Consider the following 56,775-nt stretch of genomic DNA (forward strand, 5'->3'; position numbering starts at 1 on the left):
TCGAAGCTCTTGATCGAAGCCCCGGTAAACGGCGGCCGTAACTATAACGGTCCTAAGGTAGCGAAATTCCTTGTCGGGTAAGTTCCGACCTGCACGAATGGCGTAATGATGGCCACGCTGTCTCCACCCGAGACTCAGTGAAATTGAAATCGCTGTGAAGATGCAGTGTACCCGCGGCTAGACGGAAAGACCCCGTGAACCTTTACTACAGCTTGGCACTGAACATTGACCCTACATGTGTAGGATAGGTGGGAGGCTTTGAAACCAGCACGCCAGTGTTGGTGGAGCCGTCCTTGAAATACCACCCTTGTAGTGTTGATGTTCTAACGTCGACCCCTTATCGGGGTTACGGACAGTGCCTGGTGGGTAGTTTGACTGGGGCGGTCTCCTCCCAAAGCGTAACGGAGGAGCACGAAGGTGGGCTAATCACGGTTGGACATCGTGAGGTTAGTGCAATGGCATAAGCCCGCTTGACTGCGAGAATGACAATTCGAGCAGGTGCGAAAGCAGGTCATAGTGATCCGGTGGTTCTGAATGGAAGGGCCATCGCTCAACGGATAAAAGGTACTCCGGGGATAACAGGCTGATACCGCCCAAGAGTTCATATCGACGGCGGTGTTTGGCACCTCGATGTCGGCTCATCACATCCTGGGGCTGAAGTCGGTCCCAAGGGTATGGCTGTTCGCCATTTAAAGTGGTACGCGAGCTGGGTTTAGAACGTCGTGAGACAGTTCGGTCCCTATCTGCCGTGGGCGTTGGAAGATTGAAGGGGGCTGCTCCTAGTACGAGAGGACCGGAGTGGACGAACCTCTGGTGTTCGGGTTGTGTCGCCAGACGCATTGCCCGGTAGCTAAGTTCGGAATCGATAACCGCTGAAAGCATCTAAGCGGGAAGCGAGCCCTGAGATGAGTCTTCCCTGATACTTTAAGTATCCTAAAGGGTTGTTCGAGACTAGAACGTTGATAGGCAGGGTGTGTAAGCGTTGTGAGGCGTTGAGCTAACCTGTACTAATTGCCCGTGAGGCTTAACCATACAACACCCAAGGGGTTTTGATGGACTCAATGTAAGAACATTGAATGTGTTAAGAACTGAAAACAGCTTTCCGAATTAAAGAATTTGCTTGGCGACCATAGCGATTTGGACCCACCTGACTTCCATTCCGAACTCAGAAGTGAAACGAATTAGCGCCGATGGTAGTGTGGGGCTTCCCCATGTGAGAGTAGGACATCGCCAGGCTTGTATTTTATTTTCACTTTTTATGAAAAAGTGAAGACAAAAACTTAGACTTAAATGTCTAACCAGTGCGGAGCGGTAGTTCAGTTGGTTAGAATACCGGCCTGTCACGCCGGGGGTCGCGGGTTCGAGTCCCGTCCGCTCCGCCACTTATTCAGACAAAGCCCTAGCAGAAATGCTAGGGCTTTTTCGTTTGCACTATTATTTTGGTCTACGACCAACGAGTCCCGCTCGTGTGTGAGTCCAATTGAGTGCAAGCCCAGTCGCTCCGCCAGCTCACCACTTATTCAGGCAAAGCCCTAAATAACACGTCCCGGAAGAAGTGATAGCGCTTTTTAGTATCTAATCGCTCTGTTCGTCTACCAGCGAATGGGGCGCGATTGTGTAAGAGGCCAATTACCTGTAATCCTAGCTGTTTGCTCACTTCTTTAGAAAGTAAAATTGTGCCTTATTTCTAGGTAAAGAACCTTGTAAGGGCTTGCCTGTAGTCTGTACCCCCCCATTTGTTCATCTAAAAGGTTAAACTATTCTCGGTGTATGTTTCCTGCCGTTTATTTACGAATCTAGCCTTTGAGTGGGTGTATATCTTTTTAGTGCAAAATGATGTCACTTTGAGATGAGTGAATATCATTGGTACGTTAGTCCGCCTATTCATGGCAGTTCAAAGTGCAAAAGCAGGTTGCTGTTCGCATGAGTAAAGGCCGAAGAAAACTATGTTTGCTTTACTCTTGTTCATTGGAAGGATTAACCTAATACAGGTTCTTTTGGGAGTACAATCTAATGATGCAGCAGATACAAAGTGAAACGCTAAGAGTCTTATTCGAAAACCTTTCTTCTCAAGATGGGATTGCAGTTATTAATCCTGCCACTGAAAAAGAGTTGATTCACTTAAAGCCTAGTTCTTTGGACGAGCTCGATGCGCAAATAGAGGCATGTAAGTTAGCTCAAATCGAATGGGCAAAACTCAGCGCTAAAGCACGTTCCACTTCCCTGAAAAAGTGGTTCCAATTGCTTGTAGAGCATACGGAAGACATCGCGAACATCATTACCTTAGAACAAGGTAAACCCCTTACTGAAAGTCGTGGAGAGGTCGCATACGGAGCTTCTTTTGTAGAATGGTTCGCAGAGGAGGCTAAACGTGCCTATGGTGAGGTTATTCCTGCTCCTGCTGTAGATAGACGCCTCTCTACCATCAAACAGCCCGTAGGCGTGTGTGCAGCGATTACACCATGGAATTTCCCTATTGCAATGATCACTCGAAAAGCCGCGCCTGCTTTGGCTGCGGGATGTGGGATGATCATTAAACCTTCTGAATTAACTCCTTTGACTGCTCTGGCTGCGGTGGAGCTTGCTCATCAGGCTGGTATTCCTAAAGCTCTATTGTCTACTGTTGTTTCTGAACAAGCCGCGGAGTTTGGCGTAGTTTTGAGTACCGATCCTCGCATTAAGAAGATCTCTTTCACTGGTTCTACGCGTGTAGGCAAGATCTTAATGAAGCAGGCTAGTGATACGGTTAAAGCAGCTTCTATGGAATTAGGTGGAAACGCGCCTTATATTGTTTTTGACGATGCAGATTTAGAAGCTGCAGCGAATGGCTTGATTGCTTCTAAGTTTCGTAATGCCGGACAAACCTGTGTGTGTACCAACCGCTTATATGTGCATCAGAACGTAAAGGAGACGTTCTTAACTAAGCTGTTAGATAAAGCTGCAAGCCTTACAGTCGGCAATGGTCTTGAGGAAAATACAACTCTTGGTCCTGTTATTACTATGGCCTCTAAGCATCGTTTAGAGGCGGTGATCGATCTGGCAGTACAAGAAGGAGCAACGATACTTAATCAGCCTCAAAAACGTCCTGGGCGCTTTATGGAGCCAGTTATCTTAGGTAATGTCGAACAAGGTATGGCGATCGTGCAACAAGAGTTGTTTGGTCCGGTTCTGCCAGTCATTAGTTTTGATGACGATGAACAAGTGCTCTCGATGGCGAATGACACTGAATATGGTTTAGCTTGCTACTTCTACACCGATAGTTTGAAGCGCATCATCAAATTTAGTGAAGGTTTGGAATATGGCATGGTAGGGGTAAATGAAGGAATTATTTCTACGGAAGTTGCGCCGTTTGGCGGGATCAAAGAATCTGGCATTGGTCGTGAAGGTGCTAAGCAAGGCATGGATGAGTATCAAGAGACTAAGTACATCTGTCTTGGAGGTTTGAGCTAGTCTTCTGTTTAGCTGCTCACTGATACGAAAAAAAAGAGAAAGCTGGGTACATCACCTAGCTTTTTGTTTATTCAGAGAAAGGTGGATGGGGGAGCAGTGGATTTTCTGCAGATGCAAAAAAGCCGCATCAAGTGATGCGGCTTTTTCTAATATGGCTCCTCCTACTGGACTTGAACCAGTGACCTGCGGATTAACAGTCCGTCGCTCTACCAACTGAGCTAAGGAGGAACAAATTTTAATAAGTGGTGCCGACTACCGGAATCGAACTGGTGACCTACTGATTACAAGTCAGTTGCTCTACCTACTGAGCTAAGTCGGCACATTTTCGTTAATAAGTAATCGACTTACTAACTGAAAGATGGCTCCTCCTACTGGACTTGAACCAGTGACCTGCGGATTAACAGTCCGTCGCTCTACCAACTGAGCTAAGGAGGAATTATCTTGTGTAAGAATAAATGGTGCCGACTACCGGAATCGAACTGGTGACCTACTGATTACAAGTCAGTTGCTCTACCTACTGAGCTAAGTCGGCGTACCGTTATTCTTTATATTGTTCGTGTTAGACACCAACAATTTTAAATTGTGGTGCCCGGAGGCGGAATCGAACCACCGACACGAGGATTTTCAATCCTCTGCTCTACCGACTGAGCTATCCGGGCGACGAGGTGTATTAAAAGGCTTTTCGGCTTTTAGGTCAACAATAAAATACAAAAAAAATATCGTTTGCTGTTTTTGTGTGCGTAATGGGGTGTTTTTATGCATTTTTGACATAATATCACCACCTGATAGGCAATGTCGGCCATCGGTTTTAGAAGGCGGTAGCTATTATTTATCAGTAAAAACAAAAAAAGCACGTCCTAAAACGTGCTTTTTATTGAACAATTGACTTTAAACTAGTGCTTTACAGAGAACTTGTTGACCCAGCCTTCGAGCTCATCAGCCAAAGATGCCAATGTTTGTGTGCTTGATTGGCTTTCTGTCACTACGACATTTAGCTGGCTACCACTTTCTTCAATGAGATTAATACGGTGTGCAATATCATCACTCACTTGAGTTTGTTCTGCCGCTGCCGTAGCAATTTGTTGACTCATACCAGTGATTGACTCTAATGCTGTGACGATCTGCTGTAGTGCTTCTGACGCGTTCATTGATTCTGTCACAGTACTTTCACTAGTTTCAGCACAAACTTCCATCGTGTGAATTGCGTTACGTGAGCCTTCTTGTAGGTTAGAGATCATTTGCTGTATCTCTTTTGTGCTATCTTGCGTACGACCTGCTAAGTTACGAACTTCATCTGCAACAACTGCGAAGCCTCGACCTTGTTCACCTGCACGTGCAGCTTCAATTGCGGCATTCAACGCCAGTAGGTTTGTTTGTTCTGCAATATCACCAATGACATCTAGCACTTTAACAATGCTGTTTACGTTCTGATCTAGGTCTGCCACGGCTTTGCTTGCTGTGTTTAGTTGCGTTGCTAGGCCCTGAATGTTGTCTACCGTGCTGTGGATCAGTGATTGTGTGTGCTGGCTCTGTTTGTCGGCTTCATCAGTGTTGTGTGCTGTATCACTTGCTGAACTTGCTACATGGTTTGCTGACGATGCCATTTCTGTCATAGCGGTTGCGATCATGGCTGTTGATTGTTGTTGAGACATGGTCAAATCAGCAATGGAATTAGAGCGAGACTCTACAGCAGACAGCTCTGAACGTAATGCATGCATTGATTCGTCCAAGTTAGTAACCATCTTAGCTAATGATTGACTCATCTCCTGTACGGCGCCATAGATACTGTCTTTAGGTGCTGCGTACTCAAAGCTGGTTTGGATGTTACCCTGAGCAACCGCTTGAACTGCTTCACGGACGTCATTTGGCTCACCACCTAGCAGGTTAAGCATTTTACGGATAGAGATAATTAAACCACCCAGGATAGCTCCTGCGATCGCTAGACACAGTGCAAGCTGCCACTGCGCTGTAGACCAGAAGCGCGCATTTACTTCGTTAAAGCCAATGCCTGTACCGACAACCCAGTTCCAGTGCGGGGTTTTCTCTGCGATAGAGTGCTTTTCTTCAATCGTGCCGTCAGGCAGTTTCTGTGTCCAAGTATATTCAACGATTTGACCTGTCTTTCGACCCAGAACATCTAAGATCAGTTGGCCAACACTGTTGCCATCGCCATCGCGGAAGTCATGGAAACTTGTGCCGTGTAATTGAGGGTCAAGCGGTGCTGCTACGAACATCATATTTTCATCTGCAACATACACATATTCGTTATCTTTGTAGATATTGTTGCGAAGTAGGCGAGTCGCTAGTGATTTTGCTTCGTCTTCCGGCATTTTGCCTTCCACTGCCATTTTCTCGACTTCAGTCAGAATGCTATAGGCACTCTTAAATAGCTCTGTAACTCGAGCTTTGTTATCTAGATTACTTGCGACACGCAGTGTCCAAAGACCCGTTGCGGTCAAAGCAAGCAGGGCAATCAAAATGATTGCAGATAATAAATAGGCTTGAGTTTTTAATTTCATAGTTAGCTCACAAGGCGTGTTATTTACTATGCAATGCATAGCTTATTAGGGGGCGTAATAATAAATTCATCATATTGAACTTGTACACAAGCGCCTATGCATCAATGTTGAAACTATGATTTGGATTAAATTTTTAGCGTGAAATAAGTGCTTTTTATCAAATGAAGTATGAGTTTATAACGAGGTTTCGAGGGGAGATTGATGAGAAAAGGAAAAGAAGGAAATGAAAGTAGAGAGGGGGGTGAGTGTTGCAGATAAGAAAAAAGCCAAGTCCGAAGACTTGGCTTTCAAAGTTGGCTCCTCCTACTGGACTTGAACCAGTGACCTGCGGATTAACAGTCCGTCGCTCTACCAACTGAGCTAAGGAGGAACTATTCTGTTTGTGTCTTGCTTTAAGCAAGTGCACCAAATATGGTGCCTCGAGGCGGAATCGAACCACCGACACGAGGATTTTCAATCCTCTGCTCTACCGACTGAGCTATCGAGGCAAAAGAATGGTGCCGACTACCGGAATCGAACTGGTGACCTACTGATTACAAGTCAGTTGCTCTACCTACTGAGCTAAGTCGGCACACTTTATTCTTTTTAGAAGAGTTAACTCTTCATTTTTAAGAATCTCATTTACATGAAACTCTAGAAGTTGGCTCCTCCTACTGGACTTGAACCAGTGACCTGCGGATTAACAGTCCGTCGCTCTACCAACTGAGCTAAGGAGGAACTATTCTGTTTGTGTCTTGCTTTAAGCAAGCGCACCAAATATGGTGCCTCGAGGCGGAATCGAACCACCGACACGAGGATTTTCAATCCTCTGCTCTACCGACTGAGCTATCGAGGCAAAAGAATGGTGCCGACTACCGGAATCGAACTGGTGACCTACTGATTACAAGTCAGTTGCTCTACCTACTGAGCTAAGTCGGCACACTATATTCTTTGTGCTTCGTTCGTGCAATAACATTTAGTTAAGACACCAACAAATCAAATTGTGGTGCCCGGAGGCGGAATCGAACCACCGACACGAGGATTTTCAATCCTCTGCTCTACCGACTGAGCTATCCGGGCAACGGAGCGCTATTAAACGGATTTTCCTGCTTTGCGTCAACCACTTTTTTTAAATAATTTCAAAAAAGTGGTTGTTCGAACGCTTTTTATTCAACTGTCGCGCTAAAGTTTATCCAGCGTTAAATTCCTTTTTGAAATTTGTAACTTTTTCTAGGTAACGACGTGCTTCTGCGTTTGGATGTTTTTTTGTTAATGCCCAATAAACTTGATTTGGCTGTAAAGAATTTAAATCTTTCATTGCGCGTTTGCGATCAGTTCGATGGAAAGTGTTTAAAACACCACCAGTTCCGCCGTTGTAAGCAGAAATCATGCTGTACTCCAACGAGGTTGGGTGCTGTACATCTTTCAAATAACGGTTTTTAAGGATGTAAAAGTAAGCCGTTCCGGTATCAATGTTGTTCTCTGGGTTAAATAAATATTCTGGGCTTGGCTGCCCAGAACGATTCTTCACCAGCTTGAATACGTCACGGCCAGCCGTTTTTGGAACAACCTGCATCAAGCCATACGCATTTGCCCAACTTACCGCGTACGGGTTAAAGCTACTTTCGGTTTTGATGATGGCGTAAATCAAATCTTCAGGGATGTCGTATTTCTTCGAGGCACGACGCACGATATCAGCATATTGGTAACTGCGCTGCGAGAAGTGATCTTCCACCATTGGGATTTCAACGTAATACGCTTTCTTAAAGTCGACATCCTTGGTTTTGACTTGATTTGCGATTAGGTAATCGGCAAAGCGATTTGCTCGCCATGACCACTGAATTGGCTTTTTGTCTTGGTCGACAACCTGTTTATAGAGAAAGGGCTGACCTTCCAATTTGATTTCTTTGGAAGAGAACAGGTCAACGTTAGCCGGATCATCTGGCGTTAAAAGCGTGGTGATAATGGCGTTCTTAAGGTGTTTTTGTGGCTCTGTTGGAGAAACCGTTTCTATGGTAATCACACCTTTTTGGAAGTCGACTTCAGCGCGGCTCAAGTAGTTATCAATGTATTTTACGTAATTGCTTTTACCTGCAAACTTCACTTCGCGTTGGCCCCAACGCTTTTTAATGTTGCCAGAGAAGCTGCTGATCAGTGCATTGAGTGCATCGGTGTCTTTTTCAAACTGCCCCGGCAGTTCTGCTAAGTTGTTGGCAAAACGGTTGGTTGGCTCGTAATTGACGTCGTAAATTTGCTCGACGAATTCGCGGCTACAACCTGCCATTAAGAGTGCGGTAGCAATAAAGGCAATTTTTTTCATAACTATTGAGATGGCTTTGTGGGCTCTAATATAAAAATGACACCACAAGGTTGGTTGTGATGTCATTGTTTTAAAACAAGTTTGCTTTATTCGCTTGGTGGCGTGTAGCCTTCGATGTGAACATCTTTACCTTCGAACAAGAAATTCACCATTTCAGTCTCAAGTTGTTTGCGATGTTCAGGATCCATCATGTTGAGCTTCTTCTCGTTGATCAACATAGTTTGTTTGTGCTGCCACTGAGCCCAAGCTTCTTTCGAGATATTATCGAAAATACGTTTACCTAGTTCACCTGGGTAAAGTTGAAAGTCTAGACCTTCGCCCTCTTTCTTTAGTCGAGCACAAAAAACAGTGCGGCTCATAATGACTCCTTGCAATTAATTAACGAAGCTCGTGGGGTAGCGCTTCCAGTAACAGTTTTACTGGGGCTGCCAAACCGACTTCTTCAGGTTTAGATAAGTTATACCAAAGACCTTTGTTACCTTCCATCACCACATTAGGTTGCTTTGACAGGTCAATCAAAATCGGCGTGATATCAAGGTGGTAATGACTGAATGTGTGGCGGAATGTAATCAGCGTCTCTTGATGTTTAATGTCGCTAGCTTGAATACCACGCTGTTCAAGTAGTAAATCGATATCGCTCTCCACATCAATATGCTCAGTTTGCGGAAAGCAAAATAGCCCGCCCCAAATACCCGTCTGCGGTCTTTGTTCTAGCCACACTTCGTGACTATCGCCATTTTTGTGATGCAGCATAACGAAACGTGTTTGCTTGACCGGCTTGTCTTTTTTCGGCTTCTTACCCGGGTAATCAAGCACATTACCTTGTTTCTTTGCTACACAAAGCTCGTTGACCGGACACAAGGTGCACTTAGGCTTACTGCGGGTACACATCATGGCACCCATATCCATCATGGCTTGGTTGTACTTGTCGACATCCGTTCGTGGTGTGTGCGTCTCTGCGATTTCCCACAATTGGTTTTCGACTTTCTTTTGTCCCGGCCATCCATCTACGGCAAAGCAGCGTGAAAGTGTGCGCTTTACGTTGCCATCTAATATCGCATGTGGCTGTTTATAGACAGAGGACAGTACCGCGGCGGCTGTGGAGCGACCAATCCCCGGTAAGGCATTCATCTGCTCTAGGTCTAAAGGGAACTCACCATTGTATTTATGGGCGACCTCTTTTGCGGCTTTATGAAGGTTACGAGCACGTGCGTAATAACCTAAGCCGGTCCAAAGGTGCAGCACTTCATCTTGCTCAGCATTGGCAAGATCGACCACGGTCGGGAAGCGCTCCAAAAAGCGTTGGTAATAAGGGATAACCGTAGTGACCTGAGTTTGCTGAAGCATGATTTCAGACAACCAGACACTGTAAGCGGTCTTGTTTTGTTGCCACGGAAGATCTTTTCTTCCATATGCGTCATACCATTCTAAGATGGCACTGGCGAAAGGTGTCACGACTTGCTCTGTATTCTATTATTGGTTAGGAGCAAAATTGCACCACAGATTGTGGTGTAAGTACAACAGATAAACTGTGGGGATATTGTGTCTGATTTGTTTGCTTTTGGGCTGCCATAGTCCGATAGCTCAACAAATACTTGCACCTAAGTGAATTCTTTGGATAATCCCCGCTTTGATTAATCAATGTGCAGGCAAAATCAATGAGTGAAGTAACCACTAACGAATACAACGAAGACGGTAAAATGATCCGTAAAATCCGCAGTTTCGTGCGTCGCGAAGGTCGTCTAACTAAGGGCCAAGAGAATGCGATGAACGAGTGCTGGCCAACAATGGGTATCGACTACAAAGCAGAACTTCTTGATTGGAAAGAAGTATTTGGCAACGATAACCCAGTAGTGCTTGAGATCGGTTTTGGTATGGGTGCTTCATTGGTTGAAATGGCAAAGAACGCGCCAGAGAAAAACTTCATCGGTATCGAAGTTCATAGCCCAGGCGTTGGTGCTTGTCTTGCCGATGCTCGCGAAGCAGGTATCACGAACCTACGTGTAATGTGTCACGATGCGGTGGAAGTATTCGAACACATGATCCCAGATGGCAGCCTAGCAACGCTACAACTGTTCTTCCCAGACCCATGGCACAAAAAGCGTCACCACAAGCGTCGTATCGTACAGCTTGAGTTCGCTGAAATGGTTCGTCAGAAGCTTATCCTTAATGAAGGTATCTTCCACATGGCGACAGACTGGGAAAACTACGCTGAGCACATGATTGAAATCATGAACCAAGCACCTGGTTTCGAAAACATCGCTGAAGAAGGCGACTTCATTCCTCGTCCAGAAGAGCGTCCACTGACTAAATTTGAAGCTCGCGGTCACCGTCTAGGTCACGGTGTGTGGGATATCAAATTCAAGCGTACTGCTTAAGGAGCCAGTAGATGTACCACTACGCGATATTAGCGAATCCGGGTCATAACCGTATTTACTTTGATAGCGCTATGACGATTGCATGTTCTGAGCTAAAAGCGATTTTGGCGTCGGAAGGTGTTGAAGTAACTGAAATTGGCAATAAAGACGTGGGTCTTCCAGCTGCACTTGTGTTCTCTTGCGAAACAGCACTAAGTGAAGCACAGGCAGGCAAGATTGCTGCGTCATCTATCTACTACGCGCTATTTGAAGTGCGTGAAGATGGCTTATTACGTCCAATTCAGGCGCCTGCATTCAATACTTTTCCTGAGAGCATGAGCCAGATCCTGCGTTACACAGGTAAAACAAACGAGCAGTTTACGCGTTTGATGGTGAACCTAGGTGTAAGTGCTGCCAACACGGGCAGTGCGCAATTGACGCTGATGGATCCTATGTGTGGTAAAGGTACAACACTGTTTGAAGGTTTGATCCACGGCTTGAATGTTGTGGGTGTTGAGATCAACCAGAAATGGGTTCAAGAGATCCAAACCTTCATCGTTAAGTTCATGAAGAACGGTCGCTTTAAGCACAAAGTGAGCAAAGAAAAGCGCACTTCTGGTGGTAAAAAAGTGGCAGATGGCTTCGTGGTTGAGGCTGCAGCGGACAAAGACGATTACAACAAAGGTAATCTTCAAACGATGAAGCTGTACTCAGCAGATACGCGTATTGCTGACCAAGTTGTGAAGAAGAACTCGGTAGATGTGATGGTGTCCGACTTGCCTTACGGCGTGCAACACGGCAGCAAAAATGCCAAAGACAGCAAACTGAACCGCAGCCCACTGGAGCTTCTGAAAGAGGCTCTGCCTGCATGGAAAGTGGTGTTGAAGAAACAAGGTTCTGTGGTGCTGTCTTTCAACGAATTCACTTTGAAGTGGAAAGACGTGGCGTCATTATTTGAAGAGCAAGGGTGGAAGGTGCTTTCAGAAGAGCCTTACATCGGTTATCTTCACCGCGTTGATCAATCCATCAACCGCAACATCATTGTGGCAATAAAACCATAATCGACTTGAGTCGAATAAATTCCATGGAAAAGCCAACGTCCGCGTTGGCTTTTTTTACCTCTGGGCCCAGCTATTTGGGTTCTTGTGACAAGAAGGTAGAAGATGAAACCTACAGCGCAAATTTTGACAGACATTCTAGCGGAAGTTCGCCCTCTAATTGGCCAAGGCAAAGTCGCCGACTACATTCCTGCATTGGCAAAAGTACCCAATACCAAACTGGGTATTGCGGTATACACCAATGAAGGTGAAGTGATTAAAGCGGGCGATGCAGAAGAGTCGTTTTCGATTCAGTCGATCTCAAAAGCGTTGAGCCTGACTCTGGCAATGTGCTTGTACAAGCAAGAAGAGATCTGGTGTCGTGTAGGTAAAGAGCCTTCTGGTCAGGCGTTTAACTCGATGATCCAGTTAGAGATGGAGCAAGGCATTCCACGTAACCCGTTTATTAACGCCGGTGCTATTGTGGTAGCTGATTTGCTGCAAAGCCGTCTCTCTGCGCCTCGTCAGCGTTTATTGGAATTTGCTCGTCAGCTATCTGGTGATACTCATATCGTGTACGACAAAGTGGTTGCAGCTTCTGAAATGATGCATGGCGACCGCAATGCTGCGATTGCATACTTGATGCGTTCATTTGGTAACTTCGAGAACGAGGTTATCCCCGTTCTGCAAAACTACTTCCATGCGTGTGCATTGAAGATGAGCTGTGTCGATCTCGCGAAGACCTTTAGCTACTTAGCTAATAAAGGCACGTCGGTACAAACGGGTAAGCCTGTGGTATCACCAACGCAAACCAAGCAGTTGAATGCATTGCTAGCAACTTGTGGCTTGTACGATGGTGCTGGTGAATTTGCTTACCGCGTTGGTATGCCGGGTAAGTCTGGTGTTGGCGGTGGCATCATCGCTGTCGTTCCGGGTGAAATGACGATTGCGGTCTGGTCTCCAGAGCTTGATGCATCTGGCAACTCACTTGCTGGTACTAAAGCGCTTGAGCTACTTGCCGAGCGCATTGGTCGTTCGATTTTCTAAGGAAAAGAGGCGAGAAGCGAGGACGGACTGCGTCCTTTGGGAACGCTTCGTTTTAGATAAGTGTTGTTACGAATAAAAGAAAGGGTTGGCGTTTGAGCGCCAACCCTTTGTTATTTTTAGCTGAGACAAAGACTTGCAACATCGGCTTAGTCGAATATACCGCAGTAGTTTCTGCGAATCTCTCGGAGCGCAGCGTTCCATATGACGCAGTCCGTTCCCGAATCTCGATTCCCTTTCTTATTCCTCTTCCGCCATAAAGGCTTCAAGCAAGTCATTCAGGAACAGCTTACCTTTCTCGGTAATTTGCCAGTGAGTCTCTGTTTCACTCAGGTAACCCATCTCAAGCGCCCAATCGATAGTCTCTTGAATTGAGCTCAGAGGTAGACCTGTCGTATCGATGTAGTCTTGTTTCGGGCACGCTTCCATTAAGCGGAAACGGTTCATAAAGAACTCAAACGGACGATCTTCATTAGCCACAAGCTGTTCACTATCCAAGTACGGCTTCACCATGTTTTGGTATGCCATCAGATAGCCACGTGGGTGTTTGACCTTAGTGGTACGAACGATGCGACCATCAGCAAAGCTCAGCTTACCGTGTGAGCCACAACCAATGCCAAGATAGTCACCAAAGCGCCAGTAGTTCAGGTTGTGTTGACACTGATAGCCCGGCTTGCTGTAACCTGAAATCTCGTATTGAACGTAACCTGCTGCTGCGAGTTTCTCATGTCCTTGTTCGAAGATATCCCATAAGTCATCATCATCTGGCAGAGTCGGTGGCTTGTAATAAAACATGGTGTTTGGTTCGATGGTCAACTGATACCAAGACAAGTGCGGTGGCGCTAACTCAATCGCTTTGTCCAAATCTGCTAAGGCTTGTTCGGTGCTTTGATCTGGTAAACCGTGCATGAGATCGAGGTTAAAGCTGTTCAAACCGATTTGGTGCGCTAGCTTAGCTGCATTGACGGCTTCGTCTTGACCGTGAATACGCCCCAAACGCTCCAGCTTCTGTTGTTCAAAGCTTTGCACGCCGATAGAGATACGTGTTACGCCAGCCTTGCGGTAGCCAACAAAACGCTCTGCTTCAATGGTGCCTGGGTTGGCTTCCATGGTGATTTCGATTTCAGGCTTGAACGGAATACGCGCTTCAATACCTTTAAGTAGACGCTCGATGCCTTCTGCCGAAATCAAACTCGGCGTACCACCACCAATGAAGATTGAATGCAGTGGACGTGGCGCTTCGTTAAGACGGTATTTCTCAATGTCGGTATCCAAATCTTCAAGAAGGGCATTGATGTACTCTTCTTCTGGGATCTCGGCTTTAAGTGCGTGAGAGTTAAAGTCGCAATATGGGCACTTTTGTACACACCACGGGATGTGTACATACAAGCTCAGTGCAGGGGGCGTTAACATGGTCTAATTCGCTCGTGATTACTGAGACACTTGCTCAGACAGTTGAGCAAACAACGACTTGAGTGCTTTACCGCGGTGAGACAGTTGTTTTTTACGTGCTGGCTCAAGTTCGGCTGACGCGCAGTTGTCTTCTGGAACGAAGAAGATTGGGTCGTAGCCAAAGCCATTTTCACCGTGTGCTTCAGTGAGAATGCGACCTTCCCACTTACCGTGACAAACGATAGGGGTTGGGTCGTTCTCGTGACGCATCAAAACCAATACGCAGTGGAAACGAGCGGTGCGCTCTGCTTCTGGTACGCCTTCCATTGCTTTAAGCAGCTTCTCTAGGTTCTCTTGGTCAGAGGCTTTTTCACCTGCATAGCGTGCAGAGTAAATGCCCGGAGCGCCTTTCAAGAAATCAACTTCTAAGCCAGAGTCGTCGGCAATCGCAGGAAGCCCCGTTTCTTGTGCTGCATGGCGAGCTTTGATGATCGCGTTTTCAATGAAAGTGGTGCCAGTTTCTGCTACTTCAGATACGTTGAATTCACTTTGCGCCAATACTTCAAAGCCGAAGTCAGACAGCAGATCTGCCATCTCACGAACTTTGCCTTGGTTGCCTGTTGCTAGCACTATCTTTTTCATGGTCGTCTCTTTCTGTAGCGATAAAGGGAGAACGCAGTGTCCTCCCTGATTAAATTGGTTCTAGGGTCTGTTGACCTTTCGCTGCAAAAATCAGCTCGAAAGGTAAACAAACCCTAAGGCTATGATGTTCTAAAAGCTTTTAGATCATTACAACCTAATTACTCTTCGACATAAAATTTCTGGGTGAATTTAAGCTTACCTGAGCCTTTGTTTCCAGCTTTAACGTCAATATCGAAGGTAAAAGTTTCTTCGTTAGTGATACCGAACTCTGCTAGGTAGTAAATCGCATCACCTTCTTTCACTTCGCGGAAAGTGAGCTTTTGTGTTTGACCGATAAGGTTCTTTGCCTGACCATTGATTTTAGCTTCAACGGCAGGTTTACCCAGAGAGGCACTATCGAGCACGCTGATATTCAGTACTGCATTGTAGCCATTGCGTTTTATGTCGTAGCTACGGGCGATCTTGGGGGTTAAAAAAGTCGAGTTAAACGCGATGTAGTGGACCTCGATGTCTTTCATGGTTTTGAACTGACCTGCCATGCTTGGTAAAGACAATAGGCTGATCAGTAGGGCGGTAATCCATTTGCTCATTATCACTTCCTCGAATCGGGCGTTTAATTATTGGTACGAATTTCGTAAATAAAAAGCCATCAAATGATGGCTTTAATTTCTGTTGGTATTTGTACTGGGGATTCTATCCGAATTTGTTTATGACGTCCCAGTTCACCTTTTTCTATGTGAACCAAACCTTTAGCAACTTTAAATTGTTTGGCTAAAAATTTGGTTAGGTGCGCATTCGCTTTTCCATCAACAGGCGGTGCGGTGATGGCAATTTTGAGTTCTTCACCATGTAAGCCGACGATCTTGTCACGACTTGCTTTTGGTTGGATGTAGAGCCGAAGCACTACATCCTCGCCATCATGCCAAACTGCTTCTGACATTATAGTTGATACCAGATAGGACCAATCATGTCGCCCATTAGGAAGTTAGCGAATTGCAGGCCGATGAACAGTACTAGTACGCTTAAGTCGAAGCCACCCATTGCAGGGATGATGCGGCGGATTGGCGCTAGCATTGGTTCTGTTAGTTGGTGGAACACGTACTCGATAGGGCTGCGACCTTGACTAACCCAGCTTAGGATTGCGCGGATTAGTAGTACCCAGAACAACAAGCCACCTGCGGCTTTAACCAGCGATAGTAAACCTAGGAATAGGAAATCAGCACTGAAAGAAACCGAACCACTTGAAGCAATTAGGATCAGAGCAACAAACTTAAGTACACACAGCACGTAAGCGAACAGTACCGTCGCTAAGTCGATGCTACCGATGGATGGGATCACGCGGCGCAGCGGTCCTACAATCGGTTGAGTTGCTTTGACAATAAACTGCGAGAATGGGTTGTAGAAATCTGCACGTGCAGCCTGCAACCAAATACGCAAAATCACGACCATGATGTACAGGTCAAATAGGGTTGAGATTAGAAAACTCATTGAATTCATAAGGTACCCTTAACAAGTAAGTGAGTGACACAGAGTGGGTATCACTCAAGTCATTAAAACAGTTTTTCCATTTCTTCAGCGCGAGCAACTGCAGCTTGCATTGCTTTCGCCACAATATCAGGCAGTTGGTGCTCGTTGAACGTACGTAGTGCTTCTGCTGTCGTGCCGCCTTTTGATGTCACGTTCTCACGCAGTGTAGAAAGCTCAGTTTCTGGGTTTTCTACCACCATGCTTGCTGCACCAAGTGCGGATTGTTGAACTAACGTGCGAGCAGTGTCTTTATCGAAGCCTTGAGCAATCGCTTCTGCTTGCATCGCTTCCATAAACAGGAAGAAGTAAGCTGGTGCACTGCCTGCCGCTGCTATCACGTTGTTGATGCCAGACTCTTTTTCAACCCAACATACCTTACCGCAGGCTTGCATTAGCTCTGCCGCGAAGGCTCTATCTTGTTCTTGCACATGTTCAGGAGCATAAAGCCCACTCATGCCTAGACCAAGTTGCGATGGCGTGTTTGGCATCACGCGAACCAAGTTCAGCTTAGCTGCTAGCATGTCATCCAAACGTGAACAGTTGATGCCTGCCGCGATGGAGATAACCAGTTTGTCACTGAAGTCGATAGATTGCAGTGGTTTACAAACGTCTTCCATCATTTGTGGTTTTACAGACAATACCACAACATCCGCTTCTGACGCGGCTGCGATGTTATCGCTGGTGGTGCGGATACCAAAGTCTTGCTCAAGAGGTTGGCGACGCGTGTCAGATGGTGCGGTCGCAACGATGTTCTGTGCAGGGTAGCCATTTGCTACAAGGCCAGAAACAATCGCTCGCACCATGTTTCCTGCGCCGATAAAGGCAATCTTTTTATGTTCCATATGTCTGATTTCCAAATATAAATTCTTACAATTTGTTGTGCGCTCAGGTGTATAATTGCACCACATTGCTCTGACTGCCTAAAGAAAGGCGGTCAGACTCAAATTCGCAGTGTCTGACAACGAGTCGCTTTTATTGCTGTTTGCTGTAGTCGCGCGCGCCAAAGATCGCTGTGCCGATGCGCACCATGGTGCTACCTGCTTCGATTGCTGCATCCATGTCACCGCTCATCCCCATGGACAGTGTGTCGACACCTGGGTATTGCTGAGCTAGTTTTTGCTTTAGCTCTTCAAGTTGCTTAAATGCGCGAAGTTGTGATTCGTAATCTGGCACGTTGGCAGGAATCGACATCAACCCTCTTAACGTGAGGTTTGGAAGGCGAGAAATCAACTCAGCCAGTTCGAATATTTCTGCATCAGCCACACCAGATTTTGATTCTTCACCACTGGTGTTAACTTGAATTAGAACTTGTAGCGGTTTTAGTTCACTAGGGCGCTGATCATTTAGACGTTGAGCGATCTTAGCGCGATCAATGGTGTGAACCCAATCGAAATGTTCAGCGACAGGGCGTGATTTATTGGATTGAATCGGACCAATGAAGTGCCATTCGATTCGATTATCTGGATAATGCTCGGCAAAGTGCTGAACTTTACTGACGCCCTCTTGGACGTAGTTTTCACCAAATGCTATTTGACCAGCTTGGTAAGCTTCGAGAATTGCCTCGACAGGTTTAGTTTTGCTTACTGCTAGAAGTTGCACTGACTCTGGAGAACGACCGCATTTTTGTTCGTCGTGTCGAATTTGAGAGGTGATATGTTCAATGTTTTGTTGAATACTACTCATAGCTGTACTTTAGACTTAAGGATTTTAAATGGATATCACTGAGTTACTGGATTTTAGTGTAAAACATAATGCTTCGGATCTACATCTTTCTGCAGGTGTACCACCAATGGTTCGTATTGATGGTGATGTGAGAAAACTGGGCATTCCAGCGTTTACACACCAAGAAGTGCATCGTTTGGTTTTTGAAATCATGAACGATGCGCAGCGCAGTGAGTTCGAAGAAAAACTCGAAGTCGACTTCTCATTTGAATTGCATAACGTTGGCCGTTTTCGTGTCAACGCCTTCAACCAATCTCGCGGTTGTGCGGCTGTGTTCCGTACCATCCCAAGTAGTATCCCAACACTGGAAGAGCTAGAAGCTCCAGAGATCTTCAGAAAGATCGCCAATGCCGAAAAAGGTTTGGTACTGGTTACCGGTCCTACGGGTTCTGGTAAATCGACTACCTTGGCTGCCATTGTTGACTACATTAACCGTAATCACAATAAGCATGTCCTAACAATTGAAGATCCGATTGAATTTGTTCACACCAACAATAAGTGTCTGATCAACCAACGTGAAGTACACCGTGATACACACAGCTTCCAAAACGCACTGCGCAGCGCATTGCGTGAAGATCCGGATGTAATTCTAGTTGGTGAGATGCGTGATAAAGAGACCATCAGTTTGGCGCTGACAGCCGCTGAAACGGGCCACCTTGTTTTCGGTACGCTGCACACTAGCTCAGCAGCGAAAACCATCGACCGTATCATTGACGTCTTCCCTGGTAGTGACAAAGACATGGTGCGTTCGATGCTGTCTGAATCATTGCGTTCGGTTATCGCGCAAAAACTATTAAAACGTAACGGCGGCGGTCGTATTGCTTGTCATGAAATCATGATGGCGACACCTGCTATCCGTAACCTTATTCGAGAAGACAAAGTCGCGCAGATGTACTCAATCATTCAAACTGGTGCGGCGCACGGTATGCAAACCATGGAGCAAAACGCTCGCCAATTGATGGCGCAAGGTATGGTTACTCGTGAAGAAGTGGATAAGAAAATCGAAATTGAAGCGCAGCAATTCTCGTAATAGACATCTTGATAAAATGAAGACGGATAATGGACCTGAATAAATTTCTCGAAGGCATGCTGGCGTTAAAAGCGTCGGATCTCTATATCACTGTTGGTGCACCGATCTTGTTTCGTGTCGATGGCGAACTGCGCCCGCAAGGCGATAAGTTGACTGAAAATGACGTCGCCTTGTTGCTTGACAGCGCGATGGACCCAGAGCGACGTCAGGAGTTTCGCAAAAGCCGTGAGTCTAACTTTGCCATTGTCCGTGATTGTGGTCGCTTCCGTGTCAGTGCCTTTTTCCAACGTGAATTGCCGGGAGCAGTCATTCGTCGTATTGAAACCAATATTCCGACGTTTGAGCAACTCAAGTTACCTTTGGTGCTGCAAGATCTTGCCATTGCCAAGCGTGGTTTAGTGCTGGTGGTTGGTGCAACTGGTTCTGGTAAGTCAACGACTATGGCGGCGATGACGGGCTATCGAAACAACAACAAAACTGGCCATATCCTGACGGTAGAAGACCCTATTGAATTTGTGCACGAGCATAAGCGTTGTATCGTGACACAGCGTGAAGTGGGCTTAGACACCGACAGCTATGAGGTGGCGTTGAAAAACTCGTTACGTCAGGCTCCAGACATGATTTTGATTGGTGAGATCCGTAGCCGAGAAACGATGGAATACGCAATGACCTTTGCTGAGACAGGTCACTTGTGTATGGCGACACTGCACGCCAACAACGCAAACCAAGCGCTTGAGCGTATTTTGCACCTAGTGCCAAAAGATCAGAAAGATCAGTTCCTGTTTGATCTGTCGATGAACTTAAAAGGTGTGGTAGGTCAGCAGTTGATCCGTGATAAAAACGGTCAAGGACGTCATGGCGTGTTTGAAATCTTATTAAACAGCCCGCGTGTTTCTGATCTGATCCGTCGAGGTGATCTGCATGAGTTGAAATCGACCATGGCTCGCTCTAACGAGTTCGGGATGCTGACCTTCGACCAATCGCTCTACAAGTTGGTGATGCAAGGTAAGATCAGCGAAGAAGATGCATTGCACAGTGCGGATTCAGCCAACGATCTGCGTTTGATGTTGAAGACGCAACGCGGTGAAGCCTTCTCTACAGGTACGCTGGCGAACGTTAAGATCGATATGGATTAATACCAATCGTAGTAAATAACTGGTCATTCTAGCTTGTTAAAATACTCGATAACTGCGTTGCAATTTTTGATTGTAGAATAACTACTTATCAAAAAATTGCGCCTTGTTCTCAAGCATTTTCCCTACGCTATTTCTGATCACTTATTTACTGTGATTGGTATAATCTACTCCAGAAACGAAAAAGGCTGGCAGAAGCCAACCTTTTTTATTTACGCTTGAAATGTCTACTCACCCCAAAGGTTTTCAAACCAGCTCTCAAGAATCACCACCGCGGATTGGCAGTCGATATTGCCTTTCGATAGCGCTTTGTAGCCACCCATACTGAACAGCTCTGCGCGTGCTTCTGCTGTTGATAGGCGTTCATCATGCAATTCAACGGGCAAACCGTAACGACCTTGGAGACGATTGGCGAACTTCTTTGCTCGTGGTGTAATGGTTTCTAGATCTTTACCGTGTAAGTCTGTCGGCAAACCCACCACTAATAGGTCTGGTTGCCACTCTTTAATTTGCTTTTCGATGTCATCCCAGTTTGGAATGCCGTCATTCGCTTTGAATGCTTTTAGCGGTGAGGCTGTGCCTGTGACTTCTTGCCCGATGGCACTACCAATGCTCTTGGTACCGAAATCGAAGGCCATGATTGTACGTGACATAAGGAGTCTCGAATCTAAATAAATGAAAGTAGTGGTTGTTTACGCCTTTAAGCGTGGCCAGCATCCGCAGACAGTTGACTCGGATCGATGCCAAGCTTCTCGACTGCTTTTTTCCAGCGATCGATAATCGGTGTATCGAAAATGATCTCAGGCGTCGCTTCGATGGTCAGCCAAGAATTCTCAGCCAACTCGGTTTCTAACTGACCCGCACTCCAGCCTGAGTATCCCAGTGCTACCAAATAGTCGCTAGGTTCAGCTTCTGTCCCCAGTACTGACAAGATGTCTTTAGAGGTAGTAACCGCCAGTTCATCGGTCATCTGAATGCTTGATTCGTAGTAGTCTTTTGGCTTGTGCAGGATAAAACCGCGATCTTCAGAAACAGGGCCGCCATTGTAAACTGGCCTATCCAAGCTCGCTTCAAACAGTCGAGGGTGCACAGGTTGCACTTCGACTTGATTAAGCATACTACCAACCGTGATATCGACAGGTGCGTTGATCATCAACCCCATAGCGCCTTCTTCGTTGTGTTCACAGACGTAGATAACGCTATTCTGGAAGTAGGGATCTTTCATTCCCGGCATGGCAACTAAGAAGTGGTTTGTGAGGTTCATTCTCATCTCGACCTTATAAGGCTATTAAAATACTTAAGCAAACACCATGTTTTCACCCGTGTAGGTATGTGCATGAGTTTGCTTAATTTAATCCGCAACACTCTTTATTAACTGTAATACAGTTTGAGTTATTCGCCTTTTACGCGGCGCTCAATTGCGTCCATTAGCTTGCCAGTGATTGAAATATCAAAAGCCGCTTCGATTTCACGAATACAAGTAGGGCTAGTTACGTTGATTTCCGTAAGCTTGTCGCCAATCACGTCAAGACCAACAAAGATAAGGCCTTTTTCTTTTAGGGTCGGTGCCACTGCTTGAGCGATCTTCATATCAGTTTCACTTAGTGGGCGAGCTTCACCCGTGCCGCCTGCCGCTAGGTTACCACGCGTTTCACCCTTTGCAGGGATACGAGCAAGGCAGTAAGGCATTGGTTCACCATCAACCACTAGGATACGTTTGTCACCATTGCTGATGTCTGGCACGAAGGTTTGCGCCATCGCGTAGTTTTGACCATGGTTCGTTAGCGTCTCAATGATCACAGATACGTTTGGATCGTTCTCTTTAACGCGGAAGATAGATGCGCCGCCCATACCATCAAGTGGCTTTAGGATCACATCACCGTGCTCTTCACGGAAGGCTTTAATCTTTTCTGCTTTACGCGTCACGATAGTGGTTGGCGTTAGCTCTGGGAACCAAGCTGTGAACAGTTTCTCGTTACAGTCGCGTAGGCTTTGTGGCTTGTTCACGATCAGTGCGCCTTGCTCTTCTGCACGTTCAAGGATGTAAGTTGCGTAGATGTATTCAGTGTCGAACGGAGGATCTTTACGCATCAGTACAGCATCAAGCTCGGACAGTTCGATAGTCTGCTCTGACTTGAATTCGTACCAGCCGTTTGGATCTTCTTTGAGCTCAACCACTTTGGTGTCTGCGATCGCTTTACCTTGGTCTAGGTGCAGATCGTTCATTTCCATGTAGTGGATTTCGTAGCCGCGGCGTTGCGCTTCAAGCATCATGGCAAAGCTAGAGTCTTTCTTGATGTTAATGGACGCGATAGGGTCCATTACAATACCGAGTTTGATCATTATTTTTCTCCGTTTTAACCAAGATCGCCGAAACGAACTTGTAAGGCTGTAATTGCTGTCAGAGCCGCAGTTTCGGTGCGCAGAACGCGAGGACCGAGTAGCGTCTCTTCAAATTGGTATTCGCGAGTCATATCGATTTCGTCGGAAGATAGACCGCCTTCAGGACCAATCAATAGACGAACTTTTTCAACAGGCGTTGGCAGAGTGTTTATCGAGTACTTCGCACGAGGGTGAAGGTTCAGCTTCAAGCCGTCGTACTCTTCTTGGCACCACTCTTCTAAACTCATGATCGGGCGAATTTCAGGTACTACGTTGCGACCACACTGTTCACACGCACTGATCGCAATCTTTTGCCACTGAGCCAGTTTCTTCTCAAAACGTTTTTGATCCAGTTTTACGCCGCAACGCTCAGAGATAAGTGGTGTAATGGTATTTACGCCAAGCTCTACCGATTTTTGGATGGTGAATTCCATCTTGTCGCCACGCGAAATAACCTGACCAAGATGAAGATCAAGTGGTGACTCAATGTCGCTCTCTACGCGTTCAGTGATCTCAACCATTACATTCTTTTTGCTGACTTCGCTGATGACTGCTGGGAATTCTGCGCCGCTACCGTCAAACAGTAGGACTTCTTGCCCTTCTTTCATGCGCAGCACGCGACCAATATGGCCGGCAGCATCTTCGCTCAGAGCAATGATGCCAAGTTGTTGAATGGTTTCTGGATGATAAATTCGAGGGATACGCATAGTGTTTCGATTTCCTGCATACGCGAGTGTTTAGACACTAACATGGATGCTTTCCACCGAAAAAACAAGGGGCAAGAGGCGTTTCCATTGCAGTAAATGACAACGCCTCAAACTACAGAGGTGTATCGCGATAATCGCAAGAAGAATTACAGTGCGCGACAAGCCTCTTGAACGAATGGGTTGTGGTTGCCTTGAATCTTAGCAATGCGCTCATCACGCTCACATTCCCACTTGTCTACAGGGTAGGTTTTGTTCCAAGCACTCATTAACTGAGTTTGTTGTTTCGAAAGTTTGAAGCCGTACTCTTTACTCATGTAGAGGTAAGTACGCGCAATTGAACCACGCGCGCGATCGGGCGGCATGACTTTACGCTGCTTAAAGTTAACTTGCATTTCACAACGACCGTAGCTGACACCGTCCATGCCGTTCCACTGGCTGAAGTTGTAGTTTGAACGGTCGCCGTTTACCTCACCGATAGCCGGAGTCAGGTTGTGGAGATCAGCTTCCATTGATTTGAAAACTTTGTCGTTTCTTGTGCAGTTTTTGCGTCCACCATTTTGCCAACACTGACGCTGGTGGCCGAATTGCCATGCTGGGACAACGTGCTCCCATTCGATGCGTGATGCGCGCTTTTCTTGCTTACGAACTTGGTAGCCACATGAAGCAAGATCCGGTATGCCTTTCTTACCTTGCCATTTGATGTCACAACCACAGTAGAAGCTGGTTGGGTGATCGGCGTAAATTTTTACCGCTTCACGCTTAGCCGCAGAGAAAGAGCTTGGAGGTGCAGCCATTGCCGCACTAGAAAGCACAAGTAGGAATAAAGAGAACAGGTATTTCATGATTAAAGTCTTTATAAAGTATGACTTTATTCATTCTAACACGCATAAATGGGCTTTAGTGATGAGTAAGTTAACAGTAGATCTCGAAAAGCAGTGCTTTGAGATCGAATGTCTCTCTTTCTGGAACAGAAAAGTGGATGCTCGTGGCTTTAGGAGAGCTGCGTGCCAGTAAAGCTAAGTGGTCGACGGCATTTTTGGCATGAATACACCGCTTCTTTACGAAGAACTTTGTTATGGCGACGAATCGATAACGGGTAGGTCATACAGCTACATTGGTATTCAAAGGTTTTACCTTGCACAGAGGCCACATCGAAGCTGTGAGTGGTTTTGGCTGGCACTTTGAACACAGCTTCCATTACGCCTTGCCACTCCTTTCCGTGCGGGCGAACTCGACCGTAGACTTGATAAGTAATGAGATGCGCGACTTCATGTGGGAGCACTTCTTCAAGAAAGGCTTGAGGGTTTTCTTTAAAGAGTTTTGGATTCAATCGAACCTCATTCAGCTGTAAGTAGGCTTTTCCTGCGGCTTTGCCACGTACATTGAAAGTCAGGGATGGAATGGGGAAAGAACGTTGGAAAGCTTGTTCTGCCATGGCGATGCAATCGGCCATCACTTGCTTGGCTTTGTAGCTCAGTTCTATATCCACGATTCACCCCATTTACTCAATAAAAAAGCCCCCGCATTGGCGAGGGCTGGATCATAGCATCAGTTTTCTAAGGCGTGTGTTTTTTCTTAACAGTCGCGTGGTACGCATGCCATGTACCGTAACCTAGGATTGGCATAGTGAAGAGCATACCAATACCGTATGTCGCAAAGCCGATTAAGATGCCGCCACAAATAATGGCTGCCCATACGATCATCGCAGGAATGTTAGATTTTACAGCGTTGAAGCTGGTGAAAACGGCTGTCATCATATCAACGCGACGTTCCATCATAAGTGGAATTGAGAAAGCAGAAATGCTGAACACCACACATGCCAAGACAAAACCGACCAGAGAACCTATAACCAAAAATGGTAGGAATTCAGTAAGTGGAGCACCTTGCACAGAAGGGTATAGAGCGTGAAGTAGTGCGGCGATTCGCATCCAGAAAATCATACACACTGCGAGCATAACGGCGAATGCCCATTGGGAGGTGGAGTTGCGCCCAATGGCTTTCATTGAGTGGAACAAGCTTGGTTTGTGTCCGCGCTCTCTCTCCCAACTTGCGTCATATAAGCCGAGTGCTAGGAATGGGCCGATTAGCATGTAGACAATTAGACTTGGCATCACTACCAAGTGTGTGCCTTGCCATTGCACCAGTAACACAATGCCGATCGCGGCCGCCATAAAACAGATGCCATAAAAGGCACTGATGATCGGCATGCGGACAAAGTCATGCAGGCCTAGAGCGAGCCAATGGAATGGCGCAGAAAGATTCACGGTATTGCATGGAATGGTTCTGGCGTATTCGTTATCTGGAACTTCCTTTCGCTTATTTTGGAAGTCAGATGGATTTACGGTACGAGGCATAACTCCTCCTTGATTTATTCCCACGGTGGCACCTAGGCCATAAAAGATGGTTGGCTGACGTTTTTCATGACTCTGTTTAGCCACGTGAGCCTGCATCACAGCTGTTTACGTTATATACATCGAAAGTGCATTTAACATTATGTTAACTATTGGCGGAGATGGAGCAATTTACAAATAATTGCCGAATTTTTGTTCAAGGAGAAAGAGAAAAAGAATGGACAGGTCTAAAATAAAAAGCCCTCGCCAGAGGCGAGGGCTTTATCGATTCTTGCGTGGCTTGATTACTTGATGCCAGCGAAGTCGCGTAGAAGTTCAGCTTTATCAGTCGCTTCCCATGGGAACTCTTCGCGACCGAAGTGACCGTATGCTGCTGTCTTCTTGTAGATTGGTTGAAGAAGGTTAAGCATTTCTTGTAGACCGTATGGACGTAGGTCGAAGTGTTGACGAACCGCTTCAATGATGATGTCGTGAGATACTTTTTCAGTACCGAACGTTTCAACCATGATAGACGTTGGATCAGCAACACCGATTGCGTAAGAAAGTTGGATTTCACAGCGGTCAGCCATGCCAGCTGCTACGATGTTTTTCGCTACGTAACGTGCTGCGTAAGCTGCAGAGCGGTCTACTTTCGATGGATCTTTACCAGAGAATGCACCACCACCGTGACGAGCTGCGCCGCCGTAAGTATCTACGATGATTTTACGACCAGTTAGACCACAGTCACCCATTGGACCACCGATAACGAAACGACCGGTTGGGTTAATGAAGAAGTTTGTGTCTTTGCTAATCCACTCTGAAGGTAGTACTGGCTTGATGATCTCTTCCATTACTGCTTCACGTAGGTCTGGAGTAGAGATTGAGTCACAGTGTTGAGTTGAAAGAACAACTGCGTCGATACCAACGATCTTACCTTGGTCGTACTGGAACGTTACCTGAGATTTAGCGTCTGGACGCAACCAAGGTAGTGTGCCGTTTTTACGTACTTCCGCTTGTTTTTGAACAAGACGGTGAGAGTAAGTAATTGGAGCTGGCATTAGGATTTCAGTTTCGTTTGTTGCGTAACCGAACATGATGCCTTGGTCGCCCGCGCCTTGCTCTTTAGGATCAGATTTATCAACACCTTGGTTGATGTCTGGAGATTGCTTACCGATGGTGTTTAGAACTGCACACGAGTTTGCGTCGAAGCCCATGTCAGAATGAACATAGCCGATCTCACGTACTGTTTCACGAGTCAATTCTTCAATATCAACCCATGCAGAAGTCGTGATCTCACCACCAACCATTACCATGCCGGTTTTTACGTAAGTTTCACAAGCAACGCGTGCTTTTGGGTCTTGCTCAAGGATTGCATCAAGAACTGCGTCAGAGATTTGGTCTGCGATTTTATCTGGATGACCTTCTGATACTGACTCAGAAGTGAACAGGTGCTTAGCCATGATAGCTCCAATCTTTAGGTTTACTCATGGCTAACTAACGCAAGCTTGCCACGAAAAATACAATACAGTTTGTAGGTGTTTCTACATCTAGACGTCTATTTTAATTTCCCACGGTCGAATTACAAGCTCTTTTTCGATTTGAATTCGTCTAGCTTATTACCCAATCGTTTGCTTTTGATGGGGTGAATTTTTAATAAATTCACCAGTAACTCCAAAAAGATTGAGTTAAAACCGCAAAAATGGTGAGTAAAACGTTTGCAGTCAGATTTTGGCTTTGAGAGAATATTGCCCGCACTTTTATACTCAGCTCGCTAGATGAAAGTGCCCACATTCCTTTATCAATTCGCTTAATGCACTCAGGAGCAGACATGTCTTCTCGTAAACATCTGGCAAATGCAATCCGCGCTCTTAGCATGGATGGTGTTCAACAAGCTAACTCTGGCCACCCAGGCGCACCTATGGGTATGGCTGATATCGCTGAAGTTCTTTGGCGTTCTCACCTAAACCACAACCCAGCTAACCCAGAGTGGGCTGACCGCGACCGTTTCGTACTGTCTAACGGTCACGGCTCTATGCTGATTTACTCTCTACTGCACCTGAGCGGTTACGAGCTGTCTATCGACGATCTTAAGAACTTCCGCCAGCTTCACTCTAAGACTCCTGGTCACCCAGAGTACGGCTACGCACCTGGTATCGAGACAACAACAGGTCCTCTAGGTCAAGGCATTACTAACGCTGTTGGTATGGCTATGGCTGAGAAAGCGCTAGCAGCTCAGTTCAATAAAGAAGGCCACGACATCGTTGACCACTTCACTTACGTGTTTATGGGCGACGGCTGTCTGATGGAAGGTATCTCGCACGAGGCATGTTCTCTTGCTGGTACACTAGGCCTTGGTAAACTGATTGCATTCTGGGATGACAACGGCATCTCTATCGATGGTCACGTTGAAGGTTGGTTCTCTGACGATACACCTAAGCGTTTTGAATCTTACGGCTGGCACGTAATCCCTGCTGTAGATGGTCACGACTCTGAAGCGATCAACGCAGCAATCATCGCTGCGAAAGCAGATCCTCGTCCAACACTTATCTGTACTAAAACTATCATCGGTTTTGGTTCACCAAACAAATCTGGTTCACACGATTGTCACGGTGCACCACTAGGTGCTGAAGAAATCGCAGCAGCGCGTGAATTCCTAGGTTGGGAACACCCAGCATTTGAAATCCCTGCAGACGTATACGCTGAGTGGGATGCTAAAGCGGCAGGTTCTGAGAAAGAAGCTGCTTGGAACGCAAAGTTTGAAGCATACGCAGCGGCTTACCCAGCTGAAGCAGCAGAGCTTAAGCGTCGTCTAAACGGCGAACTTCCTGCAGAATGGGAAGAGAAAGCAAACCAAATCATTGCTGACCTTCAAGCAAACCCAGCGAACATCGCATCACGTAAAGCATCTCAAAACGCACTAGAAGCGTTTGGTCAAATGCTTCCAGAGTTCATGGGCGGCTCAGCTGACCTAGCGCCTTCTAACCTGACTATGTGGTCTGGCTCTAAGTCTCTAGAAGCGAACGACTTCTCTGGTAACTACATCCACTACGGTGTACGTGAATTCGGTATGACAGCGATCATGAACGGTATCGCACTACACGGTGGTTTCGTTCCTTACGGCGCAACATTCCTAATGTTCATGGAATACGCACGTAACGCTATGCGTATGGCTGCTCTGATGAAAGTTCAGAACATCCAAGTTTACACGCACGACTCTATCGGTCTTGGCGAAGATGGTCCAACTCACCAACCAGTTGAGCAAATCGCGTCTCTACGTCTGACTCCAAACATGAGCACATGGCGTCCATGTGACCAAGTTGAGTCTGCGGTAGCTTGGAAACTAGCAATTGAACGTAAAGATGGTCCATCAGCACTTATCTTCTCTCGTCAAAACCTAGCACAACAAGAGCGTACTGCTGAGCAAGTTGCAGATATCGCAAAAGGTGGTTACATCCTGAAAGACAGCGATGGTAAGCCTGAGCTGATCCTAATCGCGACTGGTTCAGAAGTTGAGCTAGCTGTGAAAGCAGCAGAACAACTAACCGCTGAAGGTAAGAAAGTACGTGTTGTTTCAATGCCATCAACAGATGCATTCGACAAACAAGACGCGGCTTACCGTGAATCAGTACTGCCATCAGACGTAACAGCACGTATCGCTGTAGAAGCGGGCATTGCAGACTTCTGGTACAAGTACGTTGGCTTCGACGGTCGTATCATCGGTATGACAACATTCGGTGAATCTGCGCCAGCTGACCAACTGTTCGAAATGTTTGGTTTCACTGTAGAAAACGTAGTGAATACAGCAAAAGAACTATTAGCGTAATTTAGCGCTAGAAATGAAAAACCGAGCGTTAGTGCTCGGTTTTTTTGTGCCTATTCAAATTCATTTCCCCAGTTATCCTTCTCTTTGTGTCCACATTCCTTACAAGTGACATAACGATCCATATCGTAATAGTGACCGCCGTTTATCAGGGTATGAGCCCAAAGTTTTAAGGTTCCAAGAATCGATTTATCCGTATCGTAACTGCTTGGTTTACGGACCAGCACCTCTGAGTGTGGTGTTTCTCTATTGCATCGCTTGCAAAAGTGAGCAGCGGGAAAACCTGACATACGCGTTTCCTTTTGGTGGTCAAACAAGGAGTTAAAGTGCCAAGCGAAACATGCGGTGTCAGAAATTAATATATTAGTGCAGTGAATGTTTCGTGAAGTGAAAAGATAGTTTACCGCGAGTGAGATCACTTACTTAATGCGTTCAGTCTGCGTATCAGGTACTATCTGTGCCACGAATTTTTAGTGAGGCGAAGGATAAATGCTAAAGGTTGCGATCAATGGATTTGGGCGTATCGGTCGTAATGTACTGCGAGCAGTATATGAGAGTGGTAAGCACCAACAGATTAAGGTTGTGGCGGTAAATGAGCTGGCACAACCAGAAGCGATGGCTCATCTTCTTCAATATGACACCAGCCATGGCCGCTTTGGAAAGAAAATCTCTCATGATCAACAGCACCTCTTTGTTCACCATGACAGTGGCGAGTTTGACCCCATCCGTATCCTTCACCTTGCTGAGATTGAATTATTACCATGGCGTGACCTCGAAGTTGATATTGTTCTCGACTGTACTGGTGTCTTCGGCTCACAAGCAGATGGCCAAGCCCACATTGAAGCTGGCGCTCAAAAAGTACTGTTTTCACACCCTGGTGCGAGCGATCTCGATAACACCATTATCTACGGTGTGAACCACGAAACTCTGAAAGACGAACACCGCGTGGTGTCCAATGGTTCATGTACCACCAACTGCATCGTTCCAATTATCAAAGTCTTGGATGAAGCCTTCGGCATTGAGTCTGGCACCATCACAACCATTCATTCTTCAATGAACGATCAGCAAGTTATCGATGCTTACCATAATGATTTGCGTCGCACACGCGCGGCCAGTCAATCCATCATTCCAGTTGATACCAAGTTGCATAAGGGGATTGAAAGAATCTTCCCGAAATTTTCCAACAAATTTGAAGCAATTTCGGTTCGAGTACCAACTGTAAACGTCACTGCGATGGATTTAAGTGTCACAATTAGTACAAATGTGAAAGTTAATGACGTAAATCAAACCATTGTTAACGCATCTCAGTGTACATTACGTAACATTGTTGACTATACTGAATCGCCACTCGTTTCTATCGACTTTAACCACGATCCCCATAGTGCAATTGTGGATGGAACTCAGACCAGAGTGAGTAATGGGCAACTCGTAAAAATGCTCGTTTGGTGCGATAACGAATGGGGCTTTGCTAACCGGATGCTGGATACCGCCTTAGCAATGCAAGCTTCTTCACAAGTGGAGCAATAAGAGTGAAGTAGCGATGGAGAAAATTTTTATTTTAGACCTTGAAATAAATTTGACGTATCTCCATATCAATAACCAGTTTGAAGAATTAACGGGCTTGGCAGGATTGCCGGGTTTTTAAAAACTTTAATTATTTAATATTTGAGAGGACACATCATGTCTGTAATCAAGATGACTGACCTGGATCTTGCAGGTAAACGTGTATTTATCCGTGCTGACCTAAACGTGCCAGTAAAAGACGGTAAAGTAACTTCTGATGCACGTATCATCGCATCTCTTCCAACTATCAAGCACTGTCTAGAAGCAGGCGCTAAAGTAATGGTTACTTCTCACCTAGGTCGCCCAACTGAAGGTGAATACGCTGAAGAGTTCTCTCTACAACCTGTAGTTAACTACCTAAACGACGCACTAGATTGCGAAGTTAAACTTGCGAAAGACTACCTAAACGGTCTAGAGCTAAACGCTGGTGAACTAGTTGTTCTTGAAAACGTTCGCTTCAACAAAGGCGAGAAGAAAAACGAAGAAGAACTATCTAAGCAATACGCTTCTCTATGTGACATCTTCGTAATGGACGCGTTCGGTACGGCTCACCGTGCACAAGCATCTACTCACGGTGTTGGTATGCACGCAGATGTAGCATGTGCTGGTCCTCTACTAGCGAACGAACTAGAAGCACTAGGCAAAGCAATGGACAAGCCAGCTCGTCCGATGGTTGCTATCGTAGGTGGTTCAAAAGTTTCTACTAAGCTAACTGTTCTTGAGTCTCTATCTAAAATCGCTGACCAACTAGTTGTTGGTGGTGGTATTGCTAACACATTCATCGCAGCTGCTGGTCACAACGTTGGTAAGTCTCTATACGAAGCAGACCTAGTTGAAACAGCTAAGAAGCTAATGGACGAGTGTGCAATTCCAGTAGCAACTGACGTTGCATGTGCGAAAGCATTCGACGAGAACGCAGAAGCTGAAATCAAGCACGTTTCTGAAGTACAAGACGACGATATGATCTTCGACCTTGGTCCAGATTCAACTGCTGAACTAGCAGAAATCCTTAAGAACGCTAAGACTATCCTTTGGAACGGTCCAGTAGGCGTATTCGAATTCAAGAACTTCGAAGCTGGTACTAAAGGTATCTCTGAAGCTATCGCAGCTTCTGAAGGCTTCTCTGTTGCAGGTGGTGGTGACACGCTAGCAGCTATCGACAAGTTCGGTATCAAAGCTGACGTATCTTACATCTCTACTGGCGGCGGTGCTTTCCTTGAGTTCGTAGAAGGTAAAGTACTTCCAGCAGTTGAAATGCTAGAAGCACGCGCTAAGTAATAATCGCAAAGCGGGGGAGTCATCTCCCGCTTTCTTGTTTGCTGCAACGAGAGTGGAACTCTGCTAGAATAGCCTCAGTTGTGAGCAAACGTTTGCAAGATTTTTCAATTTAACAAGTTTTGTTTAAAAAACGACAGATAAATAGGATTACATCCATGTCTAAGATCTTCGACTTCGTAAAACCAGGTGTTATCTCTGGCGATGACGTTCAGAAAGTATTTGAAGTAGCAAAAGAGAACAACTTTGCACTTCCAGCAGTAAACGTTGTTGGTACTGATTCTGTAAACGCTGTACTAGAAGCGGCTGCAAAAGTTAAAGCTCCTGTAGTTGTTCAGTTCTCTAACGGCGGTGCTGCTTTCTTCGCTGGTAAAGGCGTTAAACTTGAAGGTCAAGGTGCTCAAATCCTTGGTGCTGTAGCTGGTGCTAAATACGTTCACGCTGTAGCAGAAGCTTACGGTGTGCCAGTAATCCTACACACTGACCACGCTGCTAAGAAACTTCTACCATGGATCGACGGTCTACTAGACGCTGGTGAAGAATTCTTCGCTCAAACTGGTAAGCCTCTATTCTCTTCTCACATGCTAGACCTTTCTGAAGAGTCTCTAGAAGAGAACATCGAAACATGTGCTAAGTACCTAGAGCGCATGGCTAAAATGAACATGACAATCGAGATCGAACTTGGTTGTACTGGTGGTGAAGAAGACGGCGTTGATAACTCTGATATGGACGCTTCTGAGCTTTACACTTCTCCAGAAGACGTTGCATACGCATACGAGAAACTAAGCGCTGTTTCACACCGCTTCACTATCGCTGCTTCTTTCGGTAACGTACACGGTGTTTACAAGCCAGGTAACGTTGTTCTAACTCCAACTATCCTACGTGACTCTCAAGCATACTGTGCAGAGAAGTTTGGTATTGCACCTAACGCTCTAAACTTCGTATTCCACGGTGGTTCTGGTTCTACTGAAGCAGAAATCCAAGAGTCTATCGGCTACGGTGTTATCAAAATGAACATCGATACTGATACACAGTGGGCTACATGGGATGGTATCCGTGCATACGAAGCGGAAAACCGCGATTACCTACAAGGTCAAATCGGCAACCCAACTGGCGAAGACGCACCAAACAAGAAGTACTACGATCCACGCGTATGGCTACGTGCTGGTCAAGCTTCAATGGTAGCTCGTCTAGAGAAAGCATTTGCTGACCTAAACGCAGTAGACGTACTATAATTCGTCTTAGCTGAGTTTCTAAAAACCCGCTCTTAGAGCGGGTTTTTTTATGTCTAAACTATGAGACTTCCGACATTCTCCATGTCTGAGCAATTGATAACTAAATCAACTGCTATATGATCACCTCACTTCATATCCCTTCGTTTTTACGTAAATTTCGAAACCCGGTCTATTTCGACGCCAAGTAGCATAGAACTAAGCAAAAAGTGTGGCGAAATGTAAAACCTTTGCGTACTCTGTAACAAGCCAATATCAGAAATTTCTGATAAATCTTTGTTTTGCATATCTTTGCGAAACTCTGACTTTGAAAAAATTCAGTTTTGAGATATTGTGCCAAAAATCTGACACTGTTCAGTAAAACAATAGGGATGTTGTTGTAGATAAGAACCTATAAAAAACAAGGTTCATAAGTTAACGGCAATTAGATTTTTATATCTTTATTTTGAGGATACGAATTATGGCAGGTGAATCGATGGGTATCGATACCTCTTTAACAGATGGTTTGAGCAAAGCTGAAACGTGGCTAACCAATAACTCAGATCTTCTTATTCAGTACGGTGTGAACATCATTTCTGCACTACTGATTCTATTTATCGGTAACATTATCGTTAAAGCAGTAGCGAATAGTGTTTCAAAAGTACTTGAAAAGAAAAAGATGGACAAAGCGGTTGTTGAATTTGTCCACGGTCTAGTTCGTTACCTTCTATTTGTTATTGTACTTATCGCGGCACTTGGTCGTGTAGGTGTTCAAACAGCATCTGTAGTTGCAGTAATTGGTGCGGCAGGTCTTGCAGTTGGTCTTGCTCTACAAGGTTCACTTTCTAACTTTGCAGCGGGCGTATTGATTGTTGCATTCCGTCCATTCAAGTCTGGTGACTATGTGGAAATTGGTGGTGTGGCTGGTAGTGTTGAAGCAATTCAAATCTTCCAAACTGTACTAAAAACACCTGACAACAAGATGGTTGTTGTGCCTAACTCATCGGTTATCGGTGGTGCAATCACAAACTACTCACGTCATGAGACTCGCCGCGTCGACTTGGTGATTGGTGTATCTTACAAAGCGGATCTTAAGCAAACTAAGCAAGTGATTCGTGAAACGCTAGAAAAAGACCCTCGTATCCTGAAAGATCCAGACATGACGATTGGTGTGCTAGCACTAGCAGATTCTTCAGTGAACTTCGTGGTTCGCCCATGGTGTAAAACAGCTGACTACTGGGACGTTTACTTCGATTCTACTCTAGCAATCAAAGAAGCGTTGGATGCAGCTGGCATCGAAATTCCATTCCCACAAATGGATGTTCACTTGAACAAAGTAGAAGCTTAATCACTTCGATTGAGAACATCAAAAGCGAGGCGTTTGCCTCGCTTTTTTATTTCTAGGATTTTTATATTTCCAACAAGGTGTTGTTGCCAGCAAGGAGTAGTTGCTTGAGCTCTTTACCTGCAAAACCGAAAGTCGATTCGGGCAAACCTGGTGTATAGAGTAGCTCTTCATGTTGATAGAGTGCCGTATCGACAATGATGATGACGTGCTCCGGCAACCCTATCGGACACACCGCACCGGGTACACAACCTAGCTGCTCAATCATTTCATCGTCACTACAAATCGAAGGCCGCTTACCAGTTATGGCTTTGATTTGTTTGGAGTCTAATCGGGAGTCTTTGTCGGTCAGGTAGACTGTATAACCTTGCCCTTTTAGCTTGAGAAAAAGACTCTTAGTATGAGTGCCGGTCCAACCAAGTTGTGCGGCTACTTTGACGTCGGTTTCGAAGTCGAGAATGGCTTCGTGTTGCCATTCTCGAAAGGGGATAGAGAGCGCGTTGAATCGCTCTCGGTTGAGTTGATAGATTTTTTGCAGTGACTCCATGTCGTGTTTCTTTCCTATTTGTCTTTACCAGTATTTGGTGACTAACTCATTCGCAAGTACAAAAGCAATAGTAAACATCATAGTAGCAACTGCTATATCGATGCCTTTCTTAACTTTTGGTTTTGAGAGTGTTGGACCTAGTTTCGCTGCACCTAATGATAAGGTGTAGAACCATACAAACGATGCCATGATAGTGCCTATTGCAAAGGCGATGCGATCGTTGCCTTCGAACTGACCACCGATCGAACCTAAGATCACTACAGTATCCAAGTAGAGGTGTGGGTTTAAAACGGTAACCGCCAGTGCGCCAAGAATCACGGTACGGCGACCGCGTGCAACCACTTCACCTTTCGACTCCGAAGCGTCAGCAGGTTTGAATGCACTCTTTAATGACAATAAGCCGTAAACGCTCAAGAAAGCAATGCCACCTAATGTCACCGATGTTAGCAGGATTTCATTTTGTGACAGAATTGCGCCGCCACCGAAAATGCCGAGCGAAATGAAGAGCATATCTAGGATGCTACAGATGGTGGCGGTCGTCAGGTGATGTTGGCGCTTAATACCTTGGTTAAGGACATACGCATTCTGCGCACCGATTGGAATGATCATCGTCGCACCTAAACCGAATCCTTGTAATAACACCCAAAAGCTCACAACACACCTCAAAAATTAGCTATAAAACAACAGAGGAAGGGAAGATAAAGCTTTTATTGAAATAAGTATAATTAATGATTTTAATATATTATTAGCTTTGCTTATCATGTGTATTTGGCGTTTATTAGGGAGGAAAACACGTGCGAGGATTGGACTATAAGTGGATAGAAGCTTTAGATGCGGTGGTACATCAGGGGAGTTTTGACCGAGCAGCGGAGCACCTTTTCGTTTCACAATCAGCCATTTCCCAGCGTATCAAGCAACTCGAAAAATATCTTGCTCAGCCGGTTCTTGTTCGCGAGCAACCCCCAAAGCCGACGCCTATTGGTAAGAAGCTGCTTGGACTTTATCGTCGTGTTAGGCTTCTTGAGCATGAAATTCTTCCTGAGCTGAAAAACGACACGTCGACACGTCCTGTCCAATTATCTCTTGCTACCAATGCAGATAGTCTTGCTACTTGGTTATTACCAGCATTACAGGATGTGATGAAACATCGCCAAGTGGAGTTGAAGCTAACTATCTATGGTGAATCGCGATCAATTGAAAAACTTAGAAGTGGTGAGGTAGCTGGGGCGATCAGTCTAGAATCTCAAGCAATACCAGGTTGCCGAGCAGATTATCTTGGACGCATCGATTATGTCTGTGTCGCCAACCCTGAGTTTTATCAACGCTATTTCTCTGAAGGTGTAAACAATCAAACCTTAGCAAAAGCACCTGCGGTGTCTTACGACCAATATGATGATTTACACAAGAAGTTCTTAACCGAACATTTCAATGTCAGGCCAGACAGCGTGATCCACCATAATATCAGTAGCTCTGAAGCTTTCTTGAAAATGGCGTTAGCGGGAGTCGCTTACTGTTTGATTCCGCGCTTACAGATTACTGATGAGCTGGAGAAGGGGGAGTTAATTGACATTACCCCAGGCTTTTTAATGTCATATCGAATTTATTGGCACCATTGGCAATTAGAGACAGGGGTTTTACAGGAGATCTCTAATGCGATTGTGTCATATGCGCAGCAAAATTTGCCCCAGTAACATCTTATTTACTGAGTCAGGATTGTGTTAGAAGTGATTGATGATGCTTGGATATTCGCCAGAATTACCTATGATGAAATCATATTAATATGGATGGATTTGTATAATGAAACTTTTGTCTTACCTGCTCGCTTCAGCATTGAGCTTAACTAGTTTATCTGTCTTTGCGAACGTACCAGAGTTTGCTCATGTAACTACCACTGGGTATGGTGAAGTGGTCGCTACCCCTGATATGGCGACTTTTTCGGTAAAAGTCGTTGATACGACAATGACGGCTGAGCAAGCAAAGCAGTCAGTAGACAAGTCGGTTGATGAGTTCTTGAAAAAGTTATCTGATGCAGGCCTTTCAAAAGACAATGTGACGAGTTCGAATCTATATTTGGCGCCGCAATATCATTACCCTAAATCAGGTAAAGCTGAGCTGGTTGGTTACCGTGCATCACGCAGTATCAATGTAAATGTCAGTGATCTAGCAAACCTGAATAAGTACTTGGACATGGCGTTAGAGTCCGGTATCAACCAAGTTGATAATATTCAGTTGAAAGTGAGCAACCAGGCTGAGTATCAGCAAAAAGCACGCATGGCAGCAATTAAAGATGCGAAAGAAAAAGCGGCATCATTGGCTGTTGGATTTGAAAAGAAACTGGGCGATGTTTGGCAGATTTCATATAACCAAATGAATGGGCAGCCAATTTTAATGCGATCAATGGCGATGGATGCGAAGCAAAGTTCGAATAGCTATCAAGACTCGACTTTGGTTATTCGTGATCAGGTGGATGTGGTTTACAGGCTGAAATAATACTGACATCAGTAGCTATGGCTAGAAAAAAGGCAGGGTAACCCTGCCTTTAGTGTATTTACTGATCAGCAATTAGTGAAGAATACGAGCTCGAATGGTGCCTTCAATGCCCTTTAGTTTCACCAGTGCTTCTTCTGAGCGGTGAGTTTCAACATCAATAACTACATAACCGATATCTGCCGCTGTTTGTAGATACTGGCCTGCGATGTTAATGCCTTCTTCTGCGAAGATGGTGTTAATTTGCGTCAAGATACCTGGGCGGTTTTTGTGGATGTGCAATAGACGTGAACATTCACGGTGCTCAGGCAATGATACTTCTGGGAAGTTCACGCTTGATAGCGTTGAGCCGTTGTCAGAGTATTTCGCCAGTTTACCCGCAACTTCGACACCGATATTCTCTTGTGCTTCTTGCGTTGAGCCACCTACGTGCGGTGTTAAGATAACGTTGTCGAACTTTTGTAGTGGCGATTCAAATGCATCTTTATTCGTCTTCGGCTCTACAGGGAATACATCAATTGCAGCACCTGAAACATGGCCTGACTCTAGGCTATGGCATAGCGCTGGAATATCAACCACTGTACCGCGAGCAGCGTTGATAAAGATCGCTCCTGGCTTCATGCGAGCAAACTCTTCTTCACCCATCATATTCTTGGTTTCTGGTGTCTCAGGAACATGAAGAGAAATAACGTCACACTTGTTGAGCAATTCGCTCATTGTGTGAACCTGTGTGGCATTACCTAATGACAGCTTATTCTCGATGTCATAGTAGTAGACACGCATCCCCAAGTTTTCTGCAATGATACCTAGCTGAGTACCAATGTGACCATAACCGATGATGCCTAAACGTTTACCGCGCGCTTCGTATGAGCTGTCCGCACTCTTCTTCCAAATGCCACGGTGAGCTAAAGCATTTTTCTCAGGGATACCACGCAGAAGTAATAAAATTTGCCCAAGTACTAGTTCAGCTACGCTTCGAGTATTTGAGAAAGGTGCATTAAATACGGGGATACCACGTTTTGATGCCGCACCTAGATCAACTTGGTTAGTACCGATACAAAAACAGCCAATCGCAACCAGTTTATTTGCCGCATTGATCACTTCTTCCGATAGGTTGGTTCGGGAGCGGATACCGATAAAATGCACGTCTTTAACTGCTTCGATCAGTTCTTCTTCCGAAAGGGAGCCTTTGTGATATTCAATGTTGCTATAACCAGCTGATTGAAGAACTTCAACTGAAGAAGGGTGGAGTCCCTCTAATAAGAGGATCTTAATCTTTTCTTTTTCCAGTGAAACTTTGGCCATTTTTCTCGTCCTTAAATGGAAAGGTGGGCTAATGTGGCGCACATAAAGCAAAACTACTAAAAAGGGGATAATTAACAGTTTTGTCGGAAGACAAACGTTTCCTTGTGCGTCTTCTGTTCAATAAAGTAACAAAAAAAATTTACTTTGGGTAAGAAAATTACGGAATAAGGCATGCTTTTCTTAGAGAAAGGAAGAAAAAACGGCGCCCTAGGGCGCCGTCTGTAATGAAATAACAGAAAATTCAGATCATCTAATGATTTATTCTTCTATTTTCGCACCTTCTGGTGTTCCTGTGATAACCACATCTGCACCACGGTGAGCGAATAGACCAACCGTTACTACACCAGCAATGCCGTTGATCTTGTCTTCCATCTCTTTCGGGTTCGTGATTTGCATGTTGTGCACGTCTAGAATCACGTTGCCGTTATCAGTGATAACACCTTCACGGTATGCAGGATCACCACCTAGCTTCACCAACTCGCGAGCAACGTAAGAGCGTGCCATTGGGATAACTTCTACTGGAAGTGGGAATTGGCCAAGTACGTCAACTGCTTTTGTGCCGTCAACAATACATACGAATTTATCTGAGATAGCCGCCACAATTTTTTCACGCGTTAGTGCTGCGCCACCGCCTTTGATCATGTCACGAGCGGCATTGATTTCATCAGCACCATCAACGTAGACATCGAGTTTAGCTACATCGTTACACTCGTAAACTTCAATACCAAGTTCTTTTAGACGCTCAGTTGAAGCAACAGAGCTAGACACTGCGCCTTTAATATCGTCTTTGATGCTACCTAGGGCATCGATGAAGTGATTCACGGTAGAGCCAGTACCAACACCGACAATGCTGCCTTTTTCAACATATTTAAGTGCTGCCCAACCAGCCGCTTTTTTCATTTCATCTTGAGTCATGCCTATCTCCTGCATAGATGTTCTTTAACGTTTGCGGCGTGATTATAGCGGTAACGTGCTAGATTTCCCATTGCCAGATTTGGCTTGGTGTCACGATCTTTGGCAAAGGAATGTCCCAACTTTCAACTGGCAAGCGCTCAACATGCTGGCAATCGTGGGCGATACCGATAGGTTTTGCACCTTCGCCTGTGCTAAACCAGTGCGAAAGTGTTCGGTCGTAATAGCCGCCGCCCATTCCTAGGCGGTGCCCAACACTGTCAAAGCCTACCAAAGGCGTGCAGATTAAATCGAGTTCGCGAACTGGTTTGATATGGCGAATATCAAGTGCAGGTTCTAATATTCCGTATTTGTTGTACACCAACTGGTCATTATTTAAATACTGCAGGAAGAGTAACTGACCTTTGGAAAAAGGATGAATCACTGGCAGGTAAATCGACTTACCTTGCTGCCATAGCCATTCAATGAGAGGTTTGGTATCTAATTCACCATCAGCAGAAAGATAAATTGCGATGTGCTGTGCGCTTTGTATTTCAGACAATTGTGAGAATTGTTTAAGGAGATCAAGTCCAGCTTGGAACTGCGTATCACTGCACAGTGCGTTGCGTTTTTCGCGGATGAGTTTTCGAAAGTCTTGTCGAGATAGATCTGACATAGAGAGGATACCCCAGGGTGCCGTTGAGGATTGTGGCCCTTGAACCAGCTGGTTCAAGGCGGATCAGCAATGATAACCGTAGGCTTCTCGGTGCATGCCAAGCTTGCTCAATAGCTATCAAGTACTAACCCTTTGGTATTGCTTATCGGCTCAGGGACTTAAATCCTGCTGACGAACACCCCAGGGTAAATTTGGTAATTACTGCTGTCCTTGCTTTACTTTGCTAAGTGCATCGTCTAACGATGCAGTGAGCTCTTCCATTCGCTCAGTGATTTCTTGCTGCTGGCCATTAGCTTCATAGGATTTAGTTTGAAGTTCGTGGCTAATATTCAATGCAGCAAAAGTCAGTAGCTGAATTTCATTGCTTACCTTAGTACGTTCTTTCATCTCGTTCAATCGACGATCGAGATCTTTTGCCGCAGCAATGAGCGATTCTTCTTGTCCAGCAGGACAATTCACTCGTGTCATTTTGCCAAGAATTTCAACGTCGACCGCTTGGTTGCTCATGATGAATAAACTCTGTTATCACGCTATCTAAGGTATTGTTGTCTACAACTACCGAGGGGGAAACTATAGGAAAACCTCTATTAAGATTCAAGCATTTCCCTCGTTAGATTGTTAAATGATGAAGTGATGACACAGGAAATGGGCAAATTGGATAAATGGTGGTCAAATTTGAAATTGATTGCCGTTTCAGCGAACTATGCTTGATGGTAGGATATATCAAAACACGATTATGAAGAATGAGCCAAGATTATGAGTGAAATCACCCTCCCTGAATACCAATCCATCGCTGCTGAGCTAAGTTCCGCAAGTCTTGCAGTAACGCCGGCAGAATTACACGGTTTACTTGTTGGTATGCTAAGCGGTGGATTGGCGATCAACGACCAGACCTGGCAACCAATTTTGTTTGATTACACTAATGATGGCATGGGGTGGCCGACAACCGCACTTGCGTTAGCACAAAGTATATTCAAAGTGACTGTAGATGAACTCACTGGTACGTCAATGGAATTATCTTTGCTGCTTCCTGATGAAGTCGGTGAAGAGGGCTTATTCGCTTTAGCGGATAGCGTATCAGATTTCGTTAATCACTTTATCTCTGGACTTGGTCTGGCTGGAATTGCCTTGAACAAAGCGTCCGATGATGTAAAAGAGGCATTGGCTGATCTAGAAGAAATCGCGAAGTTAGGCATTGATGAAGATGATGACCTAGGTGAGCAAGCTCAATTGCTAGAACAAGTGATTGAACACATAAAAGCGTGCGTACTTACTATTCATGCTGAATTCGGAGCTCGTCCAGAAAGTAATGAAAACAAACCAACGATTCATTAAACACATCGTTTCCAATCATCGAACAGCTTCTAGAGGTTAGCATGAGGCAATATGACGTTGTAATTGCTGGTGGTGCTATGGCAGGTGCTACGCTTGCATTAGCAATCGATCGTTTATCCAAAGGTGCGCTGCAAATAGCAGTAGTCGAGCCTTTTAAAGCCCAGTCGGATGAACATCCGGGGTTTGATTCTCGCTCGATTGCCCTGTCTTACGGCACGGTCAATATTCTGCGTCACTTACAGTTGTGGTCTGCCATCGAGCCTTGTGCTACCCCAATTGAACATATTCATGTTTCTGACCGCTCTCATGCGGGCATGACCGAGATTACCAAGCAAGAAGTTGGCGTTGAAGTGCTTGGCTACGTAGTGGAACTCGCTGATGTTGGCCGTGTCTACCAAGAGCTTTTGGATAAGAGTGAGGCGATCACTCTGTTTTGCCCTGATTCGGTTGCGAACATCGAGCGTGAGCAAGACAAAGCACACATTGAACTGAGCAGCGGTGAGAAGCTGGAAGCGAAGTTGCTGGTTGCTGCCGATGGCGCAGTATCACAATGTTGTCAGCAAATCGGTTTAGAGCTATCTGAGCATGATTTCGACCAAGTGGCAGTGATAGCCAACATCGTGACGCAAGAGCCTCATCAAGGTCGCGCTTTTGAACGTTTTACCGAGAATGGTCCCGTCGCACTACTGCCGATGAGTGACAACCGTATGTCGTTAGTGTGGTGTTTGCGTCCTGAAGAAGCGCAAACCGTGGTGAACTTGTCGGATACTGAATTTCTTGAGCGCCTGCAGAAAGATTTTGGTTGGCGGTTAGGGGCGATGCAAAAAGTTGGACAACGCGCGAGCTACCCACTTCTTCTGCGTCATCGTAAGCAAAACATTTCGCACCGCTTTGCTATTGTCGGCAATGCTGCACAAACGCTTCACCCAATTGCAGGGCAAGGCTTCAACCTCGGTATTCGTGATGTGGCCTCGCTAGCGGAAGAGCTCGTTAAGCAACGCCAAGATGTAGGCTGTTATCAAGGCTTAATGCGATTTAGCCAACGCCGTGAAGACGATCGCAGCGAAACGATTTGGCTAACCAGCTCTCTGGTGCATATTTTCTCAAATGATTTACGTGCGATGCGAATCGGGCGTAACCTTGCCCTCGCAACGATGGATAACCTTTCTACTTTTAAGCAGCCGCTGCTACGCCATACACTTGGCTTAGTGAAACGATAAACGGCAACGAATTAGGTAACAAAAAGCAATGATGCAAAGTGTAGATATCGCCATCATCGGCGGTGGAATGGTAGGTTTAGCATTGGCTGCCGCTTTTAAGGATAGTGACCTGCGTGTAGCTGTTATCGAAGGCGCAGTACCAAACGACACCTTAAATGAACTGCCAGATGTTCGCGTATCGGCGTTAAGTCGTTCAAGTGAAACCATCCTTCGCAACCTTGGTGCATGGCAAGGCATTGAGCAGCGTCGAGCGTCACCGTACTACGCGATGGAAGTATGGGAGCAAGACAGCTTCGCCAATATCGCATTTGATGCGCAAAGCATGGCTCAGCCGGATCTCGGTCATATCGTTGAAAACCGTGTGATTCAGTTGGCGTTGCTAGAGCAAGTACAAAAGCTGGATAACATAACGCTGTTTATGCCTGCTCGTTGTGCAACACTTGCGGTGGGTGAGCAAGAAAGCTGGCTAACGCTCGACAATGGTCAAGCTATGACAGCTAAGTTGGTCGTTGGTGCGGATGGCGCAAACTCTTGGCTACGTAACCAAATGGATATCCCTCTGACACATTGGGATTACGGTCATAGCGCACTTGTTGCGAACGTAAAAACTGCTGATCCGCACAACAGCGTTGCGCGCCAGATCTTTACACCGCATGGTCCATTGGCGTTCCTTCCGATGTCTGACCCACACATGTGTTCGATTGTTTGGTCAACCGAACCAAATCGTGCAGAGCAACTGTTGGCGATGAACGAACAAGAGTTCAATAAAGCATTAACTAGTGAATTTGATGTTCGTTTAGGTTTGTGTGAAGTGGTTGGCGAACGTGCAGCATTCCCACTTAAGATGCGTTACGCACGTGACTTTGTGGTTGAACGCGTGGCGTTGGTTGGCGATGCAGCGCATACCATTCACCCACTTGCAGGGCAGGGAGTAAACCTTGGTTTATTGGATGCAGCTAGCTTAGCACAAGAAGTGTTGGCGTTGTGGAAACAAGGGCAAGACATTGGCTCCAAACGTAACCTACGTGGTTATGAACGCTGGCGTAAAGCTGAAGCGGCAAAAATGATAGCGGCAATGCAAGGCTTCCGTGACCTGTTCTCCGGAGAGAATCCTGCGAAGAAGCTGGTTCGTGGTATTGGTTTGAGCCTAGCAGGACAGTTGCCCGGTGCAAAAGATGAAATAATGAAACGTGCATTGGGTTTGAAAGGCAATTTGCCGGAACTAGCGCGTCAATAAAAGCGTATATTGCGTGACGAACGGAAGACACAAAAAAGGCTGGTTTATCCAGCCTTTCTTATTACATCGATGTTTAAGCTAAGCGTAGGCGCATCTGAGTTTCATAATCTCTTGATTAATCTCTTTTACTGCCTGAAAGTGACGCCTCTCAGCTTTCTCTGGCAACATCAATTTTCCGTTATCAAACTCGAACTTACCGACTCCGTAAATATAGATTCTTCCCTTAAAAAGACGACTTATGTGTTTAGCAATCATACCTGGTGTATAGCGCTTAAACAGTCTCATATTTACTCTTCCTTATCTCTTACCTAGCGTTAGTATTCTACTTTTCTGACGCAAAAATTATTGTGACAGCAATGGTATTAAGTACAGGTTAGAACGATGGCTTTAGATATTTGTGCTGTCATCGACAATTTGACAGTGTCATATCTTATTTAACGTGAGGATTACCCCAAAAAAATATGTACGCCGGAACCAACTTGTTCTCTTTTCTCCTTCAAGTGTGAGCATTAAGCAATAGCTTTGTTACAGAATTAAGAATAGAAGGAAAATGATTGTTTGCTGAAGGTTTTAAATTGGCCATTAGCGTGCACAAACTAAAAGGCTACTCACATAGCAAACGTTTCTTATTTATAGAGTTAGAGATAGAAAGCTGAGGTAAGTTCAAAAAAAAGCCCGCATTGGCGGGCGAATAGTCACAGATGCATTACACAAAAGTGGATATCTGACGTTATGAACATTGTCACTTGGTCAGCAGATTCACTTTACGTTGGCTGAGTTGTTGTTGAAAACTTAACCAACGAATTCAGCATATACGAGTTTTTTACTCGTGACTATTTATGTTTTAAAAATGACTAAAGATTCTTTGGTGTGATCGGAGAGATATGAGTGAGATCACGCAGGAGTGAGAATCCTGCGTTTGATTACATGTTAGCGGCAGATATCAGCCATGGTTGGTTGGCACAATTGGATTAGATCATCGATGGACATCGCTAAGCCTGCCATTCGATCACCACTACTGATGGTGATCTCTGTTTCTTCGAGCAAGCTTGGGTCGAATACGATCGGCATATAGCGCTTCAATAGCAGCGGAGTGACAGTGCCAATCTTGTATCCTGTTATGGCTTCTACGTCCGCTTGATCAACACACGTCATACGACGACATTGCAGTAGGGCGCGTACTTTCTTTGGATCAACACTGCGGTCACCTGGCGCGCAGGCAAGTGCGTATTGGTTCCCCATATCGCGCAAAAGGATTGCTTTGACCATTTGAGAAGGGCGAATGCCGCGCTGTTGCGCGGCATCTTCAATGGTCATTGCAGGTCTTTGATGAGGAAGAAGGCGGAATTCGATGTTCTGGTCCGCTAAAAACTGCATCAAAGGGGTATGAATGGTATTACTCATCGTCAAGGCTGTACGGTAGCGCTGCGATTTCCCATTCACATTCTGGTTGAGCAACCAAGCGCAGACGAGTGTCATCGTCTAGGTTGTTTGGCAATACAATGAGACCCATCGCTTGGTTGTCGCTGAATTGGTAATGCGTGATTAACACGCCTACTGAACGCCAGTTTTCACCAACACTACGTTCCAATTCAATTGCACCTTCACCTAAGGCTTCAGCGGTTGCACCTTTAACAATATACATTGCACGTTTGTTGGTGCCGCGGTATTTCGCACGCGCTACGGTTTCTTGACCTGTGTAGCAGCCTTTCGTAAAGCTGATACCACCGAGCACTTGTACGTTTAGTGCTTGCGGAATGTGCTCGTTTTGAGCGTCTGCTGCCACGTATGGTAGTGCAGCTTCAATATCGAAACGAGTCCAAAGCTCATTTGTGGTCAGTGTTGCTTGGCTGTTTTCAACTATAGATTGTGCTGCGTCTGCTGTAAGCGCAAGCAACCAACGGTTTGAAGCTACTTTGACAGCTGTGCCGCCTTCAATTGCAAGTACGTCGCCGGAATCAGCATTTAGTGTTGAGATGAACGCATCTGCATTCTCACCAGCAACACCCAGTACCACTTCGCTTGATTCTTCGATGGTCACCTTCGAGAATACCGCGTATTTTTTGATTTCTTTCAGTTCCACTTCAATCGCTGATTTCGGCTGAACCATTGCGTAGCCATCGTTATGGTGGAATAGGCGGAAAACACTCCACACTTTACCTTTCGCATCACAATGTGCACCCAATGTTGATTGGTCTTTCTCGAGAGAAACCACATCGCAAGTGACTTGACCGTGTAGGTAGGACTTCTTGTCGTCACCGACCATGGTGATCATGCCCAGGTTATCCAAAAGCGAGATAGACAGCTTAGGTAGTGCGTCTTGTGTCGATAAGTTCAGCGGTGAAAAGCGAGTTTGCCATTCCATGATTACAATGCCTTTTGAAGATATTTTTCAGCTATGTTAATTGCAGAATCGGCATTTGTCAGCACTCAATATACCCACTCAATTTTGAGGTGTTTGACTCAGTTGAACGTTTGTTTACTAAATGCGATCAGGATTTGCAGTGACTTGGCAATATATTGTGACCCGCACACTAGTGACGTCGCACATCCCTTGTTACACTCCGCACTAAGAACTACACATCTATGAAGGAATACTGAATGTACACTGCGGAAGAAAAGGCGCGTATTAAATGGGCTTGTCGTCGTGGCATGCTTGAGCTTGACGTGGTGATTATGCCGTTTTTTGAAGAGTGCTTTGATGCTCTGAGTGAACAAGAGCAGCGTGATTTTGTCTCACTACTAGAATGTGATGATCCAGATCTATTTACGTGGGTAATGGGGCATGGTCGTAGTGAAAACCTAGGTCATGCGTCGATGGTTGATAAAATTGTCGCTCACAACCTCAGCAAAGTTCGTTAATTGCACCGTTACCTCCTCACTAAGTGCCCAAATCTTAAATCTGATGGTTTTATCTGGTTTGGTTTGGGCGACTGTCCTTTCTAATATTCCACTCTCATTATCTATTTATTTGTTATTACTGGTTCTTCAGTATCACTATCGTACTGGCTTTGTGGCAAAGCCTAGCTTAGGCCAGTGGTTTGTCCATCGAAATGGCATTGTGAAATGTGAAAGGTTGACCTCTTCATTGATGAAAGTGGATCTATCGGCCAAAGCTCTTAAGGTTACGTTTGTCACTGAATGTGGTAGGCGGGTAAATGTGTGGCGAGATGGGTGTGACGACCGGCAATATCGGCAACTCTGCCTGATTCTCAAACAGTGGCAAAGGGGAGCCGAAGCTCCCGCTTAGTACTATTTATTAGGAGTGAGGATCGTCGGGCCACTATTTTCTAACTGATTTGGATAATCCAAAGTGTAGTGCAGGCCTCGGCTCTCTTTTCGTTGCATTGCACAGCGCACCATTAACTCTGCCACTTGCAATAGGTTACGCAGTTCTAGCAAGTTGTTTGATACACGGAAATGGCTGTAGTACTCGTGCGTCTCTTGTTGCAACATTTGAATTCTACGCAGTGCGCGTTCCAAGCGTTTATCAGTACGCACGATACCCATGTAATCCCACATGAAAAGTCGCAACTCATGCCAGTTGTGTTGGATAATGACTTCTTCGTCGCTGTTGGTTACTTGGCTCTCATCCCAGCATGGGAGCTTAGTGGTGATCTGAACCTCGGTATGGTGTTTAAGAATATCTTTGGCTGCTGACCATGCGTACACCACACACTCTAATAGTGAATTTGAAGCCATACGGTTTGCACCATGCAAGCCCGTGTAGCTTACTTCACCAATAGCGTATAGGTTCTTTAGGTCGGTATGACCGTTTTGATCAACCATTACGCCACCACACGTGTAGTGTGCGGCCGGAACAATTGGGATTGGTTCTTTGGTCATGTCGATGCCCAAATCCATCAATCGAGAGTAGATGGTTGGGAAGTGCTTGGTAATGAAATCAGCAGGCTTATGACTGATGTCGAGGTACATGCAATCGGCACCCAAACGCTTCATCTCAAAGTCTATAGCGCGAGCGACGACATCTCGTGGGGCAAGTTCTTTACGTTCATCGAAGTCTGGCATAAAGCGAGAGCCATCTGGTCGACGTAAATATGCCCCTTCTCCACGTAGAGCCTCGGTTAGCAGGAAGTTACGCGCTTCTGGGTGGTAAAGACAGGTTGGGTGGAATTGGTTGAATTCCATATTAGCTACACGACAACCTGCTCGCCATGCGATGGCAATGCCGTCCCCGGAAGATACATCTGGATTAGAGGTGTATTGGTAAACTTTTGAAGCACCGCCAGTGGCAAGTACCACAAACTTTGCTTTAACAGTTTCTACCTGTTCTTCGTTACGGTTCCAAATGTAAGCACCGATAACTTTACTCTTGTCTCCCCCGACTTTATCTTCAGTGATCAAGTCGAGCGCGTTATGACGCTCAAAGACATGAATGTTTGGGTGATTGTGTGCGTTGTCTTGCAATGATGTTTGCATTGCCATACCAGTTGCATCGGCAGCGTGCAAAATACGGCGACGGCTGTGACCGCCTTCGCGAGTTAAGTGATAACGTGGTTCATCGTCGGAGTCATCATCTTCACGATCGAACGGCACGCCACCATCGATTAACCACTGAACGCACTCTTTGGAATTTTCGGCGATAAATTTTACAGTATCTTCATCACAGATACCGTCACCCGCGATTTGGGTGTCTTCTACATGAGATTCGATAGTATCGGATTCATCAAATACTGCTGCGATACCACCTTGAGCATAATACGTTGCGCCTTCACTTCGTGGGCCTTTGCTCAATACGATAACCTTACAGTGGTTGGCAACTCGCAATGCTAACGACAAGCCTGCGGCACCACTCCCTACCACTAACACATCACATTCGTGTTCACGGTTCATGTTCATAAAACTTTTCTGATCCCAAGCTAAGGTAAAAGGGTTACCTTGTGTATTGTTTGCACTTCATGTGCATTCCATGTTTACGACATCCGTCGCCAAAAGGCTAAAATCATTGCAAATGTTATTGGTGGCTTGAGCCACTCTTCTTTCATTGTGTAATTACGTACGCTTTGTTTGTAATCACTGGGCGCAGACGCTCTCTAATTGGAGGTCTTGCCTTGTTTGCTTTAGCTATGCAAATGAAAAGTAATAGTTTGTCAACGCCATTGCTTTTCTGAACTTGACCCAGCACAATCTAGGGTAAAGTTCGTCCATTATACCCAAGTCACACTCAGATGCATGCCTGTTAGCGCATCGTGTAAGCAGGGCTTTGGGAGCGTAATAGGATATCGACATCACGTTGTGAAATTGCCATGACGAAAAAATTGAAAAACCATGGAACTTCTCATTCACACCAGAGTCACAATAGTGCTCAAGTAAGCAGTGGTGTCAATACTACGTTTTGCATAATTAGTACCCATATCTGAGAAGAGTAGGGGCATAACAAATAGGAGTATCCGCTCGAATGAACGAGCAGCTGACCGATCAAGTATTGATTGAGCGAGTTCAGAATGGCGATAAGCAAGCATTCAACCTGCTGGTAACTAAGTACCAGAACAAGGTATGTAACCTTATTTCCAGATACGTAAGTAATCCTGGTGATGTTCCAGATGTAGCACAAGAAGCATTTATTAAAGCTTACAGAGCTATCCCGAGTTTTCGTGGAGAAAGTGCGTTCTACACATGGTTGTACCGCATTGCTGTGAATACTGCGAAAAATCACATCGTAGCTCAGGGGCGCAGACCTCCAGCAACGGATGTTGATGCTGAAGAAGCTGAATTTTATGAGACAGGTAACGCTTTAAAAGAAATTTCGAACCCTGAGAACTTAACGTTGTCCAAAGAATTGCAACGGGTAGTGTTCAGTGCAATTGAAGCTTTACCTGAAGATTTAAAGACAGCAATGACTCTACGTGAGCTAGACGGCTTAAGTTATGAGGAAATTGCTGAAGTAATGGATTGCCCGGTGGGAACGGTACGCTCTCGTATCTTCCGTGCTCGTGAAGCGGTGGAAAAGAAAATCAAACCTCTTTTACAGCGCTAGTACAAGTTAACTATGGTGAAAACAATGGCTGACAAAGAAAAACTTTCAGCTCTCATGGATGGTGAATTGGTCGATAAGGCTCTTATCAAAGAGATAGAGCAAGACCATGATAGTCTAGAGGCTTGGCAACATTATCATCTGATTGGTGATGTCATGCGAGGTGAAGCACCAGCAAAGCCTGAGTGGAATATTGCTGAAAGCGTAGCGTTAGCATTAGAAGATGAGCCAGCACATCGTGCCATCGATACGCACAGTGCCAACGTAATCTCAATTGGTGATGCACCTAGAGAGTCACAACCTGAACCACAACAAGCTAAGCGTCAGCTTCCTGCTTGGTTAACGCAGTTTGGTCAAGTTGCCGTGGCTGCCTGTGTGTCTTTAGCGGTGATACTCGGTGTTCAGCAATATGGAGGGAGCGATCCGTCACTTCCGCAAGCTGAACAATTACCAGTCTTGCAGACTATTCCATTTGCCGGTAGTGCAGAACCAGTGAGTTTAACTCGTGAATCCGTAGAGCGTTCTGTTGGTGAAGCGAATATGCAAGAGCAACGTAAACGCGTTCATGCTATGCTGCGTGACTACGAATTGCAGTTAAGAATTAACAGTGAAGCTTCTGAGCAAGGTGCTTCCCTGACTCCGGATATTGAATGAAGAAACTTCTGATCAGCGCTTGCGCTCTGTTCAGTATGATGACTCCACAAGCCTTTGCTGGTGACAAGCCAGCGGAGGCTTTATTGCATCAAATGAGCGAAGCGAGCCAAACCCTAAGCTACGAGCTCTCATACATCCTTATCAAAAAGAACAGCATCGAGCCTTTGTTGTATCGTCATGCGCCACATGGTGAAGAGCAATATGCTCACTTAGTCTATCTAAGTGGTCCTGTACGTGAAGTGATTAGACGTGGGCGAGAAGTCAGTTATGTCGAGACTGGTGCAGAACCTTTTACCATTGAATCAGGTAAAATGGTGGCTCCGATCATGCCTATGCTGAACACTGACATCGATGAGCTCAATTTGTATTATGACTATGTACAAATCGGGCGAGCGCGAGAAGCGGGTGTACCTACACAAGTACTGAGAATTGTACCGAAAGATGGCTTACGTTATTCATATGTGCTTTGGATAGATGAAAAAAGTAAATTGCCTTTGCGTGCTGATTTAGTCGATCGTGATGGTGAGATGCTTGAGCAGTACAGGGCGATTTCTTACACGGTAAATCCGAAAATTGCCGAGTTAATGAGTGGCCTACAAGATGTTCAATTGCCAGCCGTATTAACAATGCCAAAAGGCGATATAGGTACGAGTAATTGGCATGTTGGTTGGACGCCAGAAGGTTTTCAGCCTAACGAGTTGAACCGCTACCGCATGGCTGTGACAGACCAAATGGTGGAGAGCCAACTATATTCTGATGGCTTATTCAACTTTTCTGTTTATGTTGCTAAAAAAGACCAGCACTCCTTAAAGGGACAACTGGTTCGTCAAGGTCGTCGTACATTGCATAGCTTCATTAAAGGTGAACATGAGATTTCTGTTGTTGGTGATATTCCCCCTGCAACAGCGCAAAGAATTGCGCAGTCGGTTACTTTTGATGTAACAAAGAGTGAACAGCCATGATGACTGCACTTGCTACCGTGACGGGTGTTCATCGTCACGGTCAGCAATATGATATCGATCTTAGCTGCGAGCAACAAACCAGTTGCAGCAGCTGTTCGTCGCAAAAAAGTTGTGGTACAGGCGTGGTGACCAAAGCAATGGGAAATAAAACATTGTCATGGCATTTGCGCACTCGAAAGTCCGTTAAAGTTGGTCAGGTTGTGGAAATAGGTTTTCCTGAATCAAGCCTTATCAAATCAGCCATGGCGGTCTACCTCCTCCCTCTTTTTGGTTTGATTATTGGCGCTATTATCGGCCACTTCCTGTTAGCGCCCCTTACCTCTGGTGGTGAGGGAATCGTCATTCTATCTTCAGTGCTATTTGCTGCTGGTGGTATGTGGCTTGCAAAACGCGTGTCACGTCCACTGGAAGACGAGTCAAAACGGCAAGTTACTTTGATTCGAGTTCTTGGTGAGCCCATTCAATGAGTCCTACACTCTAAATAAGGTGCGCCCGTTAACGAAATTGGGTAGAATCTGCCAACTTGATTGAAATGCCGTCAAACGACAGCTTTCTTATGTCCCTATTTGTAAAGAGTTAGTCACCCATAAATCTATGAAGCACATTCGTAACTTTTCGATTATCGCCCACATCGACCATGGTAAGTCGACCCTATCTGACCGTCTAATCCAAGTTTGTGGTGGATTAAGCGATCGTGAAATGGCCGCACAGGTTCTTGATTCTATGGATCTTGAACGTGAGCGTGGTATCACCATTAAATCTCAGAGTGTGACGCTAAACTACACCGCTAAAGACGGTGAAACGTACCAGCTGAACTTCATCGATACTCCGGGACACGTTGACTTTGCGTACGAAGTATCACGTTCTCTAGCCGCTTGTGAAGGTGCGCTACTGGTGGTTGACGCAGGTCAGGGTGTAGAAGCTCAAACGCTAGCTAACTGTTACACCGCGATCGAAATGGATCTTGAGGTTGTGCCAATCCTAAACAAGATTGACCTACCAGCAGCCGATCCTGAGCGTGTAGCGGAAGAAATTGAAGAAATCGTTGGTATCGATGCAATGGAAGCAACCCGCTGTTCTGCGAAGACAGGTCTAGGTGTTGAAGACGTTCTAGAAAACATCGTATCAGCAATTCCAGCACCAGAAGGTGACCCTGAAGCGCCACTTCAAGCACTGATCATCGACTCATGGTTCGATAACTACCTTGGCGTTGTCTCTTTGGTTCGTATTAAAAACGGCTCACTGAAGAAAAACGACAAGATCAAAGTAATGAGCACAGGTCAAACTTGGGGCGTAGACCGCCTAGGTATCTTTACGCCTAAGCAAGTGGACACTGATGTTCTAAATACGGGCGAAGTAGGCTGGGTTGTTTGTGGTATCAAAGATATCTTAGGTGCTCCAGTAGGCGATACACTGACACTGGCGAAGAACGGCAGCGAGAAGCCACTACCTGGCTTTAAGAAAGTAAAACCTCAGGTATACGCAGGTCTGTTCCCTGTATCCTCTGACGATTACGAAAACTTCCGTGACGCACTAGGCAAACTAAGCCTAAACGATGCATCGCTATTCTATGAGCCAGAGAACTCAGCAGCACTTGGCTTTGGTTTCCGTTGTGGTTTCCTTGGTATGCTGCACATGGAAATCATCCAAGAGCGTCTAGAGCGTGAATACGATCTTGACCTAATTACAACGGCACCAACCGTAGTTTACGAAGTAGAGCAAACTAACGGTGAGACAATGTACGTTGATAGCCCGGCAAAACTGCCAGCGGTTAACGACATTGAAGAGATCCGTGAGCCTATCGCGCGCTGTAACATCCTAGTACCTTCTGACTACCTAGGTAACGTAATCACACTGTGTGTTGAGAAGCGTGGTGTGCAAGTGGATATGGTTTACCACGGTAACCAAGTTGCGATTACTTACGACATCCCAATGGCGGAAGTAGTACTGGACTTCTTCGACCGTCTGAAATCGACATCACGTGGTTACGCGTCTCTGGATTACAACTTCCAACGTTTTGAAACATCGAACATGGTACGTGTAGACGTTCTACTGAACGGTGATAAAGTGGATGCGCTAGCACTGATTACGCACAAAGATCAGTCTCAGACTCGTGGTCGTCAGCTTGTTGAGAAGATGAAAGAATTCATCCCTCGCCAGATGTTCGACATTGCGATCCAAGCGGCTATCGGTAACCACATCATTGCGCGTTCTACAGTGAAGCAGCTACGTAAGAACGTAATCGCGAAATGTTACGGTGGTGACGTGAGCCGTAAGAAGAAACTTCTGAAGAAACAGAAAGAAGGTAAGAAACGTATGAAGCAGATCGGTAACGTAGAGCTGCCTCAAGAAGCGTTCCTAGCCATTCTTCACGTTGGTAAAGACTAGAGTTGAACTATCTCGTACTCTTGTCTGTCATAAGACGTTAGATAGTAAAATAAGTGAAAGGGTTTCGGCTCTTTCACTTTCGTATTTTTAGATAAGGGAATTTAATGGCGAATACATTCTCACTGATTCTAGTTATCGTGACTTTGGTAACTGGCGTAGTTTGGCTACTGGAAAAGTTGGTGTTTGCGAAAAAACGTCAAGCGAAAGTAGCGGAGATTCAAGCGCAAACGGCAAACGGTCTGGATGCAGTGACACTGCAAAAAGTAGAAAGCCAACCTTGGTGGGTAGAGAATAGTGTCTCTATTTTCCCAGTAATTGCATTTGTTCTGGTATTACGTTCTTTTATCTATGAACCGTTCCAAATCCCGTCAGGTTCAATGATGCCAACTCTACTTGTAGGTGATTTTATCTTGGTGGAGAAATACGCGTACGGATTGAAAGATCCAGTGTGGCGTCATCAGCTAGTAGAAACAGGCAAACCTGAGCGTGGTGATATCGTTGTATTTAAGTATCCACCACAGCCAAACATTGACTACATTAAACGCGTTGTTGGCTTACCTGGTGATACGGTTCGTTATTCTTCAGACAAGCAAATTTGTATTCAATCGAAAGGTGAGTCAGCTTGTAAGCCAGTTAAACTGAGCAATGTTGAAGAGAGCCAATTTATCCAAAATGGCATTCCTCTGATTCAGATGAATGAAAAGTTGGGTGACGTTGAACATCAAATCTTGGTTAACCCTATCGTCCGTAACCGAGTGGAAAACTACTACCCTCGTAGCGGTACCAGTGAATGGGTTGTACCTCAAGGTCAGTACTTTGTTATGGGTGATAACCGTGATAATAGTGCGGACAGTCGTTTCTGGGGCTTTGTTCCAGAGGCTAATTTAGTCGGTAAAGCTGTCGCGATTTGGATCAGCTTCGAGTTTGAACGTGGCGCAGATAGCGTTCTACCTTCTTGGATTCCAACTGGTGTGCGTTTCAACCGCATCGGTGGTATTCACTAACCATTTAAATATCGAGAGAGTATGAATTCTCCAATTGAGAAACTAGAGAGAAAGCTCGGCTACCAATTTAAGGATGCTGGGCTTATCAACTTGGCGCTGACTCACCGCAGCGCCAATAGCAAGCACAATGAACGTCTTGAGTTTCTGGGCGATTCAATTTTAAGTTTTGTCATCGCTGATGATCTGTACCATCGTTTCCCGAAAGTGAACGAAGGTGACATGAGTCGCATGCGCGCTACTTTGGTTCGTGGGCACACATTGGCGGAGCTAGGTCGTGAATTCGATCTAGGAGATTATTTAAAATTAGGTCCAGGTGAATTGAAGAGTGGCGGTTTCCGCCGAGACTCTATTCTAGCCGATGCGGTAGAAGCCATTATTGGTGCAATTTACCTTGATAGTGATATTGAAGTTGTACGCGGTATTGTACTGAGCTGGTACAACTCGCGTCTTGAAGCCATCAAGCCTGGCGTATCACAAAAAGATCCAAAAACTCGCCTACAAGAGTTCCTGCAAGGCAGAAGAAAACCACTGCCTGTCTACACAGTGACTAATATTAAAGGTGAAGCGCACAACCAAGAATTCACGGTTGAGTGTGACGTAGCAGGTGTGGATAAGCCTGTAATCGGTAAAGGCACCAGCCGCCGCAAGGCAGAACAAGCGGCTGCAGAAACGGCACTTGAGCAATTAACGAATGGCTGATAACGAATTCGATATCGATGCGTTCTTCGCATCAAACGGTGAATCAACTTCACCAGAAAACCAACATTGTGGCTTTATTGCTATTGTTGGTCGTCCAAACGTAGGTAAATCGACACTTCTGAACAAAATCTTAGGGCAGAAAATTTCGATTACATCTCGTAAACCGCAAACAACTCGTCACCGCATCATGGGTGTCGACACAGACGGCGATTACCAAGCGATCTACGTAGATACACCAGGACTTCACATTGAAGAAAAGCGCGCGATTAACCGCTTGATGAACCGCGCGGCAAACTCATCTCTAAGTGATGTGAATCTAGTCTTCTTCTTGGTTGATGGTACACATTGGACCAAAGATGACGAGATGGTGCTAACTAAGCTTCAGAAGTCTAACTTCCCAGTTGTACTTTGTGTAAACAAAGTAGACAACGTGCAAGATCGCAACGAAGTGATGATGCACATGGCGGACATGTCTAAGAAGATGGACTTTGTTGACGTTGTGCCAATCTCTGCAAAGCAAGGCAAGAACATCGACGTACTACGTAAGCACGTTCGTGACCACTTACCTGAAGCTACGCACCACTTCCCGG

General features: G+C 45.6%; 55 protein-coding genes, 13 tRNA genes, 2 rRNA genes and 1 other RNA gene (2 of these 71 running past the window's edge). 28 read left to right on the plus strand and 43 right to left on the minus strand.

What is annotated here, in order from left to right; genetic code table 11:
• The 4 genes from BSZ04_RS10360 to BSZ04_RS10375 form a co-directional block, all read left to right on the plus strand.
• Positions 1-1,032, plus strand: a 23S ribosomal RNA gene (locus tag BSZ04_RS10360); it begins 1,858 nt to the left of the window's first position.
• 87 nt (positions 1,033-1,119) lie between these two features.
• Positions 1,120-1,236: ribosomal RNA gene (gene rrf / locus BSZ04_RS10365) — 5S ribosomal RNA — on the plus strand.
• Between the two features lie 69 nt (positions 1,237-1,305).
• Positions 1,306-1,382 (plus strand) — tRNA-Asp (locus BSZ04_RS10370).
• Positions 1,383-2,013: 631 nt separating this feature from the next.
• Positions 2,014-3,450, plus strand: a complete 1,437-nt coding sequence (locus tag BSZ04_RS10375) for an NAD-dependent succinate-semialdehyde dehydrogenase (protein WP_162531056.1) — start codon at positions 2,014-2,016, stop codon at positions 3,448-3,450.
• A 152-nt stretch (positions 3,451-3,602) separates the two neighbouring features.
• Here BSZ04_RS10375 and BSZ04_RS10380 read toward each other — a convergent pair.
• The 16 genes from BSZ04_RS10380 to mutY form a co-directional block, all read right to left on the minus strand.
• A tRNA-Asn gene (locus BSZ04_RS10380) sits at positions 3,603-3,678 on the minus strand.
• A 15-nt stretch (positions 3,679-3,693) separates the two neighbouring features.
• Positions 3,694-3,769: transfer RNA gene (locus BSZ04_RS10385), tRNA-Thr, on the minus strand.
• A 40-nt stretch (positions 3,770-3,809) separates the two neighbouring features.
• Positions 3,810-3,885, minus strand: a tRNA-Asn gene (locus BSZ04_RS10390).
• A 21-nt stretch (positions 3,886-3,906) separates the two neighbouring features.
• Positions 3,907-3,982, minus strand: a tRNA-Thr gene (locus tag BSZ04_RS10395).
• A 51-nt stretch (positions 3,983-4,033) separates the two neighbouring features.
• Positions 4,034-4,109: transfer RNA gene (locus BSZ04_RS10400), tRNA-Phe, on the minus strand.
• 234 nt (positions 4,110-4,343) lie between these two features.
• Positions 4,344-5,969: a methyl-accepting chemotaxis protein gene (locus BSZ04_RS10405; RefSeq protein WP_088880357.1), complete on the minus strand. Its 1,626-nt coding sequence runs from the start codon at positions 5,967-5,969 to the stop codon at positions 4,344-4,346.
• 294 nt (positions 5,970-6,263) lie between these two features.
• Positions 6,264-6,339, minus strand: a tRNA-Asn gene (locus BSZ04_RS10410).
• Between the two features lie 42 nt (positions 6,340-6,381).
• A tRNA-Phe gene (locus BSZ04_RS10415) sits at positions 6,382-6,457 on the minus strand.
• 7 nt (positions 6,458-6,464) lie between these two features.
• Positions 6,465-6,540: transfer RNA gene (locus BSZ04_RS10420), tRNA-Thr, on the minus strand.
• A 70-nt stretch (positions 6,541-6,610) separates the two neighbouring features.
• A tRNA-Asn gene (locus BSZ04_RS10425) sits at positions 6,611-6,686 on the minus strand.
• Positions 6,687-6,728: 42 nt separating this feature from the next.
• Positions 6,729-6,804 (minus strand) — tRNA-Phe (locus tag BSZ04_RS10430).
• Between the two features lie 7 nt (positions 6,805-6,811).
• Positions 6,812-6,887 (minus strand) — tRNA-Thr (locus BSZ04_RS10435).
• Positions 6,888-6,952: 65 nt separating this feature from the next.
• A tRNA-Phe gene (locus BSZ04_RS10440) sits at positions 6,953-7,028 on the minus strand.
• Positions 7,029-7,137: 109 nt separating this feature from the next.
• A complete protein-coding gene (mltC, locus tag BSZ04_RS10445) occupies positions 7,138-8,268 on the minus strand; it encodes a membrane-bound lytic murein transglycosylase MltC (RefSeq protein ID WP_088880358.1) in 1,131 nt (376 codons plus the stop codon).
• Between the two features lie 86 nt (positions 8,269-8,354).
• Positions 8,355-8,627, minus strand: coding sequence for an oxidative damage protection protein (locus BSZ04_RS10450; RefSeq protein WP_005425792.1), 273 nt, complete (start codon positions 8,625-8,627; stop codon positions 8,355-8,357).
• 19 nt (positions 8,628-8,646) lie between these two features.
• The gene (gene mutY, locus BSZ04_RS10455; RefSeq protein WP_088880359.1) at positions 8,647-9,723 is read right to left on the minus strand and encodes an A/G-specific adenine glycosylase; all 1,077 of its coding nucleotides are present in this window, start codon (positions 9,721-9,723) and stop codon (positions 8,647-8,649) included.
• Between the two features lie 203 nt (positions 9,724-9,926).
• Here mutY and trmB point away from each other — a divergent pair, with 203 nt between their 5' ends.
• The 3 genes from trmB (at position 9,927) to glsB (ending at position 12,709) form a co-directional block, all read left to right on the plus strand.
• Positions 9,927-10,646, plus strand: coding sequence for a tRNA (guanosine(46)-N7)-methyltransferase TrmB (trmB, locus tag BSZ04_RS10460; protein WP_038886314.1), 720 nt, complete (start codon positions 9,927-9,929; stop codon positions 10,644-10,646).
• Positions 10,647-10,657: 11 nt separating this feature from the next.
• Positions 10,658-11,686, plus strand: a complete 1,029-nt coding sequence (locus tag BSZ04_RS10465; protein WP_038886316.1) for a TRM11 family SAM-dependent methyltransferase — start codon at positions 10,658-10,660, stop codon at positions 11,684-11,686.
• 102 nt (positions 11,687-11,788) lie between these two features.
• On the plus strand, positions 11,789-12,709 hold the full coding sequence (glsB, locus tag BSZ04_RS10470; RefSeq protein ID WP_005425799.1) for a glutaminase B: 921 nt from the start codon (positions 11,789-11,791) through the stop codon (positions 12,707-12,709).
• 237 nt (positions 12,710-12,946) lie between these two features.
• On the opposite strand, the gene hemW is transcribed toward glsB, so the two are convergent.
• The 7 genes from hemW to BSZ04_RS10505 all read right to left on the minus strand — a co-directional run bounded on the left by hemW (position 12,947) and on the right by BSZ04_RS10505 (position 17,950).
• The gene (hemW, locus tag BSZ04_RS10475; RefSeq protein ID WP_050909847.1) at positions 12,947-14,119 is read right to left on the minus strand and encodes a radical SAM family heme chaperone HemW; all 1,173 of its coding nucleotides are present in this window, start codon (positions 14,117-14,119) and stop codon (positions 12,947-12,949) included.
• Between the two features lie 18 nt (positions 14,120-14,137).
• On the minus strand, positions 14,138-14,740 hold the full coding sequence (locus BSZ04_RS10480; protein ID WP_005436525.1) for an XTP/dITP diphosphatase: 603 nt from the start codon (positions 14,738-14,740) through the stop codon (positions 14,138-14,140).
• Between the two features lie 158 nt (positions 14,741-14,898).
• Positions 14,899-15,330, minus strand: a complete 432-nt coding sequence (locus tag BSZ04_RS10485; RefSeq protein ID WP_088880360.1) for a DUF4426 domain-containing protein — start codon at positions 15,328-15,330, stop codon at positions 14,899-14,901.
• Positions 15,331-15,389: 59 nt separating this feature from the next.
• Complete coding sequence (yggU, locus tag BSZ04_RS10490) at positions 15,390-15,680, minus strand: DUF167 family protein YggU (RefSeq protein ID WP_005425805.1); 291 nt, start codon at positions 15,678-15,680, stop codon at positions 15,390-15,392.
• Positions 15,680-16,237, minus strand: coding sequence for a YggT family protein (locus tag BSZ04_RS10495; RefSeq protein WP_010450350.1), 558 nt, complete (start codon positions 16,235-16,237; stop codon positions 15,680-15,682). Before BSZ04_RS10495 ends, yggU begins: the two co-directional genes overlap by 1 nt.
• 53 nt (positions 16,238-16,290) lie before the next feature.
• Complete coding sequence (gene proC / locus BSZ04_RS10500; protein WP_088880361.1) at positions 16,291-17,109, minus strand: pyrroline-5-carboxylate reductase; 819 nt, start codon at positions 17,107-17,109, stop codon at positions 16,291-16,293.
• A 130-nt stretch (positions 17,110-17,239) separates the two neighbouring features.
• Positions 17,240-17,950, minus strand: a complete 711-nt coding sequence (locus BSZ04_RS10505; RefSeq protein WP_088880362.1) for a YggS family pyridoxal phosphate-dependent enzyme — start codon at positions 17,948-17,950, stop codon at positions 17,240-17,242.
• Positions 17,951-17,978: 28 nt separating this feature from the next.
• Here BSZ04_RS10505 and BSZ04_RS10510 point away from each other — a divergent pair, with 28 nt between their 5' ends.
• Positions 17,979-19,019 carry a type IV pilus twitching motility protein PilT gene (locus tag BSZ04_RS10510; protein ID WP_010450347.1) on the plus strand — a complete coding sequence of 347 codons (1,041 nt, stop codon included), beginning with the start codon at positions 17,979-17,981 and terminating at the stop codon, positions 19,017-19,019.
• 29 nt (positions 19,020-19,048) lie between these two features.
• On the plus strand, positions 19,049-20,155 hold the full coding sequence (locus BSZ04_RS10515) for a PilT/PilU family type 4a pilus ATPase (protein WP_010450346.1): 1,107 nt from the start codon (positions 19,049-19,051) through the stop codon (positions 20,153-20,155).
• Between the two features lie 224 nt (positions 20,156-20,379).
• Here BSZ04_RS10515 and ruvX read toward each other — a convergent pair whose 3' ends face one another.
• The 8 genes from ruvX to metK form a co-directional block, all read right to left on the minus strand.
• The gene (gene ruvX / locus BSZ04_RS10520) at positions 20,380-20,805 is read right to left on the minus strand and encodes a Holliday junction resolvase RuvX (protein WP_010450345.1); all 426 of its coding nucleotides are present in this window, start codon (positions 20,803-20,805) and stop codon (positions 20,380-20,382) included.
• 47 nt (positions 20,806-20,852) lie between these two features.
• On the minus strand, positions 20,853-21,416 hold the full coding sequence (locus BSZ04_RS10525; RefSeq protein WP_010450344.1) for a YqgE/AlgH family protein: 564 nt from the start codon (positions 21,414-21,416) through the stop codon (positions 20,853-20,855).
• A 128-nt stretch (positions 21,417-21,544) separates the two neighbouring features.
• On the minus strand, positions 21,545-22,495 hold the full coding sequence (gene gshB / locus BSZ04_RS10530; RefSeq protein ID WP_045389733.1) for a glutathione synthase: 951 nt from the start codon (positions 22,493-22,495) through the stop codon (positions 21,545-21,547).
• A 14-nt stretch (positions 22,496-22,509) separates the two neighbouring features.
• Complete coding sequence (rsmE, locus tag BSZ04_RS10535) at positions 22,510-23,241, minus strand: 16S rRNA (uracil(1498)-N(3))-methyltransferase (RefSeq protein ID WP_010450342.1); 732 nt, start codon at positions 23,239-23,241, stop codon at positions 22,510-22,512.
• 146 nt (positions 23,242-23,387) lie between these two features.
• On the minus strand, positions 23,388-24,083 hold the full coding sequence (gene endA, locus BSZ04_RS10540; protein ID WP_088880363.1) for a deoxyribonuclease I: 696 nt from the start codon (positions 24,081-24,083) through the stop codon (positions 23,388-23,390).
• 149 nt (positions 24,084-24,232) lie between these two features.
• Positions 24,233-24,730: a SprT family zinc-dependent metalloprotease gene (locus BSZ04_RS10545; protein ID WP_088880364.1), complete on the minus strand. Its 498-nt coding sequence runs from the start codon at positions 24,728-24,730 to the stop codon at positions 24,233-24,235.
• A 67-nt stretch (positions 24,731-24,797) separates the two neighbouring features.
• The gene (locus BSZ04_RS10550) at positions 24,798-25,595 is read right to left on the minus strand and encodes a DUF2189 domain-containing protein (protein ID WP_010450336.1); all 798 of its coding nucleotides are present in this window, start codon (positions 25,593-25,595) and stop codon (positions 24,798-24,800) included.
• Between the two features lie 281 nt (positions 25,596-25,876).
• Entirely contained in the window at positions 25,877-27,031 is a 1,155-nt protein-coding gene (metK, locus tag BSZ04_RS10555; protein ID WP_088880365.1) for a methionine adenosyltransferase, read from the minus strand.
• Positions 27,032-27,399: 368 nt separating this feature from the next.
• On the opposite strand from metK, the gene tkt reads away from it, so the two are divergent.
• Entirely contained in the window at positions 27,400-29,394 is a 1,995-nt protein-coding gene (gene tkt / locus BSZ04_RS10560) for a transketolase (protein WP_088880366.1), read from the plus strand.
• Between the two features lie 50 nt (positions 29,395-29,444).
• On the opposite strand, the gene BSZ04_RS10565 is transcribed toward tkt, so the two are convergent.
• The gene (locus tag BSZ04_RS10565; protein WP_010450330.1) at positions 29,445-29,681 is read right to left on the minus strand and encodes a hypothetical protein; all 237 of its coding nucleotides are present in this window, start codon (positions 29,679-29,681) and stop codon (positions 29,445-29,447) included.
• A 199-nt stretch (positions 29,682-29,880) separates the two neighbouring features.
• On the opposite strand from BSZ04_RS10565, the gene epd reads away from it, so the two are divergent.
• From epd to mscS, 4 genes are all read left to right on the plus strand, one after another.
• Positions 29,881-30,918: an erythrose-4-phosphate dehydrogenase gene (gene epd / locus BSZ04_RS10570; RefSeq protein ID WP_038886328.1), complete on the plus strand. Its 1,038-nt coding sequence runs from the start codon at positions 29,881-29,883 to the stop codon at positions 30,916-30,918.
• A 153-nt stretch (positions 30,919-31,071) separates the two neighbouring features.
• Entirely contained in the window at positions 31,072-32,232 is a 1,161-nt protein-coding gene (locus tag BSZ04_RS10575) for a phosphoglycerate kinase (protein WP_005436484.1), read from the plus strand.
• A 155-nt stretch (positions 32,233-32,387) separates the two neighbouring features.
• Entirely contained in the window at positions 32,388-33,464 is a 1,077-nt protein-coding gene (fbaA, locus tag BSZ04_RS10580) for a class II fructose-bisphosphate aldolase (RefSeq protein ID WP_010450326.1), read from the plus strand.
• Between the two features lie 457 nt (positions 33,465-33,921).
• Positions 33,922-34,788 carry a small-conductance mechanosensitive channel MscS gene (gene mscS / locus BSZ04_RS10585; protein WP_010450324.1) on the plus strand — a complete coding sequence of 289 codons (867 nt, stop codon included), beginning with the start codon at positions 33,922-33,924 and terminating at the stop codon, positions 34,786-34,788.
• A 61-nt stretch (positions 34,789-34,849) separates the two neighbouring features.
• Here mscS and BSZ04_RS10590 read toward each other — a convergent pair whose 3' ends face one another.
• Both BSZ04_RS10590 and BSZ04_RS10595 read right to left on the minus strand, forming a co-directional pair.
• Positions 34,850-35,332: a YbaK/EbsC family protein gene (locus tag BSZ04_RS10590; RefSeq protein ID WP_088880367.1), complete on the minus strand. Its 483-nt coding sequence runs from the start codon at positions 35,330-35,332 to the stop codon at positions 34,850-34,852.
• Positions 35,333-35,356: 24 nt separating this feature from the next.
• Positions 35,357-35,986, minus strand: a complete 630-nt coding sequence (locus tag BSZ04_RS10595; RefSeq protein WP_038885697.1) for a LysE/ArgO family amino acid transporter — start codon at positions 35,984-35,986, stop codon at positions 35,357-35,359.
• 140 nt (positions 35,987-36,126) lie between these two features.
• On the opposite strand from BSZ04_RS10595, the gene BSZ04_RS10600 reads away from it, so the two are divergent.
• Positions 36,127-37,023 (plus strand): LysR family transcriptional regulator ArgP, encoded by an 897-nt coding sequence (locus BSZ04_RS10600; RefSeq protein WP_038885699.1) that lies wholly within the window; start codon positions 36,127-36,129, stop codon positions 37,021-37,023.
• A gap of 106 nt (positions 37,024-37,129) precedes the next feature.
• Positions 37,130-37,822: an oxidative stress defense protein gene (locus tag BSZ04_RS10605; RefSeq protein ID WP_071235282.1), complete on the plus strand. Its 693-nt coding sequence runs from the start codon at positions 37,130-37,132 to the stop codon at positions 37,820-37,822.
• Between the two features lie 72 nt (positions 37,823-37,894).
• Here BSZ04_RS10605 and serA read toward each other — a convergent pair whose 3' ends face one another.
• From serA to BSZ04_RS10630, 5 genes are all read right to left on the minus strand, one after another.
• Positions 37,895-39,124, minus strand: a complete 1,230-nt coding sequence (gene serA, locus BSZ04_RS10610) for a phosphoglycerate dehydrogenase (RefSeq protein WP_010450314.1) — start codon at positions 39,122-39,124, stop codon at positions 37,895-37,897.
• A 258-nt stretch (positions 39,125-39,382) separates the two neighbouring features.
• A complete protein-coding gene (rpiA, locus tag BSZ04_RS10615) occupies positions 39,383-40,039 on the minus strand; it encodes a ribose-5-phosphate isomerase RpiA (protein WP_010450312.1) in 657 nt (218 codons plus the stop codon).
• A 58-nt stretch (positions 40,040-40,097) separates the two neighbouring features.
• A complete protein-coding gene (locus tag BSZ04_RS10620) occupies positions 40,098-40,691 on the minus strand; it encodes a 5-formyltetrahydrofolate cyclo-ligase (RefSeq protein ID WP_010450309.1) in 594 nt (197 codons plus the stop codon).
• 5 nt (positions 40,692-40,696) lie between these two features.
• A non-coding RNA gene (gene ssrS, locus BSZ04_RS10625) (6S RNA) lies at positions 40,697-40,881 on the minus strand.
• 8 nt (positions 40,882-40,889) lie between these two features.
• Positions 40,890-41,198 carry a cell division protein ZapA gene (locus tag BSZ04_RS10630; protein ID WP_010450307.1) on the minus strand — a complete coding sequence of 103 codons (309 nt, stop codon included), beginning with the start codon at positions 41,196-41,198 and terminating at the stop codon, positions 40,890-40,892.
• Between the two features lie 249 nt (positions 41,199-41,447).
• Here BSZ04_RS10630 and BSZ04_RS10635 point away from each other — a divergent pair, with 249 nt between their 5' ends.
• The 3 genes from BSZ04_RS10635 to BSZ04_RS10645 are packed head-to-tail and all read left to right on the plus strand — an operon-like array spanning position 41,448 to position 44,483.
• Positions 41,448-42,026: a YecA/YgfB family protein gene (locus BSZ04_RS10635; RefSeq protein WP_010450305.1), complete on the plus strand. Its 579-nt coding sequence runs from the start codon at positions 41,448-41,450 to the stop codon at positions 42,024-42,026.
• Between the two features lie 41 nt (positions 42,027-42,067).
• On the plus strand, positions 42,068-43,246 hold the full coding sequence (ubiH, locus tag BSZ04_RS10640) for a 2-octaprenyl-6-methoxyphenyl hydroxylase (protein WP_088880368.1): 1,179 nt from the start codon (positions 42,068-42,070) through the stop codon (positions 43,244-43,246).
• Between the two features lie 28 nt (positions 43,247-43,274).
• Positions 43,275-44,483 carry an FAD-dependent 2-octaprenylphenol hydroxylase gene (locus tag BSZ04_RS10645; protein WP_088880369.1) on the plus strand — a complete coding sequence of 403 codons (1,209 nt, stop codon included), beginning with the start codon at positions 43,275-43,277 and terminating at the stop codon, positions 44,481-44,483.
• Between the two features lie 78 nt (positions 44,484-44,561).
• On the opposite strand, the gene BSZ04_RS10650 is transcribed toward BSZ04_RS10645, so the two are convergent.
• The 3 genes from BSZ04_RS10650 to ygfZ all read right to left on the minus strand — a co-directional run bounded on the left by BSZ04_RS10650 (position 44,562) and on the right by ygfZ (position 46,848).
• On the minus strand, positions 44,562-44,768 hold the full coding sequence (locus tag BSZ04_RS10650; RefSeq protein WP_038881174.1) for a DUF1107 domain-containing protein: 207 nt from the start codon (positions 44,766-44,768) through the stop codon (positions 44,562-44,564).
• 645 nt (positions 44,769-45,413) lie between these two features.
• Positions 45,414-45,887: an aminoacyl-tRNA deacylase gene (locus tag BSZ04_RS10655; RefSeq protein WP_045392034.1), complete on the minus strand. Its 474-nt coding sequence runs from the start codon at positions 45,885-45,887 to the stop codon at positions 45,414-45,416.
• Positions 45,880-46,848, minus strand: a complete 969-nt coding sequence (ygfZ, locus tag BSZ04_RS10660; protein ID WP_088880371.1) for a tRNA-modifying protein YgfZ — start codon at positions 46,846-46,848, stop codon at positions 45,880-45,882. The genes BSZ04_RS10655 and ygfZ overlap by 8 nt, the downstream gene beginning before the upstream one ends.
• A gap of 236 nt (positions 46,849-47,084) precedes the next feature.
• Here ygfZ and BSZ04_RS10665 point away from each other — a divergent pair, with 236 nt between their 5' ends.
• On the plus strand, positions 47,085-47,345 hold the full coding sequence (locus tag BSZ04_RS10665) for an FAD assembly factor SdhE (protein ID WP_010450292.1): 261 nt from the start codon (positions 47,085-47,087) through the stop codon (positions 47,343-47,345).
• A 390-nt stretch (positions 47,346-47,735) separates the two neighbouring features.
• On the opposite strand, the gene nadB is transcribed toward BSZ04_RS10665, so the two are convergent.
• Complete coding sequence (gene nadB, locus BSZ04_RS10675; protein ID WP_010450290.1) at positions 47,736-49,343, minus strand: L-aspartate oxidase; 1,608 nt, start codon at positions 49,341-49,343, stop codon at positions 47,736-47,738.
• A gap of 559 nt (positions 49,344-49,902) precedes the next feature.
• Here nadB and rpoE point away from each other — a divergent pair.
• The 8 genes from rpoE to era form a co-directional block, all read left to right on the plus strand.
• Positions 49,903-50,481 (plus strand): RNA polymerase sigma factor RpoE, encoded by a 579-nt coding sequence (rpoE, locus tag BSZ04_RS10680; RefSeq protein WP_005449784.1) that lies wholly within the window; start codon positions 49,903-49,905, stop codon positions 50,479-50,481.
• A 24-nt stretch (positions 50,482-50,505) separates the two neighbouring features.
• The gene (locus BSZ04_RS10685; protein WP_010450288.1) at positions 50,506-51,132 is read left to right on the plus strand and encodes a sigma-E factor negative regulatory protein; all 627 of its coding nucleotides are present in this window, start codon (positions 50,506-50,508) and stop codon (positions 51,130-51,132) included.
• The gene (gene rseB, locus BSZ04_RS10690; protein ID WP_010450286.1) at positions 51,129-52,094 is read left to right on the plus strand and encodes a sigma-E factor regulatory protein RseB; all 966 of its coding nucleotides are present in this window, start codon (positions 51,129-51,131) and stop codon (positions 52,092-52,094) included. Before BSZ04_RS10685 ends, rseB begins: the two co-directional genes overlap by 4 nt.
• Entirely contained in the window at positions 52,091-52,561 is a 471-nt protein-coding gene (locus tag BSZ04_RS10695) for a SoxR reducing system RseC family protein (RefSeq protein ID WP_010450284.1), read from the plus strand. Before rseB ends, BSZ04_RS10695 begins: the two co-directional genes overlap by 4 nt.
• A 127-nt stretch (positions 52,562-52,688) precedes the next feature.
• The gene (gene lepA / locus BSZ04_RS10700; protein ID WP_010450282.1) at positions 52,689-54,482 is read left to right on the plus strand and encodes a translation elongation factor 4; all 1,794 of its coding nucleotides are present in this window, start codon (positions 52,689-52,691) and stop codon (positions 54,480-54,482) included.
• A gap of 104 nt (positions 54,483-54,586) precedes the next feature.
• The gene (gene lepB / locus BSZ04_RS10705; protein ID WP_010450279.1) at positions 54,587-55,486 is read left to right on the plus strand and encodes a signal peptidase I; all 900 of its coding nucleotides are present in this window, start codon (positions 54,587-54,589) and stop codon (positions 55,484-55,486) included.
• Between the two features lie 21 nt (positions 55,487-55,507).
• Positions 55,508-56,185 carry a ribonuclease III gene (rnc, locus tag BSZ04_RS10710; protein ID WP_010450278.1) on the plus strand — a complete coding sequence of 226 codons (678 nt, stop codon included), beginning with the start codon at positions 55,508-55,510 and terminating at the stop codon, positions 56,183-56,185.
• On the plus strand, positions 56,178-56,775 hold the 5' portion of the coding sequence (gene era, locus BSZ04_RS10715; RefSeq protein ID WP_010450276.1) for a GTPase Era. It continues 365 nt past the right edge of the window; 598 of the gene's 963 nt are visible here — the first part of the coding sequence; the start codon lies at positions 56,178-56,180; its stop codon lies beyond the right edge, outside the window. Before rnc ends, era begins: the two co-directional genes overlap by 8 nt.

Origin of the sequence: Vibrio rotiferianus (assembly GCF_002214395.1) — a bacterium.
GTDB lineage: Bacteria > Pseudomonadota > Gammaproteobacteria > Enterobacterales > Vibrionaceae > Vibrio > Vibrio rotiferianus.

Coding starts and splice junctions, on each gene's coding strand:
- BSZ04_RS10375 (WP_162531056.1), top strand. CDS start 2,014: ATGATGCAGCAGATACAAAGTGAAACGCTAAGAGTCTTATTCGAAAAC.
- BSZ04_RS10405 (WP_088880357.1), bottom strand. CDS start 5,969: ATGAAATTAAAAACTCAAGCCTATTTATTATCTGCAATCATTTTGATT.
- mltC (WP_088880358.1), bottom strand. CDS start 8,268: ATGAAAAAAATTGCCTTTATTGCTACCGCACTCTTAATGGCAGGTTGT.
- BSZ04_RS10450 (WP_005425792.1), bottom strand. CDS start 8,627: ATGAGCCGCACTGTTTTTTGTGCTCGACTAAAGAAAGAGGGCGAAGGT.
- trmB (WP_038886314.1), top strand. CDS start 9,927: ATGAGTGAAGTAACCACTAACGAATACAACGAAGACGGTAAAATGATC.
- BSZ04_RS10465 (WP_038886316.1), top strand. CDS start 10,658: ATGTACCACTACGCGATATTAGCGAATCCGGGTCATAACCGTATTTAC.
- glsB (WP_005425799.1), top strand. CDS start 11,789: ATGAAACCTACAGCGCAAATTTTGACAGACATTCTAGCGGAAGTTCGC.
- hemW (WP_050909847.1), bottom strand. CDS start 14,119: ATGTTAACGCCCCCTGCACTGAGCTTGTATGTACACATCCCGTGGTGT.
- BSZ04_RS10480 (WP_005436525.1), bottom strand. CDS start 14,740: ATGAAAAAGATAGTGCTAGCAACAGGCAACCAAGGCAAAGTTCGTGAG.
- BSZ04_RS10485 (WP_088880360.1), bottom strand. CDS start 15,330: ATGAGCAAATGGATTACCGCCCTACTGATCAGCCTATTGTCTTTACCA.
- yggU (WP_005425805.1), bottom strand. CDS start 15,680: ATGTCAGAAGCAGTTTGGCATGATGGCGAGGATGTAGTGCTTCGGCTC.
- BSZ04_RS10495 (WP_010450350.1), bottom strand. CDS start 16,237: ATGAATTCAATGAGTTTTCTAATCTCAACCCTATTTGACCTGTACATC.
- proC (WP_088880361.1), bottom strand. CDS start 17,109: ATGGAACATAAAAAGATTGCCTTTATCGGCGCAGGAAACATGGTGCGA.
- BSZ04_RS10505 (WP_088880362.1), bottom strand. CDS start 17,950: ATGAGTAGTATTCAACAAAACATTGAACATATCACCTCTCAAATTCGA.
- BSZ04_RS10510 (WP_010450347.1), top strand. CDS start 17,979: ATGGATATCACTGAGTTACTGGATTTTAGTGTAAAACATAATGCTTCG.
- BSZ04_RS10515 (WP_010450346.1), top strand. CDS start 19,049: ATGGACCTGAATAAATTTCTCGAAGGCATGCTGGCGTTAAAAGCGTCG.
- ruvX (WP_010450345.1), bottom strand. CDS start 20,805: ATGTCACGTACAATCATGGCCTTCGATTTCGGTACCAAGAGCATTGGT.
- BSZ04_RS10525 (WP_010450344.1), bottom strand. CDS start 21,416: ATGAACCTCACAAACCACTTCTTAGTTGCCATGCCGGGAATGAAAGAT.
- gshB (WP_045389733.1), bottom strand. CDS start 22,495: ATGATCAAACTCGGTATTGTAATGGACCCTATCGCGTCCATTAACATC.
- rsmE (WP_010450342.1), bottom strand. CDS start 23,241: ATGCGTATCCCTCGAATTTATCATCCAGAAACCATTCAACAACTTGGC.
- endA (WP_088880363.1), bottom strand. CDS start 24,083: ATGAAATACCTGTTCTCTTTATTCCTACTTGTGCTTTCTAGTGCGGCA.
- BSZ04_RS10550 (WP_010450336.1), bottom strand. CDS start 25,595: ATGCCTCGTACCGTAAATCCATCTGACTTCCAAAATAAGCGAAAGGAA.
- metK (WP_088880365.1), bottom strand. CDS start 27,031: ATGGCTAAGCACCTGTTCACTTCTGAGTCAGTATCAGAAGGTCATCCA.
- tkt (WP_088880366.1), top strand. CDS start 27,400: ATGTCTTCTCGTAAACATCTGGCAAATGCAATCCGCGCTCTTAGCATG.
- BSZ04_RS10565 (WP_010450330.1), bottom strand. CDS start 29,681: ATGTCAGGTTTTCCCGCTGCTCACTTTTGCAAGCGATGCAATAGAGAA.
- epd (WP_038886328.1), top strand. CDS start 29,881: ATGCTAAAGGTTGCGATCAATGGATTTGGGCGTATCGGTCGTAATGTA.
- BSZ04_RS10575 (WP_005436484.1), top strand. CDS start 31,072: ATGTCTGTAATCAAGATGACTGACCTGGATCTTGCAGGTAAACGTGTA.
- fbaA (WP_010450326.1), top strand. CDS start 32,388: ATGTCTAAGATCTTCGACTTCGTAAAACCAGGTGTTATCTCTGGCGAT.
- mscS (WP_010450324.1), top strand. CDS start 33,922: ATGGCAGGTGAATCGATGGGTATCGATACCTCTTTAACAGATGGTTTG.
- BSZ04_RS10590 (WP_088880367.1), bottom strand. CDS start 35,332: ATGGAGTCACTGCAAAAAATCTATCAACTCAACCGAGAGCGATTCAAC.
- BSZ04_RS10605 (WP_071235282.1), top strand. CDS start 37,130: ATGAAACTTTTGTCTTACCTGCTCGCTTCAGCATTGAGCTTAACTAGT.
- serA (WP_010450314.1), bottom strand. CDS start 39,124: ATGGCCAAAGTTTCACTGGAAAAAGAAAAGATTAAGATCCTCTTATTA.
- rpiA (WP_010450312.1), bottom strand. CDS start 40,039: ATGACTCAAGATGAAATGAAAAAAGCGGCTGGTTGGGCAGCACTTAAA.
- BSZ04_RS10620 (WP_010450309.1), bottom strand. CDS start 40,691: ATGTCAGATCTATCTCGACAAGACTTTCGAAAACTCATCCGCGAAAAA.
- BSZ04_RS10630 (WP_010450307.1), bottom strand. CDS start 41,198: ATGAGCAACCAAGCGGTCGACGTTGAAATTCTTGGCAAAATGACACGA.
- BSZ04_RS10635 (WP_010450305.1), top strand. CDS start 41,448: ATGAGTGAAATCACCCTCCCTGAATACCAATCCATCGCTGCTGAGCTA.
- ubiH (WP_088880368.1), top strand. CDS start 42,068: ATGAGGCAATATGACGTTGTAATTGCTGGTGGTGCTATGGCAGGTGCT.
- BSZ04_RS10645 (WP_088880369.1), top strand. CDS start 43,275: ATGATGCAAAGTGTAGATATCGCCATCATCGGCGGTGGAATGGTAGGT.
- BSZ04_RS10650 (WP_038881174.1), bottom strand. CDS start 44,768: ATGAGACTGTTTAAGCGCTATACACCAGGTATGATTGCTAAACACATA.
- BSZ04_RS10655 (WP_045392034.1), bottom strand. CDS start 45,887: ATGAGTAATACCATTCATACCCCTTTGATGCAGTTTTTAGCGGACCAG.
- ygfZ (WP_088880371.1), bottom strand. CDS start 46,848: ATGGAATGGCAAACTCGCTTTTCACCGCTGAACTTATCGACACAAGAC.
- BSZ04_RS10665 (WP_010450292.1), top strand. CDS start 47,085: ATGTACACTGCGGAAGAAAAGGCGCGTATTAAATGGGCTTGTCGTCGT.
- nadB (WP_010450290.1), bottom strand. CDS start 49,343: ATGAACATGAACCGTGAACACGAATGTGATGTGTTAGTGGTAGGGAGT.
- rpoE (WP_005449784.1), top strand. CDS start 49,903: ATGAACGAGCAGCTGACCGATCAAGTATTGATTGAGCGAGTTCAGAAT.
- BSZ04_RS10685 (WP_010450288.1), top strand. CDS start 50,506: ATGGCTGACAAAGAAAAACTTTCAGCTCTCATGGATGGTGAATTGGTC.
- rseB (WP_010450286.1), top strand. CDS start 51,129: ATGAAGAAACTTCTGATCAGCGCTTGCGCTCTGTTCAGTATGATGACT.
- BSZ04_RS10695 (WP_010450284.1), top strand. CDS start 52,091: ATGATGACTGCACTTGCTACCGTGACGGGTGTTCATCGTCACGGTCAG.
- lepA (WP_010450282.1), top strand. CDS start 52,689: ATGAAGCACATTCGTAACTTTTCGATTATCGCCCACATCGACCATGGT.
- lepB (WP_010450279.1), top strand. CDS start 54,587: ATGGCGAATACATTCTCACTGATTCTAGTTATCGTGACTTTGGTAACT.
- rnc (WP_010450278.1), top strand. CDS start 55,508: ATGAATTCTCCAATTGAGAAACTAGAGAGAAAGCTCGGCTACCAATTT.